The sequence below is a fragment of the Saccharopolyspora sp. NPDC045941 genome (genome assembly GCF_056431445.1).
Genome location: NZ_JBWKKU010000018.1, coordinates 55203 through 112614, shown reverse-complemented (window position 1 = coordinate 112614; position 57412 = coordinate 55203). Strand labels below are relative to the sequence as shown.

The 57412-nt window shown below is 72.2% G+C and carries 53 protein-coding genes (2 of these 53 only partly in view); 24 read left to right on the top strand and 29 right to left on the bottom strand.

The window, feature by feature from the left end; translation table 11 throughout:
• Positions 1-1167 carry the 3' portion of an amidase gene (locus AC07FN_RS17145; protein ID WP_478396481.1) on the top strand. Its footprint begins 252 nt before the window's first position, so only the last 1167 of its 1419 coding nucleotides appear in the window; its start codon lies off the left edge, out of view; it ends in the stop codon at positions 1165-1167.
• Positions 1168-1175: 8 nt separating this feature from the next.
• On the opposite strand, the gene AC07FN_RS17140 is transcribed toward AC07FN_RS17145, so the two are convergent.
• A complete protein-coding gene (locus tag AC07FN_RS17140; RefSeq protein ID WP_478396480.1) occupies positions 1176-2180 on the bottom strand; it encodes a YeiH family protein in 1005 nt (334 codons plus the stop codon).
• Between the two features lie 136 nt (positions 2181-2316).
• Between AC07FN_RS17140 and AC07FN_RS17135 the strand changes: the two genes are divergently transcribed.
• Entirely contained in the window at positions 2317-3231 is a 915-nt protein-coding gene (locus AC07FN_RS17135) for a LysR family transcriptional regulator (RefSeq protein ID WP_478396479.1), read from the top strand.
• A gap of 86 nt (positions 3232-3317) precedes the next feature.
• On the opposite strand, the gene AC07FN_RS17130 is transcribed toward AC07FN_RS17135, so the two are convergent.
• Entirely contained in the window at positions 3318-4757 is a 1440-nt protein-coding gene (locus AC07FN_RS17130; RefSeq protein WP_478396478.1) for an aldehyde dehydrogenase family protein, read from the bottom strand.
• A gap of 103 nt (positions 4758-4860) precedes the next feature.
• Positions 4861-6138 carry an MFS transporter gene (locus AC07FN_RS17125; RefSeq protein WP_478396477.1) on the bottom strand — a complete coding sequence of 426 codons (1278 nt, stop codon included), beginning with the start codon at positions 6136-6138 and terminating at the stop codon, positions 4861-4863.
• A gap of 69 nt (positions 6139-6207) precedes the next feature.
• On the opposite strand from AC07FN_RS17125, the gene AC07FN_RS17120 reads away from it, so the two are divergent.
• A complete protein-coding gene (locus tag AC07FN_RS17120) occupies positions 6208-6918 on the top strand; it encodes a GntR family transcriptional regulator (protein ID WP_478396476.1) in 711 nt (236 codons plus the stop codon).
• Between the two features lie 128 nt (positions 6919-7046).
• On the opposite strand, the gene AC07FN_RS17115 is transcribed toward AC07FN_RS17120, so the two are convergent.
• Together AC07FN_RS17115 and AC07FN_RS17110 are read right to left on the bottom strand one after the other, a co-directional pair.
• On the bottom strand, positions 7047-7499 hold the full coding sequence (locus AC07FN_RS17115; RefSeq protein ID WP_478396475.1) for a VOC family protein: 453 nt from the start codon (positions 7497-7499) through the stop codon (positions 7047-7049).
• Positions 7500-7554: 55 nt separating this feature from the next.
• A complete protein-coding gene (locus AC07FN_RS17110) occupies positions 7555-8544 on the bottom strand; it encodes a helix-turn-helix transcriptional regulator (protein ID WP_478396474.1) in 990 nt (329 codons plus the stop codon).
• A 61-nt stretch (positions 8545-8605) separates the two neighbouring features.
• Here AC07FN_RS17110 and AC07FN_RS17105 point away from each other — a divergent pair, with 61 nt between their 5' ends.
• Together AC07FN_RS17105 and AC07FN_RS17100 are read left to right on the top strand one after the other, a co-directional pair.
• The gene (locus tag AC07FN_RS17105) at positions 8606-9196 is read left to right on the top strand and encodes a DinB family protein (RefSeq protein WP_478396473.1); all 591 of its coding nucleotides are present in this window, start codon (positions 8606-8608) and stop codon (positions 9194-9196) included.
• A gap of 146 nt (positions 9197-9342) precedes the next feature.
• Positions 9343-10440 carry a winged helix DNA-binding domain-containing protein gene (locus tag AC07FN_RS17100; protein WP_478396472.1) on the top strand — a complete coding sequence of 366 codons (1098 nt, stop codon included), beginning with the start codon at positions 9343-9345 and terminating at the stop codon, positions 10438-10440.
• Positions 10441-10446: 6 nt separating this feature from the next.
• Here AC07FN_RS17100 and AC07FN_RS17095 read toward each other — a convergent pair whose 3' ends face one another.
• A complete protein-coding gene (locus tag AC07FN_RS17095; protein ID WP_478396471.1) occupies positions 10447-11043 on the bottom strand; it encodes a TetR/AcrR family transcriptional regulator in 597 nt (198 codons plus the stop codon).
• Positions 11044-11173: 130 nt separating this feature from the next.
• Between AC07FN_RS17095 and AC07FN_RS17090 the strand changes: the two genes are divergently transcribed.
• The 3 genes from AC07FN_RS17090 to AC07FN_RS17080 are packed head-to-tail and all read left to right on the top strand — an operon-like array spanning position 11174 to position 13209.
• Positions 11174-11971, top strand: a complete 798-nt coding sequence (locus AC07FN_RS17090; RefSeq protein ID WP_478396512.1) for a class I SAM-dependent methyltransferase — start codon at positions 11174-11176, stop codon at positions 11969-11971.
• Between the two features lie 10 nt (positions 11972-11981).
• Entirely contained in the window at positions 11982-12809 is an 828-nt protein-coding gene (locus AC07FN_RS17085) for a helix-turn-helix domain-containing protein (protein WP_478396470.1), read from the top strand.
• Positions 12810-12813: 4 nt separating this feature from the next.
• Positions 12814-13209 (top strand): VOC family protein, encoded by a 396-nt coding sequence (locus AC07FN_RS17080; protein WP_132486113.1) that lies wholly within the window; start codon positions 12814-12816, stop codon positions 13207-13209.
• A 55-nt stretch (positions 13210-13264) separates the two neighbouring features.
• Here the strand turns inward: AC07FN_RS17080 and AC07FN_RS17075 are convergent, their stop codons facing one another.
• From AC07FN_RS17075 to AC07FN_RS17065, 3 genes are all read right to left on the bottom strand, one after another.
• Positions 13265-14416: an SPFH domain-containing protein gene (locus AC07FN_RS17075; RefSeq protein WP_452612569.1), complete on the bottom strand. Its 1152-nt coding sequence runs from the start codon at positions 14414-14416 to the stop codon at positions 13265-13267.
• Between the two features lie 16 nt (positions 14417-14432).
• On the bottom strand, positions 14433-14864 hold the full coding sequence (locus AC07FN_RS17070) for an NfeD family protein (RefSeq protein ID WP_452612570.1): 432 nt from the start codon (positions 14862-14864) through the stop codon (positions 14433-14435).
• Between the two features lie 87 nt (positions 14865-14951).
• Positions 14952-15758 (bottom strand): DUF3097 domain-containing protein, encoded by an 807-nt coding sequence (locus AC07FN_RS17065; protein WP_478396469.1) that lies wholly within the window; start codon positions 15756-15758, stop codon positions 14952-14954.
• Positions 15759-15898: 140 nt separating this feature from the next.
• Here AC07FN_RS17065 and AC07FN_RS17060 point away from each other — a divergent pair, with 140 nt between their 5' ends.
• Positions 15899-16672: a hypothetical protein gene (locus AC07FN_RS17060; RefSeq protein ID WP_478396468.1), complete on the top strand. Its 774-nt coding sequence runs from the start codon at positions 15899-15901 to the stop codon at positions 16670-16672.
• A 62-nt stretch (positions 16673-16734) separates the two neighbouring features.
• On the opposite strand, the gene AC07FN_RS17055 is transcribed toward AC07FN_RS17060, so the two are convergent.
• The 3 genes from AC07FN_RS17055 to fabG all read right to left on the bottom strand — a co-directional run bounded on the left by AC07FN_RS17055 (position 16735) and on the right by fabG (position 19424).
• Positions 16735-17754 carry a ferrochelatase gene (locus tag AC07FN_RS17055; protein WP_478396467.1) on the bottom strand — a complete coding sequence of 340 codons (1020 nt, stop codon included), beginning with the start codon at positions 17752-17754 and terminating at the stop codon, positions 16735-16737.
• A gap of 67 nt (positions 17755-17821) precedes the next feature.
• The gene (fabI, locus tag AC07FN_RS17050) at positions 17822-18589 is read right to left on the bottom strand and encodes an enoyl-ACP reductase FabI (RefSeq protein WP_358575866.1); all 768 of its coding nucleotides are present in this window, start codon (positions 18587-18589) and stop codon (positions 17822-17824) included.
• Between the two features lie 130 nt (positions 18590-18719).
• Positions 18720-19424, bottom strand: coding sequence for a 3-oxoacyl-ACP reductase FabG (gene fabG, locus AC07FN_RS17045; RefSeq protein WP_478396466.1), 705 nt, complete (start codon positions 19422-19424; stop codon positions 18720-18722).
• A gap of 276 nt (positions 19425-19700) precedes the next feature.
• Here fabG and AC07FN_RS17040 point away from each other — a divergent pair, with 276 nt between their 5' ends.
• The gene (locus AC07FN_RS17040; RefSeq protein WP_478396465.1) at positions 19701-22553 is read left to right on the top strand and encodes an FAD-binding and (Fe-S)-binding domain-containing protein; all 2853 of its coding nucleotides are present in this window, start codon (positions 19701-19703) and stop codon (positions 22551-22553) included.
• Between the two features lie 96 nt (positions 22554-22649).
• Positions 22650-23003 carry a thioredoxin gene (trxA, locus tag AC07FN_RS17035; protein ID WP_132486129.1) on the top strand — a complete coding sequence of 118 codons (354 nt, stop codon included), beginning with the start codon at positions 22650-22652 and terminating at the stop codon, positions 23001-23003.
• 85 nt (positions 23004-23088) lie between these two features.
• On the opposite strand, the gene AC07FN_RS17030 is transcribed toward trxA, so the two are convergent.
• From AC07FN_RS17030 to AC07FN_RS16990, 9 genes are all read right to left on the bottom strand, one after another.
• Positions 23089-23811, bottom strand: a complete 723-nt coding sequence (locus AC07FN_RS17030; protein ID WP_478396464.1) for an MgtC/SapB family protein — start codon at positions 23809-23811, stop codon at positions 23089-23091.
• Between the two features lie 37 nt (positions 23812-23848).
• Positions 23849-24085 (bottom strand): hypothetical protein, encoded by a 237-nt coding sequence (locus AC07FN_RS17025; protein ID WP_478396463.1) that lies wholly within the window; start codon positions 24083-24085, stop codon positions 23849-23851.
• The gene (locus AC07FN_RS17020; RefSeq protein ID WP_478396462.1) at positions 24086-24439 is read right to left on the bottom strand and encodes a class I SAM-dependent methyltransferase; all 354 of its coding nucleotides are present in this window, start codon (positions 24437-24439) and stop codon (positions 24086-24088) included.
• 225 nt (positions 24440-24664) lie between these two features.
• On the bottom strand, positions 24665-25645 hold the full coding sequence (locus tag AC07FN_RS17015) for a VWA domain-containing protein (RefSeq protein WP_478396511.1): 981 nt from the start codon (positions 25643-25645) through the stop codon (positions 24665-24667).
• 2 nt (positions 25646-25647) lie between these two features.
• Positions 25648-26601 (bottom strand): DUF58 domain-containing protein, encoded by a 954-nt coding sequence (locus AC07FN_RS17010; protein WP_478396461.1) that lies wholly within the window; start codon positions 26599-26601, stop codon positions 25648-25650.
• Positions 26602-26615: 14 nt separating this feature from the next.
• A complete protein-coding gene (locus tag AC07FN_RS17005) occupies positions 26616-27749 on the bottom strand; it encodes an AAA family ATPase (RefSeq protein WP_478396460.1) in 1134 nt (377 codons plus the stop codon).
• Between the two features lie 207 nt (positions 27750-27956).
• The gene (mobA, locus tag AC07FN_RS17000) at positions 27957-28538 is read right to left on the bottom strand and encodes a molybdenum cofactor guanylyltransferase (protein WP_478396459.1); all 582 of its coding nucleotides are present in this window, start codon (positions 28536-28538) and stop codon (positions 27957-27959) included.
• 152 nt (positions 28539-28690) lie between these two features.
• Entirely contained in the window at positions 28691-30013 is a 1323-nt protein-coding gene (locus tag AC07FN_RS16995; protein WP_478396458.1) for an NlpC/P60 family protein, read from the bottom strand.
• Positions 30014-30176: 163 nt separating this feature from the next.
• Positions 30177-31016: an SIR2 family NAD-dependent protein deacylase gene (locus tag AC07FN_RS16990; RefSeq protein WP_478396457.1), complete on the bottom strand. Its 840-nt coding sequence runs from the start codon at positions 31014-31016 to the stop codon at positions 30177-30179.
• A 175-nt stretch (positions 31017-31191) separates the two neighbouring features.
• Here AC07FN_RS16990 and AC07FN_RS16985 point away from each other — a divergent pair, with 175 nt between their 5' ends.
• The 9 genes from AC07FN_RS16985 to AC07FN_RS16945 all read left to right on the top strand — a co-directional run bounded on the left by AC07FN_RS16985 (position 31192) and on the right by AC07FN_RS16945 (position 45419).
• Positions 31192-32583 (top strand): nitrate/nitrite transporter, encoded by a 1392-nt coding sequence (locus AC07FN_RS16985; RefSeq protein WP_478396456.1) that lies wholly within the window; start codon positions 31192-31194, stop codon positions 32581-32583.
• Positions 32576-34651, top strand: coding sequence for a molybdopterin oxidoreductase family protein (locus tag AC07FN_RS16980; protein ID WP_478396455.1), 2076 nt, complete (start codon positions 32576-32578; stop codon positions 34649-34651). Before AC07FN_RS16985 ends, AC07FN_RS16980 begins: the two co-directional genes overlap by 8 nt.
• On the top strand, positions 34648-36033 hold the full coding sequence (locus AC07FN_RS16975) for an FAD-dependent oxidoreductase (protein WP_478396454.1): 1386 nt from the start codon (positions 34648-34650) through the stop codon (positions 36031-36033). The genes AC07FN_RS16980 and AC07FN_RS16975 overlap by 4 nt, the downstream gene beginning before the upstream one ends.
• Entirely contained in the window at positions 36030-38543 is a 2514-nt protein-coding gene (gene nirB, locus AC07FN_RS16970; RefSeq protein WP_478396453.1) for a nitrite reductase large subunit NirB, read from the top strand. The genes AC07FN_RS16975 and nirB overlap by 4 nt, the downstream gene beginning before the upstream one ends.
• Positions 38540-38863, top strand: coding sequence for a nitrite reductase small subunit NirD (gene nirD, locus AC07FN_RS16965; RefSeq protein ID WP_452612588.1), 324 nt, complete (start codon positions 38540-38542; stop codon positions 38861-38863). Before nirB ends, nirD begins: the two co-directional genes overlap by 4 nt.
• Positions 38860-40002: a uroporphyrinogen-III synthase gene (locus tag AC07FN_RS16960; RefSeq protein WP_478396452.1), complete on the top strand. Its 1143-nt coding sequence runs from the start codon at positions 38860-38862 to the stop codon at positions 40000-40002. Before nirD ends, AC07FN_RS16960 begins: the two co-directional genes overlap by 4 nt.
• Complete coding sequence (locus AC07FN_RS16955; RefSeq protein WP_478396451.1) at positions 39981-40673, top strand: sirohydrochlorin chelatase; 693 nt, start codon at positions 39981-39983, stop codon at positions 40671-40673. The genes AC07FN_RS16960 and AC07FN_RS16955 overlap by 22 nt, the downstream gene beginning before the upstream one ends.
• A 74-nt stretch (positions 40674-40747) precedes the next feature.
• The gene (locus AC07FN_RS16950; protein ID WP_478396450.1) at positions 40748-41107 is read left to right on the top strand and encodes a hypothetical protein; all 360 of its coding nucleotides are present in this window, start codon (positions 40748-40750) and stop codon (positions 41105-41107) included.
• 1 nt (position 41108) lies between these two features.
• The gene (locus tag AC07FN_RS16945) at positions 41109-45419 is read left to right on the top strand and encodes a cation-translocating P-type ATPase (protein ID WP_478396449.1); all 4311 of its coding nucleotides are present in this window, start codon (positions 41109-41111) and stop codon (positions 45417-45419) included.
• 155 nt (positions 45420-45574) lie between these two features.
• On the opposite strand, the gene AC07FN_RS16940 is transcribed toward AC07FN_RS16945, so the two are convergent.
• Positions 45575-46507, bottom strand: a complete 933-nt coding sequence (locus AC07FN_RS16940) for an EamA family transporter (RefSeq protein ID WP_478396448.1) — start codon at positions 46505-46507, stop codon at positions 45575-45577.
• Positions 46508-46769: 262 nt separating this feature from the next.
• On the opposite strand from AC07FN_RS16940, the gene acnA reads away from it, so the two are divergent.
• Positions 46770-49574 (top strand): aconitate hydratase AcnA, encoded by a 2805-nt coding sequence (gene acnA / locus AC07FN_RS16935; protein WP_478396447.1) that lies wholly within the window; start codon positions 46770-46772, stop codon positions 49572-49574.
• A gap of 120 nt (positions 49575-49694) precedes the next feature.
• Entirely contained in the window at positions 49695-50150 is a 456-nt protein-coding gene (locus tag AC07FN_RS16930; RefSeq protein WP_478396446.1) for a MarR family winged helix-turn-helix transcriptional regulator, read from the top strand.
• Here AC07FN_RS16930 and AC07FN_RS16925 read toward each other — a convergent pair.
• The 3 genes from AC07FN_RS16925 to AC07FN_RS16915 all read right to left on the bottom strand — a co-directional run bounded on the left by AC07FN_RS16925 (position 50134) and on the right by AC07FN_RS16915 (position 52325).
• Positions 50134-50823: a cysteine hydrolase family protein gene (locus AC07FN_RS16925; protein ID WP_478396445.1), complete on the bottom strand. Its 690-nt coding sequence runs from the start codon at positions 50821-50823 to the stop codon at positions 50134-50136. The two genes, AC07FN_RS16930 and AC07FN_RS16925, sit on opposite strands and share 17 nt — an antisense overlap.
• 380 nt (positions 50824-51203) lie before the next feature.
• A complete protein-coding gene (locus AC07FN_RS16920) occupies positions 51204-51869 on the bottom strand; it encodes a class I SAM-dependent methyltransferase (RefSeq protein WP_478396444.1) in 666 nt (221 codons plus the stop codon).
• Positions 51870-52175: 306 nt separating this feature from the next.
• Positions 52176-52325: a hypothetical protein gene (locus tag AC07FN_RS16915; protein WP_478396443.1), complete on the bottom strand. Its 150-nt coding sequence runs from the start codon at positions 52323-52325 to the stop codon at positions 52176-52178.
• Positions 52326-52585: 260 nt separating this feature from the next.
• On the opposite strand from AC07FN_RS16915, the gene AC07FN_RS16910 reads away from it, so the two are divergent.
• Positions 52586-53635, top strand: a complete 1050-nt coding sequence (locus AC07FN_RS16910) for an NAD(P)-binding domain-containing protein (RefSeq protein WP_478396510.1) — start codon at positions 52586-52588, stop codon at positions 53633-53635.
• A gap of 130 nt (positions 53636-53765) precedes the next feature.
• Here AC07FN_RS16910 and AC07FN_RS16905 read toward each other — a convergent pair whose 3' ends face one another.
• Both AC07FN_RS16905 and AC07FN_RS16900 read right to left on the bottom strand, forming a co-directional pair.
• On the bottom strand, positions 53766-53975 hold the full coding sequence (locus AC07FN_RS16905) for a ferredoxin (RefSeq protein WP_358379066.1): 210 nt from the start codon (positions 53973-53975) through the stop codon (positions 53766-53768).
• 11 nt (positions 53976-53986) lie between these two features.
• Positions 53987-55195 (bottom strand): cytochrome P450, encoded by a 1209-nt coding sequence (locus AC07FN_RS16900; protein ID WP_478396442.1) that lies wholly within the window; start codon positions 55193-55195, stop codon positions 53987-53989.
• Positions 55196-55334: 139 nt separating this feature from the next.
• Here AC07FN_RS16900 and AC07FN_RS16895 point away from each other — a divergent pair, with 139 nt between their 5' ends.
• Positions 55335-56012, top strand: coding sequence for a TetR/AcrR family transcriptional regulator (locus AC07FN_RS16895; protein ID WP_478396441.1), 678 nt, complete (start codon positions 55335-55337; stop codon positions 56010-56012).
• Between the two features lie 21 nt (positions 56013-56033).
• Here AC07FN_RS16895 and AC07FN_RS16890 read toward each other — a convergent pair whose 3' ends face one another.
• Together AC07FN_RS16890 and AC07FN_RS16885 are read right to left on the bottom strand one after the other, a co-directional pair.
• The gene (locus tag AC07FN_RS16890; protein ID WP_358575898.1) at positions 56034-56414 is read right to left on the bottom strand and encodes a VOC family protein; all 381 of its coding nucleotides are present in this window, start codon (positions 56412-56414) and stop codon (positions 56034-56036) included.
• A 76-nt stretch (positions 56415-56490) separates the two neighbouring features.
• Positions 56491-57412, bottom strand: the 3' portion of a protein-coding gene (locus AC07FN_RS16885; protein WP_478396440.1) for a uracil-xanthine permease family protein. It continues 419 nt past the right edge of the window; the window shows 922 of its 1341 coding nt (coding positions 420-1341); its start codon lies beyond the right edge, outside the window; the stop codon is at positions 56491-56493.

The window sequence follows — 57412 nt, the reverse complement described above, 5'->3', positions numbered from 1 at the left end:
TCGATCAAGGACATCTTCCTCACCGAGCACTGGCCGACGCTGCGCGGCTCCCGAACTATCGACCCGCACCAGCAGTGGACCGCCGACGCACCCTCCGTCGCCCGCCTCCGCGAGCACAACGCCGTGTTCGTCGGCAAGACCACCACCCCGGAACTGGCGTGGAAGGGCGTCACCGACAGCCCGCTGCAAGGCATCACCCGCAACCCGTGGGACCCCACCCGCACCGCCGGCGGCTCCAGCGGCGGCGCCGCCGCGGCCGTCGCGCTGGGCATGGCGCCCCTGGCCATCGGCACCGACGGCGGCGGATCCGTGCGCATCCCCGCCGCGTTCTGCGGCATCGTCGCCCTCAAAGCCACCTACGGCCGGATCCCGCACTACCCCGCCAGCCCCTACGGCACCCTCGCCCACGCCGGACCGATGACCGGCACGGTCACCGAGACCGCGCTGATGCTCGACGTGCTGTCCGAACCGGACATCCGCGACTGGTCCGCGCTGGAACCACCGAGCACGTCCTTCCTGGACGGACTCGACTCCGGAGTGCGCGGCCTGCGCATCGCGATCAGCCTCGACCTCGGCTTCGACACCCCCGTCGACCCCGAGGTGGCCCGCGCGATCACCGCCGCCGCCCGCACCTTCGAAGAACTCGGCGCCGTCGTCGAGCAGGTCGACCCCGGCATCACCGACCCGGTCGAGGACTTCCACGTGCTGTGGTTCGCCGGTGCCGCCAAGTCCGTCGAACACCTCACCCCCGAACAACGCGAACTGCTCGACCCCGGGCTGCACGAGATCTGCCGGCAGGGCCTCACCTACTCCGCGCAGGACTACCTCGAAGCCACCAACACCCGGATGCTGCTGGGCCAGCGCATGGGCGCCTTCCACCAGACCTACGACCTGCTGCTGACCCCGACCGTGCCGATCCCGGCGTTCGAAGCGGGCCTGGAAGTCCCGCCCGGCTCCCCCCACCCGCGCTGGACCAGCTGGACCCCGTTCACCTACCCGTTCAACATGACCCAGCAGCCGGCCATCAGCGTCCCCTGCGGGAACACCACCGACGGGCTGCCGATCGGCCTGCAGATCATCGGCCCCCGCCACGCCGACGCCAAGGTCCTCCGCGCCGCCCGCGCCTACGAGCAGACCCAGCCCCGGCTCCGCCCGCACACCCCCTGAACCCGCGATCACGCCAACGACAGCATGGTGGCGAAGCCCAGCGCCGTCACCAGCAGAGTGGAGCAAGCCGCCAGCGCGAAGGCCTTCGGCCCGTTGCGCAGCAACGCCTTGACCCGCACCCCGAAACCCAGCGCGAACAACGCACCCGCCAGCAGCAGCGTGGTCAGCTCCTTCGCCCCGTCCAGCACCACGACCGGCAGCACATCCACGCTGCGCACCGCCACCGCGACCAGGAAACCGAACACGAACAACGGCATCACCGGCGGACGCTCACCGCCGGCCGCACCACGACGCCGGCGCTCCACCAGGCTCACCGCGGTCACCATCGGGGCCAGCAACACGACCCTGCTCAGCTTGACGACCACCGCGACCGCCACCGCCGCACCGCCCGCCGGCGACGCGGCCGCCACCACCTGCGCCACCTCGTGCACGCTCCCGCCGGCGATCCGGCCGATCTCATCAGCCGACAGCCCCATCCCGGCGGCCATCGCGGGCAGCGCCAGCATCGTGATCGTCCCGAACACCGTCACCATCGCCACGCTCGTGGCCACGTCCTCGTCCTCGCGTTCGACGACGCTCTCCATCGCCGCCACCGCTGACGCACCGCAGATCGAGAACCCCGTCGCCACCAGCACCGACAAACCGCGCGGCACCCGCATCAGCCGGCCGATCAGCAACGTCCCCAGAAACGTCAGCCCCACGATCAGCAACACCGCCACCACGGTGCCCGCCCCCAGCCCCAGCACCTGCGAAACCGACAGCTGCAAACCCAGCAGCACCACCCCGACGCGCAACAGCCTCTTCGTCGCCCACGCGATGCCCGGCCGGGTCGCCTCCGGAAAGCCCGGCAGGTTCCCGGCCACGATGCCCAGCACCACCGCAGCGGTCAACGCACTCACCGCCGGGACCAGCCCGGACACCACCAAGGACACCGCGACCGCCGCGCCAGTCACCACCAGCCCCGGCCACAACGCACCGATACCCGACTGCTGCGAGCTGAAAGTCTTCGTCACCCTTACAGGCTCGCCACCAGGCCACCCGGCCAGTAGCCGTGATCTGCACAGGACGTCATAGCCAAAGTGCATGCCCCACCAGCACGGCAACCGGTGGCCCACCGACACCGCCCGGCCACCGACCTATCCTTGTGGCATGGCCCCGCCCGACCCCGAATCGCTCCGGCTGCTGGTCCTCGTCGGTGAACTCGGCAGCATCGGAGCCGCCGCGGCCGAACTGCGCATCAGCCAGCCCTCCGCCAGCAAGCGGCTCAGCAGGCTGGAACGCCAGCTCGCCCTCCCGCTGGTGGAACGCACCCGCCAGGGCTGCACGCTCACCCCCGCCGGAACCATGGTCTGCGACTGGGCCAGGCAAGTCCTCGCCCACGTCGACGGCCTGATGAACGGCGTGCGCGCCCTGCGCGCCCAGCACGAAGCCAAGCTCCGCGTCGCCGCCAGCATGACCATCGCCGAATACCTCGCGCCCCGGTGGATCAGCCGGCTCCGCGCCACCCTCCCCGACGTGCCCCTCGAACTCGACGTCGCCAACTCCCTGGCCGTCGCCGAAGCCGTCCGCCACGGCCACGCCGACCTCGGCTTCATCGAAACCCCGGTGCCCCCCGAAGGCGTCTCGGTCCGGTTCGTCACCCGCGACCGCATGGTCGTCGTCGCCCCGCCCGAACACCCCTGGGCCAGGCTGCGCCGCCCCCTGACCGCCACCGAGCTCGCAGCCACCCCGCTGATCGTGCGCGAACACGGCTCCGGAACCCGCGAAACCCTCCACCGCGCACTCGTCGGAGTCGGCGCCGAGCCCGTCACGCCGCTGCTCGAACTCCGCTCCACCACCGCCGTGCGCAACTCCGTCGTCGCCGGCGCCGGCCCCGCGGTCCTCAGCGTCCTCGCCGTAGCCACCGACCTAGCCGAACAACGCATCGTCGACGTGCCCGCCACGGGCCTCGACCTGCACCGACCGCTGCACGCGGTCTGGCGCGCCGGACTCCAGCTCACCGGCCCGGCCGCCGCCCTGCTGGCCATCGCCATGCGCACCCCGGAAACCGGCTCCGCCGGCTGACAGCCCGCCACAGCGCCCGTCTTGGCTGTGATGGCCTGGAATGTGTTGCAGGTCAGACCCTAAACGAGTCCTCCGCAGGCTCTGCTCTACTCCTCGTCCCAGGCCGACATCACGTGCTTGATCCGGCTGTACTCCTCCAGCCCGTAGCGGCCGAAGTCCCGCGCCGACGCCGAATGCTTGAACCCGCTGTGCGGCATCTCCGCCACGAACGGGTAGTGCGTGTTGATCCACACCGTCCCGGCCTGCATCCGCCGCGACACCCGCATCGCCCGCGCGTGATCGCGCGTCCAGATGCTCGACACCAACCCGTAGCGCACCCCGTTGGCCAGCTCCACGGCCTCCTGTTCGCTGTCGAAGCGCTGCACCGTCAGCACTGGCCCCAGCACCTCGTTCTGCACCAGCTCGTCGTCCTGCTCCACCCCGGCGACCACTGTCGCCTCGTGGAAGAACCCCCGCTCCCCCTTGCGCCGCCCACCCGCGACGATCCGCGCGTGCTCCGGCAGCCGCTCCAGATGCGCCTGCACCAACTCCAACTGCCCCAGGCTGTTCAACGGCCCGAACGCCGCATCCGGATCCTGCGGCGGCCCCGGCCGCATCGCCTCTGCCCACTCCGCCAACGCCGCCACCAGCTCGTCGAACGCCTCCGGTCCCGCCAGCACACGGCTCGCCGCCGTGCAGCTCTGCCCCGCGTTCCCGAAGGCCGCCGCGGCGATCCGCCGCGCCGCCCGCGGCACGTCCGCATCGTCGAACACCACCGCCGGCGCCTTCCCGCCCAGCTGCAGGTGCGCCCGCTTGAGATCGGCCGCCACCGAACCCGCGACCTCCATCCCGGACCGCACCGTGCCGGTGATCGAGAACATCCCGGGCACCTCGTGCGCCACCATCGCCCGGCCGCTGTCGCGATCCCCGCAGATCAGGTTCAACGCCCCGGCCGGCAGGAAACCGCCCGCGATCTCCACCATCAACGCCGTGCTCACCGGCGTCGTCTCGGCCGGCTTGAGCACCACGGTGTTCCCCGCCGCCAACGCCGGCGCGAACTTCGCCGCCGCCAGCAACAACGGATGCGTCCACGACGTGACCTGCGCGCACACGCCGATCGGCTCCCGCCGCGAGAACGACGTGTGCCCCGGCACGTACTCACCGCCCGCGCTGTCGTCCTGCATCCGCGCGGCCCCCGCGTAGAAGCGGATCAGGTCCACCGCCAACGGCAGCTCGTCATCGCGCACCACCGACCAGGGCTTGCCGGTGTTGCGGCACTCCGCGACCACCAGCTCGTCGGCCCGATCCTCGATCGCGTCGGCGACGTCCAGCAACACCTGCTGCCGCTGCCGAGGCGTCGCTTGCGACCAGGACTCGAACGCCGACGCGGCGACCGCCATCACCGCGTCCACATCCATCCACCTCGTCAGCGGAGCGGTGCCGTACTCCTCGCCGGTGCTCGGATCCACCAGCGGCAACGTCTCTCCGGCCAGGGTGCCGGCGGGCTCGCCGCCGACGAAGTTGTGCAGTTCCAGCGCCGCGGTCAAAAAGGGCCTCCATCGCTGAGCCCGACCGTCGGTGGCCGGTCGGTGCCACGTCCGCCCACCGACCCTAGCTCCCCCGCCGGGCGCGTGTAGGCGGCGCGCCGAGTCAGCCCGCCTTCACCGGACGCCGCAACCACTGCGCCAGGGTGCCGACCGCCATCAGCACCAGCACCGGGGCGAACGCCCAGCGGTACGCCTGCGCCGCGGGCAGCTGCGACACCGCCTGCAGCACCGCGCCCACCAGCAGCTGGACCAGCACGGCCGCGGAGAACCCGCCCATGTTGACCACGCCCGACGCGGTCCCGGAACGGTGCGCCGCGTTGGCCATCCGCGCCCCGTCGAAGGCCAGCATGGCCCCGCCGCCGCCGACACCGACGAGCACCAGCGCCACCACCAGCACCGGCATCGGCAACATCCCCGGCCAGCCGACCAGCACCGCCCACACCAGCACCACGACGGAGGACAGGCCCAGGGTGAACCGATCGCGCCGCTGCGGGCTGCCGGAGATGTACTGGCCCGCGAACCACGAGCCCGCGATGAACCCCACCACGCTGAGCATCAGCAGCGAACCGACCTCGGCCTGGCCGTGCCCCTGCGACTTCGTCAGCCACGGCCCGCCCCACAGCGTCGTCACAGCCAGGAACTGCGACATCAGCACGAAGTGCACCCAGAAGGAGTGCTTGGTGCCGCGCTGCGCGACCACGTGGCGCAACGTGTGCCAGACCCGCTCCGGCGACTCGGGCGCTTCGTACTCCGGCCGGGCGTTCGCGGGTTGGTCCCGGATCGCCAGCCCCGCGACCACCGCGAGCACGACCGTCAGCCCGGCCGCGCCGAGAAACGTCGGCACCCAGCCCACGCTGTGCAGCGCGAGGCCCAGCGGCAGCGTCGAGACGACCTGGCCCAGGCCACCCGCGAGCCCGGTCAGGGCCGCGACCTTGCCGAACCGGTGCGGCGGGAACCAGTGCGCCGCCAGCCGCAGCACGTTGGTGAACATGAACGCGTCGCCGAAGCCGATGAGCATCCGGCCGGCGATCCCGCCGATGATCGACCCGGTGAGCGCGAACACCGCCGACCCGACGGCCATCGCGACCATGCCGCCGGTGATCACCTTCTGCGGCCCGAGCCGGTCGGCCAGCAGCCCGGACGGCACCTGCAGGACCAGGTAGACACCGAGCTGCAGCGCGGAGAACAGCGCCAGGACCGCGGGTCCGGTTTCGAAGCGCTGCAGCGCTTCCGGCGCCGCCACGCCGAGGCTGGCGCGGTGGAAAAGCGCCGCGCAGTAGCAGAGCGCGCCGACTCCCCACACCAGCCACGCCACCCTCGACGAGCTGGGGCGATCACCCTGCTCCCTGGTGGGTGGCGCGGTCATGACGGTCTCGGACACCGGAAACTCCTCCCCTGGAAAATCTTGTATTCACCATAGATACAAGTTGGGTGGAAGTACGATGACCTCGTGTCGAGCGCAACACCACGCGAAGCCGTGTCCTCCGCCACTCCCGCCGCAGCCGAGCTCCCCGCCGCGGACCGCGCCTACCAGCACGTCAAGGCCGGCCTGCTGGACGGCAGCTACCCCGACGGCGAGCTGCTGTCCGAGGGCGAAGTCGCGAACGCGCTGCAGATGTCGCGCACCCCGGTGCGCGAGGCGTTCCTGCGGCTGCAGACCGAAGGATTCCTGCGGCTGTACCCGAAGCGCGGCGCGCTGGTCGTGCCGGTGACCCCCACCGAGGCACGAGCCGTCGTCGAGGCCCGGCTGGCGCTGGAGAGCTTCGCCATCGACAAGCTCGCCATGCAGGGCCGCGAGGCGATGACCGCCGTCGGTGAGCAACTGGCCGCGCACCCGGCCTGCGACGCCGCCGACCTCAGCGACGCCGAGATGCACGAGACCGACCGCGCGTTCCACGCGGCGCTGGTGGCCTCGGCGGGCAACCCCGTGGTCGCCAACCTCTACAACGCCCTGCGCGACAAGCAGATGCGGATCACTGCCATGGCCCGCACCCACGCCGTGCGCCCTCGCATCACCCAGCAGCACGCGCACCTCGCGGGCGCGCTCCGCGACGGCGACCCCGAGCTGGCCAAGTCCCGGCTGCGCGAGCACCTAGCGGGCACGGTCCGCGCGTTCGGCGTGGCAGGCGGCCCCTACCTCGATCCGGATTCGGACGTCTGACGCCGCTTTTGAACGATGGACCTGTGTGGGTAGCGGCCCATCGGAGGATTAATTTCGATCAACACTGAAATGATTGTGGTTATAAAATTTCTGCGTCGGGCCGGGTCGAGGCCCGGCCCGACGCAGGTCTACGCCACGCAGAACTCGTTGCCTTCGGGGTCCTGCATGATCCACCAGTGCCCGGCGGGCCCCTGATCGAACTCGCGGACGCGGGTCGCCCCCAGTCCTTCCAGCCGGGCCACCAGCTCCTCGCGTCCACCGCGCTCGCTGTGGACGTCGACGTGCAGGCGGTTCTTGCCGGTTTTGCCCTCGGGCACGTCCTGGAAGAGCAGTCGTCGGCCGCGGCCGACGCCGCTGGTCTCGTCGAACGGGTCCTCGGGGTGGCGGACTGCGGCGTAGCCGCGGAAGTTCTTGCGGCCGCGATGCTCGACGACCGCCTCCTCGCCGAGTTGGCCGGCGGCCAGCAGCTGCTCGATGAGCGCGCTGGGGTCTTCCACCTCGTAACCCAGGGCCTCAGCCCAGAAGTCCGCGAGGACGGGTGCGTTCGTGCTGTCGATGACCAGCTTCCAGCTCAATGCCATGTAACCAGTTATATCGGTTACCTGGATTCCACGGCAACTGGCGGGCCGCGCTCCCCTAGCGGTTCCGGCCGCTCGCCGCGGCGTCGAAGCGGCGGGCGAGGTGCGCGAAGGCGTCCTTGAGCTCGGTCGGCCCGACGACCTCGATGTCCGCGTCGAACCTGCCGATGGTGGCGGCCAGGCCTGGCCACGACCAGGAGCCGAGGACGAGCCGGCAGCGGTTCGGGCCGAGCTCCTCGACCACGCCGTCCCGGACGTAAGGGGACACCGCGCCGGCGGGCACGTCGAGGATCACCTCCCCGCGGCAGGGCCAGTCGCCGGAGCCGTCGAAGCCCCGGAACCTGCCGGAGACGAAGGCGGCCACGTCACCTCCCGGCAGCTCGCGCGGGACGAAGCGGGGTCCCGTGGGGATGCGCGGGGTGATCCGGTCCGCGCGGAAGGTGCGCCAGTCCTCGCGGTCGAGATCCCAGGCGACGAGGTACCAGCGCCCGCCCCAGGTGACGAGGTGGTGCGGCTGCACCCGGCGCGGCGCACCACCGTTGTCCATCCGCGACGGGGACACGGGCGCGTAGTCGAAGCGCAGCACCTCGCGGGCGTGGACGGCGGCGCTGAGCGCCAAGAGCACGCCGCTATCGACCCGCGGGGGCAGTGCGGTCGCGGGCCGCTCGACGGCGGTGATCTGGAAGGTGTCGATCCGGCGGCGCAGCCGTGCGGGCATGACCTGCCGGACGGTGTTCAGCGCTCGCGACGCGGCTTCCTCGATGCCCGCACCGGCGGTGGCGGCGATCTGGAGCGCGACGGCGAGGGCGATGGCCTGCTCGTCGTCGAACCGCAGCGGCGGGAGTTCCGCGCCCGCGTCCAGCCGGTACCCGCCGTCCGGGCCTTTGGTCGCCACCACGGGATAGCCGAGCTCGCGCAAGCGGTCGACATCGCGGCGCACGGTCCGCTCGCTGACCTCCAGCCGCTCGGCCAGCAGCGCCCCCGGCCAGTCGCGGCGCGCCTGGAGCAGGGAGAGCAGCGACAGCAGTCGCGCGGATGTCTTCGGCATGAATCAATACTGCCCCGAGAAGAGGCCACAACCTGACCGCTTCTCCTGCGACCGTGGTCTCATGCCGAACGACGAGAACGACCGCACGGGCGTGACCGCCACCCTCGACGGCGAGCGGGCCGACCTGCTCACCGCGCTCGCGACCGCGCGATCCGCCCTGATCAACACGACGCGCGGGCTCAGCGACAAGCAGGCCGGCGAGCGCCCGACGGCCAGCGCGCTGTGCCTGGGCGGGCTGATCAAGCACGTGGCGTCCATGGAGGAACAGTGGATGCGCTTCGTGCTCGACGGGCCGTCGGCGATGCGCTTCGACCTGCCCGACGGTGTCACCTGGGCGGACATGGCGGCCGGTACCGCACGCGAGATCCCGCAGTGGGCGATCGACCACCAGAACGACTTCCAGATGCTGCCCGGCGAAACGCTGGCCGGGGTCATCGAGCGCTACGAGCAGGTCGCCGCCCGCAGCACGGAGATCATCGCCGCCGTTCCCGACCTGTCTGCGACGCACCCGCTGCCGGAAGCGCCCTGGAACGAGCCGGAAGCTGTGCGCAGCGTCCGCCGGGTGCTGGTGCACGTCATCGCCGAGACCACCCAGCACGCTGGGCACGCGGACATCCTGCGCGAGACGCTCGACGGCCAGACGGCGAGCTGACCCGGCGCCGTCTCGACCAGATCGGGTTTGCACGGAATCGAAAGGAACTGCGTCGCTGTGAAGATGCGCGAGCGTGGGCGGGTCCTCCGCCACCGCCCAGGAACCATGATCGACCGAGTCCGGATCATCGGCGAGGTGCCGGCCCGATGACCGTTCTCGACGCCCGGGCGCTCAACCGCGCGACGCTGGCCCGGCAGCTGCTGCTCGATCGCGCCGACATGCCTGCTCTCGACGCCGTCGCCCACCTCGGCGGCTTGCAAGCGCAAGAACCGCAAGAGCCGTTCGTCGGACTCTGGTCCCGGCTGCGCGCGTTTACCCCGACGGCGCTCTCGGACCTGCTGACGGAGCGGGGCGTGGTGCGGATCCACCTCATGCGCCGCACCGTCCACCTCGTCACCGCCGACGACGCGCTGTCCTGGCGGGCCCGCTACGACGCCATGCTGCGCCAGCGGGTGCTCGGGACCTACCGCCGCGAGCTCGACGGAGTCGATCTCGACGAGCTCGCGGCGGCGGGCCGGGCGGTGATGGCCGACGGCGAGCCGCGCTCGATGCCCGAACTCGCGCGGGCTCTCACCGAGCGCTGGCCGACGGCAGGGGTGCGGGCGCTCGGCGAAATGCTGCTCGCCGCCCTCATCCCGGTGGTGCAGCTACCGCCGCGCGGGCTCTGGCGGGCGAAGGCAGGCGTGCGCAACGCACTGTTCTCCCACTGGCTGGGGCGCGAGATCGACCCGCTGCCCCCGGACGGCTCCGACCCGGTGGGACAGGCGCTGGTGCGGCGTTACCTGGCCGCGTTCGGCCCGGCCTCGTCGGCCGACCTGCGCGCCTGGTGCGGCCTCGCCGGACTGCCCGCAGCGGTGGCCGCGATGCGCGATGAGCTGGTGGTCCTCCGCGACGAGCGAGGCCGGAAATTGCTGGATCTGCCCGACGCGCCGCGCCCCGACCCCGGCACACCCGCCCCGGTACGGTTCCTCCCGGCGTTCGACAACGCGGTCCTCGGCTACGACGACCGCAGCCGGATCATCGACGACGCCCATCGCGGCCTGTCGGTCACCGGCGCTCGCTTCGTCCTGGTCGACGGCCGGGTCGCCGCGACCTGGACCGTCGAGGCCGACACCGTGATCGTCACCCCACTGCGCCGCTTCTCCCAGGCCGACCGCACCGCCGTCGCCGAGCATGGCCAGGAGCTCGCGTCGTTCCTCTCCGACGACGACAGCGACCGCGTGCGGATCACCTCTCCCCGGTGAACCGGTTCACAGCAGGCGCCGCTGCACGACATCGGCGATCACCGCGGTGACGACCTTGTCGACGGCTCCGGCATCCGGCGATGCCCCACCAGCGAACAGCAGGTGCCCGGCCCCGATCAGCGAGAGCGCGAGCGAGTCGACGTCCGCGTCGGCGGCGATGCGGCCCAGCTCGCGCTCGTCGGCGAGGTAGGAGGCGATCATGGCGCCGGCTTCCGCCAGGAGCGGGAGGCCGTGGGCGAGCCCGCTCCGGCGCAGCCGGGCGCGGAGCTCGTCCCGGAAGACGACGAGGCCGACGATCGCCGACGCGACCGAGTCGAACAGGGCCGTCAGCGCACCGGTGAGGTTGCCCGCGACGGTGCCGGTCCCGGCTGCTGCGCGGAGGCTAGTGGTCTGGGATTCGATCCGGGCGATGCGATCCCGCACCAGCTCGGCGAGGAAGGCGTCGAAGTCGGCGAAGTGCCGGTGCAGGACGCCCTTGGCGCATCCCGCCTCGTCGGTGACCGCCCTGCTGGTCAGCGCGCTCGGCCCGTCCCGCAGCAAGACGCGCTCGGCGGCGTCGAACAACTGCTGTCGCGCGTCACGAATGTGCACCCCGGTCGGCACCGCGCAATCCCTCCGCACCTCGATGGCCCCGTTGCCCTAGTGGGCATGTGCCCACTAGGGTGGGCACATGCCCACTATATCGCCCGGGGAGTCGTCCCCGGCCCGTCCCGAGCCGCATCGAGCCCGGAAGATGGCGGAGTCGTTCGGCGTGGACCCCGAGCGCTACGACGAGGCCCGGCCCCACTACCCCGACGCCCTGGTCGAGCGGATCGTCGCCGCCAGCCCCGGCCGCGACGTCCTCGACGTCGGCTGCGGCACGGGCATCGAGGCCCGCCAGTTCCAGGCGGCCGGCTGCGCCGTGCTCGGCGTCGACCCCGACGCGCGGATGGCCGAGTTCGCCCGGCGAACCGGTGTCGAGGTCGAGGTGGCGACGTTCGAGGCGTGGGACCCCGCCGACCGGACCTTCGACGCGGTCGTCGCCGGTCAGGCCTGGCACTGGGTGGACCCGGTCGCGGGCGCGACCAAGGCCGCGCGAGTGCTTCGGCCCGGCGGCCGGCTGGCGGTGTTCTCGCATGTCTTCGAGCCCCCTGCCCCGGTGGCGGAGGCCTTCGCCGCGGCCTACCGGCGGGTGGCGCCGGACTCGCCCTTGGACGTCCGCGCCCGACCCGCTCTGGACGTCCACCAGGCGATGTTCGCCCGGGCCGCCGACGGGATCCGGCAGGCGGGCGCGTTCGGCGAGCCGGAGCAGTGGCGATTCGACTGGGAGCAGCGCTACACCCGCGAGGAATGGCTGAACCTGCTGCGCACCACCGGCGGCCTCACCGGGCTCCCGCCGGACGAGCTGGCGGAGGTGCTGGACGCCGTCGGGACCGCCATCGACGAGATCGGGGGCGGCTTCACGCTCTTCTACACGACGTTGGCGGCCACCGCGGCGCGATCCGGTGCAGCCGTCGAGTCGGGCAACGTGGGCGTCAGTCCCGGCGTCTAGTCTGCGGGGCGTGGCTGAGACGCAGTACGTCAAGGCGACGCCGCCGCCCCACCTGCGACCGCTGATCGCCGACATGGCGGGATACCGCATCCGCTCGGCGCCCGGCGTGCACCGCGGCCTGCCGTCGCGGAGCCTGACCGTGATCCTCACCCTGGACGAAACGGTCGACATCACCCCCGATTCGGGACCAGCGCAGTCCTACACCGCCCTCGTCGGCGGGCTGCACCGCAAACCGACCCGGATCACGCACGGCGAGCTGCAGCACGGCATCCAGCTGGGCCTGACGCCGCTGGGCGCCCGCGCGCTGCTGGGCATGCCCGCCGGGGAACTCGTCGACACCGGCATCGACCTCGCCGCCCTGCTGGGCGCGGCCGCCACCGAGGGACTCGTCGAACGGCTGCGCGACGCGACCACCTGGAGCGATCGCTTCGCCCTCCTCAACGACGCGCTCGCCCGGCTCGCCGCCCCGGCCACCCTCCCCTCCCCCGAGCTCGGCTGGATCTGGCGGCGGATGACCGAGACGCACGGGCACGCTCCCGTCGCGTCCCTGGCCGCCGACGTCGGCTGGAGCCGCCAGCACCTCGGCTCGCGGTTCCGCCGCGAGTTCGGCCTGCCGCCCAAGCTGATCAGCCGGGTGATGCGGCTCGAACAGGCGCGCGGCCGGTTGATCAGCGGCGCCCGCGGCAGCCTCGCCGACGTCGCCGCCGACTGCGGCTACTCCGACCAGGCCCACTTCAACCGCGACTGGCTGGAGTTCACCGGCGTGCCGCCGTCGCGGTGGATGGCCGAGGAGCTTCCATTCGTCCAAGGCGCGACGCACCTCGCCGACGCATCCTGAGGCCATGACGACGAACGCGACGCGAACCGGCATCTGGCCGCTGATCCCCTACACCGACAAGAAGGCCGCCATCCGCTTCCTGGTCGAGGCCTTCGGCTTCGAGGAAACCCTGATCGTGCCCGGCGACGACGGCGAGATCGTGCACGTGGAACTCGGCTGGCCGCACGGCGGCGGCATCATGTTCGGCACCTGCGACCAGGCGAGCCCGTTCGCCAAACCGCGGGGCTCGGGCACCGCCTACGTGGTCACCGACGATCCCGACGCGCTGTTCGAACGCGCCGTCGCGGCCGGGGCGGAAGTCGTCCTCGAACCGTCCGATCAGGACTACGGCTCGCGGGACTTCGTCGTCCGCGACCCGGAAGGCAACACCTGGAGCTTCGGGACCTACGCGGGCAGTTGAACGAGAAGGGCCCGGCGGAAACCACGTTCCGCCGGGCCCTTCTCCTGACTTCAGCTCAGCCCTGCTGCTCCGGCTGCTCCGGCAGCGCACGGGTGCCCAGGTCCGTCGCGCTGGGCACCTCCTTGCGGGCCACCGCCTCGGCCGCCCGGACGGCCTCCGCGACCTCCGGCGTGGTCGAGGTGTCGAACCAGGACTTGACCGAGTCCTCCTCCTCTTCCGGCGCGCCGGTCGGCGGCTCCTCCTTCGGCGGCTCGTAGCGGAACACGCCGTCCTCGCCGGGCGCGCCGAGCATCCGCGCGAAGCCCTCCAGGGACTTGCCGAACTCGCTGGGCACCAGCCACACCTTGTTCGCGTCGCCCTGCGCCATCTGCGGCAGCGTCTGCAGGTACTGGTAGGCCAGCAGCTCCGGCGTCGGCTTGCCGCGCTTGACGGCCGCGAAGACCTTCTCGATCGCCTTCGCCTGGCCCTGCGCCTGCAGGTACCGGCTGGCCCGCTCGCCCTGCGCCCGCAGGATGCTGGACTGGCGGTCGGCCTCGGCGGCCAGGATCGCCGCCTGCTTCTGCCCCTCGGCCGCGAGGATCGAGGCCTGCTTCTGGCCCTCGGCGGTCTTGATCGCCGACTCCCGCGCGCCTTCGGCGTTGAGGATCATCGCGCGCTTCTCCCGGTCGGCGCGCATCTGCTTCTCCATCGAGTCCTGGATGGACGGCGGCGGGTCGATCGCCTTGAGCTCGACCCGCGCGACCCGGATGCCCCAGCGCCCGGTCTCCTGGTCCAGCACCCCGCGCAGCTGCGTGTTGATCGCGTCCCGCGAGGTCAGCGTCTCCTCCAGGCTCATCGCGCCGACCACGTTGCGCAGCGTCGTGGTCGTCAGCTGCTCCACCGCGATGATGTAGTTGGAGATCTCGTACACCGCGGAGCGCGAGTCGGTGACCTGGAAGTACACCACGGTGTCGATGGACACCGTCAGGTTGTCCTGGGTGATCACCGGCTGCGGCGGGAACGAGACGACCTGCTCGCGCAGGTCGATCCGGGCGCGCACCCGGTCGAAGAACGGCACCAGGAAGTTCAGCCCCGGCTCGGCCACCGACCGGAACTTCCCGAGCCGTTCGATCACCGCCGACTGGGCCTGCGGCACGACCATCACCGACTTGACGGCGATGATCAGCACCAGCAGCACCACGACCACTAGCACGATCAGTCCGGTCATGCGTACATCAATCTCCTCACGGCTCGGCCCACACGACGGCGGTCGCGCCCGCGATCTCCATCACGGTGACCGTCTGGCCCGCCTCGATAACCTGGGTTTCGTCGAACGCCCGCGCCGACCACAGCGCCCCCTCGATGCGCACCTGACCACCATGCGCGTCCACAGTGGATTCCACCAGTGCGTGCTTGCCGACCAAGGCGTCCACATTGGTCTTGAGCTCGTGCGGCAGTCGCAGCCGGCGCTTCAACGCGGGCCGCGCCAGGAAGACCAACCCCAGTCCCAGCACCGCGAACACCACCGCGTCCACCGGCAGCGGCGCACCCAGCGCCGAAGCGCCGGCGGCACCCAGCGCCGCGGCGCCGAGCATCACCAGGACGAATTCCCCGGAAAGCACCTCGGCACCGATCAGCAGTACCCCGGCGATGAGCCAAAGCAGCGCAGGCGTCATATCACCCATGGTGACAGACGCCGCGAGAGCGGGAATGGACGAATCTCGCGACGTGATCAACGCGTGATGTCGCCGGCCGCGCTCGGCTCAGCTCGGCTCGGTGACGAAGTCGATGAGCCGCTCGACCGCGCCGAGCAGCGGCGTCTCGACGTCCCGGAAGCCCGACGCCGACGACAGGACCCGCCGCCACCCGTCGGCCGGTTCGCCCCAGCCCAGCTCGGCGCAGACGCCCTGCTTCCAGTCCGTCCCGCGCGGCACCCGCGGCCAGCCGGGGATGCCCAGCACCTGGGGCTTGACCGCCTCCCAGATGTCGACGAACGGGTGGCCGGTGATCAGCACGTCCGGGTCGTCGATGCCCTCGACGAGGCGGGACTCCTTGCTGCCGGGCACCAGGTGGTCCACCAGCACGCCGACCCGCCGCCCCGGCTCGGGCGCGAACTCCGCCAGCAGCCCGGGCAGGTCGTCGACGCCGTGCAGCGGCTCCACGACCACGCCCTCCACCCGCAGGTCGTGCCCCCAGATCCGCTCGACGAGCTCGGCGTCGTGCTGCCCCTCCACCCAGATCCGGCTGCCGCGCGCGGTGCGCGCCCGCAGTCCTTCGACGCGCACCGACCCGGATGCCGACCGCTTCGGCTTCGCGGGCGCGCCGCCGCGCACCGGCACCAGCGTCGCGGGCTTCCCCTCGAACAGGAACGCGGCCGGCCGCATCGGGAACAACCGCTGCTTGCCGTGCCGGTCCTCCAGCACGACGGTGTCCTTCTCCACCCGCAGCACCGCGCCGCAGAACCCGCTGGCCGGGTCCTCGACGACCAGGCCGGGTTCGGCGGGGATCTCGGGCACCTTCCGCCGCCGCGGGCCCGTGAGGATGTCCTTGCCGTAGTTGACCGAACGCACGGGACGTCACGTTAATCCGATCGGGGACAACGTGGTCGGCGGCGCGCCGCCGAAGCGCAGATCACAGTCGCAGCCCCCGGGACGACACGACCCGGATCCGGTCCGTACCCTCTCTCGACGTGCCTTGCCCAAGCGCCACGATGGTTGTCTGGACGTCCGCCTGGCTGCACGGTGCAGCCGCCTCGGACGACGTGCTCGATGCCCTGCAGACCTGGGCCGAGTCGCAGGAAGTGCTCGCCGCCGACGAGGAACTGGCCGCGCGGCTGGACCTCCCCGGCCCGCAGGAGACCCCGGCCGGTCCAGCGCTGCTGCTGGCCGCGCTGCGCAAAGCCGGCGCCGGCGACGGCCAGCTGGTGCTGCCGGTGCCCGGTGATGTCCGCGGTCTCGGTGGTGCGAGCCCGTTCGCGAAGCTGGCCATGCGCGGCGGCGAGGCCGTCGTGCTGCCGCAGGCCGGGATAGGCCTGGTCCCCCAGCGCATCGCCGAAGGAATCCTGCGCTGGACGGCGTTCGGCATCGGGGACCTGCCGCCGGCCGAACACCTGCCGATCGGCGAGGCCGAGCACGGCATGGCCTCGGCGATGCGGGAAGCGGCCACCGCGCTGATCGACCTCGGCGTCGCCAAGCACCGGCCCGGGGTCCGCGAGGAGATCGCCCAGACCATCTCGGCCCGCCCGGTGCCGCCGTGGCCCGAGGGCGTGCCGCAGCGCACCCTGCGCATCCTGCAGCGAGCCACCGAGGTGGAGGCGATCCTGTGGGTCGCCACCGACGACGCTCCCGGCGGCGCCCTGTCGGCTTCGGCGATCCGCGGCCGCACGGAGGCCCTGCGCCCGCTGTTCGACGCGGTCCGGGCGGCCCGCCGCGCGTCGGTCGCCGAAATGGTCCGCGTCCTCGGCGACCACGCGGAAAAGCCCTGAACAAGACGATGGGGGTCACCTTCGCCTGAAGGTGACCCCCATCGTTTCGCCAGGTCCGGGCGTCAGCAGCCCGGGGCGCAGGGTTCTCCGTTGGTGCTGGAGCCCGCCGCCGGCAGCTCGGAGAGCTTGCGGGGCTCGGCTCCGTCGGTGTGCTCCGCGATCAGCTCGACGATCAGCTTCGCGAAGCGCGGGTCCGGGCCCGCCGTCGCCGCGCGGGCGAAGCCCATGCCCAGCTCGGCGGCCTTCTCCGCGGCCTCGTTGTCCAGGTCCCAGATCACCTCGAGGTGGTCGGAGACGAAGCCGATCGGGCTGACCACCACCGCCTGGACGCCCTTGGCGTGCAGGTCGTCGAGGTGGTCGCAGATGTCCGGCTCCAGCCAGGGCACCTGCGGCGGGCCCGACCGCGACTGCCACACCAGGTCGTAGGCGTCCACCCCGGCCGCCTCGGCGACCAGCCGCGACGCCTCCGCGACCTGGCGGGAATACCATTGCGGGCGGCCGTCCGGCCCGTCCTGCGCGTCGGCCTTCAGCGGGATCGAGTGCGCGGTGAACACCAGCCGCGCCTGCTCGCGCTGCGCCGGGTCCAGCTCGGCGAACGCGCGGCGGACCGCGTCGGCGTTGGCCTCGATGAACAGCGGGTGGTCGAAGAACTGCCGGATCTTCACCAGTTCCGGCGCCCAGTCGCCGACCGCGGCGCGGGCCCGCGCGATGTCCTCGTGGTACTGCTTGCAGCCCGAGTAACCGCCCCACGCGGACGTGGCGAACACCAGCGCGCGGCGCACCCCGTCGTCGGCCATCTTCGCGACGGTGTCCTCGACCATCGGGTGCCAGTTGCGGTTCCCGAAGTACACCGGCAGCCGGCGGCCCTGCTCGGCGAGCTCGGCCTCCAGCGCGGACATGATGTCCTTGTTGAGCCGGTTGATCGGCGACACCCCGCCGAAGTGGTGGTAGTGCTCGGCGACCTCGTCGAGGCGTTCCGGCGGCACTCCCCTGCCTCTGGTCACGTTCTCCAGGAACGGCCGGACCTCATCCGGACCTTCGGGCCCACCGAATGACAGGAACAGCAACGCATCAAAGCTCACCCGACCATGATGCCGCCGAGCGGTGAGTGCCCGCAGCCGGGGGCACCGGCTGCGGGCCGCGACAGCCTCAGATGCCGAGGGCGTGCACGCCGCCGTCGACCATGATCATCGAGCCGGTGGTCGCGGGCAGCCAGTCCGACAGCACCGCGCAGACCGACTTGGCCACCGGCGTCGGGTCATTGACGTCCCAGCCCAGCGGCGCGCGGTCGCCCCAGCCGGCCTCCAGGTCGGCGAAGCCCGGGATCGACTTGGCCGCCATCGTCCGCACCGGACCGGCCGACACCAGGTTGACCCGGACGCCCTTCGGCCCCAGCTCGCGCGCCAGGTAGCGGGAGGTCGACTCCAGCGCGGCCTTGGCCACGCCCATCCAGTCGTAAGCGGGCCAGGCGACGCGGGCGTCGAAGTCCATGCCGACGATCGAGGCGCCCTCGGACAGCAGCGGCAGCGTCGCGGTGCTCAGCGACTTGAACGAGTACGCCGAGACCTCCAGCGCCGTCGAGACGTCCGACCACGGCGCGGCCAGGAAGTCCCCGCCCAGGCAGGACGCCGGGGCGAAGCCGATGGAGTGCAGCACGCCGTCGAGCCCGTCGACGTGCTCGCGCACCCGGTCGGCGAGGCTGTCGAGGTGCTCGGCGTTGGTCACGTCCAGCTCCAGCACCGGCGCGGGCTTGGGCAGCCGTCCCGCGATGCGCTGCACCAGGCTCATCCGGCCGAATCCGGTGAGCACCACCTCGGCGCCCTGCTCCTGCGCGACCTTGGCCGCGTGGAACGCGATCGACGCGTCGGTGATCACACCGGTGACCAGAATCCGCTTGCCTTCGAGCAATCCGCTCACGTATTTCCTCCGCAATGCTTTCGTGAGGCGCCTGGGCACCTGCGACTACCGCCGGGCGCCGCCGCCGGGCGCGAGAAGACCGGATCGTCCACTGCGTCCGTCCACAGTGTTCGTCCGCAGGGGGCCGGGCTCAGTGGCCCATCCCGAGGCCGCCATCGACCGGGATCACCGCGCCGGTGATGTAGGCCGCGGCGTCGGAGGCCAGCCACTCCACGGTGCCCGCGACCTCCTCGGCGGCGGCGAACCGGGCCAGCGGGATCTGGCCGAAGATCTCCTTCTTCCGCTCCTCGGACAGCGCGTCGGTCATGTCCGTGGTGACGAAGCCGGGCGCCACCACGTTCGCCGTGATGCTGCGCGAACCGAGCTCGCGGGCGATCGAGCGGGCCAGGCCCACCAGGCCCGCCTTGCTCGCCGCGTAGTTGGCCTGCCCGGCCCCGCCGGAGAGCCCGACCACCGACGAGATGAAGATCATCCGGCCCCGGCGGAGGCGCAGCATGCTGCTCGCCGCCCGCTTGGCCACCCGGAAGGAACCGGCCAGGTTGGCGTCGATGACCCGGCCGAACTGGTCCTCGCTCATCCGCAGCAGCAGCGTGTCGTCGGTGATGCCCGCGTTGGCCACCAGCACCTCGACCCGGCCGTGCGCGGCCTCGACCTCGTCGAAGGCCGCAGCCACCTGATCCGGGTCGGTGACGTCGCACTGGACGCCGAACAGCCCTTCCGGGGCACTCGATCCGCGGTGCGTGACCGCGACCTTGTCCCCGGCGGCCTGGAAGGCCTTCGCGATGGCCAACCCGATGCCGCGGTTGCCGCCGGTCACCAGAACGGACCGTGCCACTGTGGATCTCCCCTCGAACAATGCCGCAAGATTCGTTTCAGCCGCGACATTATCCGCTCGTCACCCACGGCCGCTCATCGCCTCCATACAGAAAAAACTGCGCCATGTCGTGGTCCCCCTACAGCGACGAGAGCAGGCACACTGCGCTAGGGAAACGTCGGGGCCTCGGTGCGGGCGGCGGAACCTCGCGGGATTCGCCACCCGGACTCCGGGATCTCCGACTTGCGCACGACCGAACGAGGACCGGCCCGATCAGCAAACCCGGGAGGCGCTTGCATGGCAACCTCAGCCGACGTCCTGGCCGCCGAACTGCGCGGCGAGCTCTCCGGCCCGGCCCGCTTCGACCCCGGCACCCGCGCGATGTACTCCACCGACGCCTCCAACTACCGCCAGGTGCCGGTCGGCGTCGTGTTCCCTCGCAACGAGGACGACGTGGCCGCGGCGGTCGCCGTCGCGCGGCGCCACGGCGTGCCGGTCACCGGACGCGGCGCGGGCACCAGCATCGCTGGGAACGCCGTGGGGCCCGGCCTGGTGCTCGATTTCTCCCGGCACCTCAACCGGATCCTGGACGTCGACCCCGAGCGCCGGCTGGCCCGCGTGCAGCCGGGCGTCGTGCTGGACTCGCTGCGCGCGGCCGTCGCCGGCCACGGCCTCACCTTCGGGCCGGACCCATCCACTCACAGCCGCTGCACGCTCGGCGGCATGATCGGCAACAACGCCTGCGGCACGCACTCGGTGGCCTGGGGGAAGACCGTCGACAACGTGCATTCGCTGGACGTGCTGCTCGCAGACGGCACCCGCCTGCAGGTCGGCGAGACCACGCCGGCCGAGCTAGACCGGTTGTGCTCGCGCGGCGACCGGACCGGGCGGCTCTACCAGGAGCTCCGGGCGCTGCGCGACGACGCCGGCGACCTGGTCCGGCGCTCGTTCCCGGACCTCACCCGGCGGGTGTCCGGCTACAACCTGGACCAGCTGCTGCCGGAGAACGGCTTCCACCTGGCCAGGGCGCTGGTCGGCACCGAGGGCAGTTGCGCCGTGGTGCTGGGCGCGACGGTCCAGCTGGTGCCCTCGCCGCCGGCCCGGGCGATGACGGTGCTCGGCTTCCCCGACACCTACGCCGCCGCCGACGAAGTGCCCCGGCTGCGCGGGCTGGACGCCCTGGCCATCGAGGGGCTCAGCGCGGAACTCGTCGACGTCGTGCGGCGGCGCAACCCGGCCTCCCCCGCGCTGCCGCTGCTGCCCGGCGGGCGGAGCTGGCTGCTCGTCGAATCCGGTGGCGCCGATCAGGGCGAAGCCGAGGCGGCGGCGCGACGCATCGCGGCGGCGATGGGCGAGCGCGCGGAGAGCGTGATCCACACCGCTCCGGCGCGGATGGCGGCGCTGTGGAAGATCCGCGAGGAGGGCTCCGGGTACTCGACGCGGATGGCCGGCTCCGAGCGGTGGTCCGGCTGGGAGGACGCCGCGGTGCCGCCCGAGCGGCTGGGCTCCTACCTGCGGGAGTTCGACGCGCTGCTGGCCTCCTACGGCCGCCGCGGGGTGACCTACGGCCACTACGGCGACGGCTGCATCCACGTCCGCATCGACTTCGACCTGCTGTCCTCGCCCGGCGCGGCCGAGTACCGGGACTTCCTGGAGGCGGCCGCGGACCTGGTCGTCGCCCACGGCGGCTCGGTCTCCGGGGAGCACGGCGACGGCCGGGCCCGGTCGGCGCTGCTGGCCCGGATGTACCCGCCCGAGGTGATCAAGGCGTTCGAGCGGTTCAAGGCCGCCTTCGACCCGGACGACCTGCTCAACCCGGGCCAGATCGTGCGCCCGCGCCCGGCCGACGCCGACCTGCGGCTGCTGGTGGCCCCGGCCCGGCTGCCCGGCCGGACCGAGCTGGCGCTGCACGCCGACTCCGGCGACCTCGCCGCCGCGGCGCGCCGCTGCGTCGGGATGGGCAAGTGCCTGAACACCACAGGTGGGGTGATGTGCCCGAGCTACCGCGTGACGAAGGAGGAGAAGCACTCCACCCGGGGTAGGGCGCACCTGCTGTTCGAGATGCTGGCCGGTCGCGTCGTCCGCCGCGGCTGGCGCTCGCCGGAGGTCCGGGACGCGCTGGACCTGTGCCTATCGTGCAAGGGCTGCAAGTCGGACTGCCCGGTCGACGTCGACATGGCGACCTACAAGGCCGAGTTCTTGCACCACCACTACCGGCGCCGCATCCGCCCGGCCGCGCACTACTCGATGGGTTTCCTGCCGTTGTGGCTGGCCGCCGGACACCGCGCGCCCCGGCTGGCCAACCGGGTCCTGGCCGGCCCGCTGGCGCCCGCGATCAAGCGGCTCGGCGGGATCGACGCGCGCCGCGAGGTGCCGCAGCTGGCCGCGCGGACACTACAGGCGTGGTGGTCTGGTCGGCGCACGATCTCCGATCCCACCACTCGCGTAGTGCTGTTCCCGGACACCTTCACCAACCACTTCGACCCGCGCATCGGCCGCGACGCCGTCGCGGCGCTCGAAACGCTCGGCCACGCCGTGGAAATGCCGCGCGCACCGGTCTGCTGTGGGCTCACCTGGCATTCGACCGGGCAGCTGCGCATCGCCCGCGCCGTGACCCGCCGCACCGCACGCCTGCTGCGCCCGCAGCTGGACCGCGGCCTGCCGGTGGTCGGCCTCGAACCCAGCTGCACCGCGTTCCTGCGCAACGATGCGCTCGAACTCGCACCGCACGACCCGGACGTCGCCGCGCTGGCCGCCGCGACCAAGACCTTCGCCGAGCAGGTCGAGCCGACCCGCGCGCGGTGGCAGCGGGAGACCGGGCCGGAGGCGCTGGTGCAGGTCCACTGCCACCAGCACGCCGAACTCGGCTTCGCCGCCGATCAGGCCACATTGGACGCAACGGGAACCCGCGCGCGGGTGCTGGACTCCGGCTGCTGCGGCCTGGCGGGCAACTTCGGCTTCGAACGCGGCCACTACGACGTGTCGATCGCCTGCGCCGAACAGGTCCTGCTCCCGGCCGTGCGAGCGGCCGACTCCGGCACCGAGATCGTGGCCGACGGCTTCAGCTGCCGGACCCAGCTCCGCCAGACCACCGACGCCGAACCGGTCCACCTCGCCAGCCTCGTCGCCCGCGCCCTCGGCGTTCCGTGACCGGGGGTGGCGGATGCGACACACTCTCCCGGGAATGCGCGGACGGCCACGCCGCGTTGCCCCGGTACGCCCGCAACCGCCCAGGAGGGAAAGCACATGGCAACGGTCGAGCTGACCACCGAGAACTTCGATGAGGTCGTCTCCGGCAACGAGTTCGTGATCATCGACTTCTGGGCCGACTGGTGCGGCCCGTGCAAGATGTTCGCGCCGGTCTTCGAGCGCAGCGCGGAGAAGCACGACGACATCGTCTTCGCCAAGGTGGACACCGAAGCCCAGCCGCAACTCGCCGGGGCCTTCGAAGTCCGCTCCATCCCGACGCTGGCGATCGTCCGCGACAACGTCCTGGTCTTCCAGCAGCCCGGCGCCCTGCCGGAGAACGTCTTCGAAGACCTCATCCGCCAGGCCCGCGAACTCGACATGGAAGAAGTCCGCAACAGCGCGAAGGAATGACCAGCATTCGTTGGGCTCGTCTTGCGCAGCGGTGCGGGATGCGCAGATGGGCTGAGCGTCTTCGCCGCTTCGAAGACGCAAGTCGCTAGAAGCCTGGTTCGAACGACTCCCCGACCGCGGTGTGCAGCACGCCCGGCATCGCGCTGATCTCCTCGACCAGCGCGGCTGCCGGTACCTTCCCGCGCAGCCGCAGCGCGACCATCACCGTCCGCTGCCGCTCGTCGTCGGTGTCCTCGCGCTCGACCTCCAGGTCCATCACCGTCCACCCGCGGCTGGTGCACAGCGTCAACACGCTCCGCAGCACGCCGTACCCGTCGAGGTAGCCGACGCGCAGCACCTGCGGCTCCCTCAGCGACTTGCGCATCAACCGCAACAACCGCGGATAGCCCATCGCCACGAGGAAGTGCACCGCCGTCGCCACCGCGGCCAGCAGCACCAGTCCGCTGCCGCAGGCCATGCCGATCGCGGCGACCAGCCACACCGTGGCCGCGGTCGTGAGACCGCGCACCGCGTCCCGGCGCACGAAGATCAACCCGCCGCCGATGAACCCGATGCCCGAGACCACCTGCGCCGCCACCCGCGACGGGTCGAACGAGACCCTGTCGAACGCCAGCAGGTCACCGAAGCCGTACTTGGACACCAGCACGAACAGCGCCGCTCCGACGCCGACCAGGGCGTGCGTGCGCAGCCCGGCACTCTTGGCCCGGACCTCCCGCTCCAGCCCGACCAGGCTGGACAGCAGCAGCGCAGTGCCCAGCTCGATGAGCAGCGGAACCTCGCCGAACCCGGCTACTACCGCATCAGACACCCCTGGAACGTAACGCACCGCCGCCGCGCGGTCACGATCAGCTCGCCCGCCGCGGCCGCCGGGCCAGGTAGGCCACCGCCGGCGGGAGGTTGCGCCAGACCGTCCGGCTGATCACCGTCTCCTCGAACTCGGCCCGCAGGTCCGCGAGCTGCCGGCGAGCCGGCGGGGCCCACCGCGTCCAGGTGTAGGCGAACTGCGTGTACGCGCCGCCGGGCGCGAGCGACTCGGCGACCAGCCGGATCAGCGGCACCCCGGCCACCGGCGCGTGCGCCACCTACGGCAGTCCGCTGACCACGACGTCGGCCCGCAAACCCCGCTCCCGCAGCAACTCCGGCAGCTCCCGGGCGTTCGCGCACACCGACTCCACCGCCGGGAACCGCTCCCCCAGCTCTGCCGCCCACCTCGCGTTGAGCTCCAGCGCCAAGTGACGCCCCCTGCCGCCCAGGCGGCGCTGGATCAGCTCGGTGAACGCGCCGGTTCCCGGCCCCAGCTCGACGACCACCGGGTCGCCCGAGTGCGGGACCGGCGCGACCATCTGCTCGGCCAACGACCGGGAGCTGGGACCGACCGCAGCGGTCGTGGTCGGCGATTTGACGAACTCCCACAGAAAACCCGCTGCCTGGCCCACCGGCGCTCCCGTCGCTAAGAGGTTTTCAGAATGCGGCGTCAGCCGCATGCGGTGAGGGACTCAGCTCGCACCGCCGCGGGTTCTCAGACGTCGCCTGGCGAGGACAGCCTCGCCGCCGCGTATTGGACATACATAAGTCGGGGCTCCCCACAGTCCAGGCGGCGTCTGTAACTCCCGCAGGGGGGCCGCCACCTGCACCGCCACGCAAACCCATTCTGAAACCCCTTAAGGCAACCTCCGGCCGGCGAACATCGACACCCCGGCCGCGATGATCGCGGCGAGCGTACCCAGCACCAACCACGGCTTGCTGGCATCTGTGTGCTTGGTCTCGTAGCCGATCTGCTCACCGAGCGTCGCGTACACCTCGCGCAGCTGCTCCGCGCTGGCCGCCTTGTGGAACTCGCCGCCGGAGAGCCGGGCGATCTCCTGCATCGCGTCGTCGTCGACCTCGACCCACTCCTGCTCGCCCTGGATCTCGATGCTGCCGTGCTTGGTGCCGAACGAGATCGTGGAGATCGGGATGCCGGCCTGCTTGGCCTCCTTGGCCTTCGTGTAGGCGCCGCGTGGTGCGTCCATGTCGCGCGGGATCGTCTGCCCGCCGTCGGCCATCAGCACGATCCGCGCCGGCGGTGCCCCGGCCGGGCCACCGACCATCTTGCCGAACGAGTCGATCGCCTGCATCGAGGCGTTGATCCCGTCGCCGGTGGCCGTCGCCTCCGCCAGCTTCAGGCTGTCGATGGCCTGCTTGACACCGGCCCGGTCGGTCGTCGGCATCACCAGCACCGTCGCGGTGCCCGCGAAGGACACCAGCCCGAGGTTGATGCCCGGCGTCAGCTTGTCGGCGAACTCCTTCGCGGCGACCTTCGCGGCCTCCAGCCTGCTGGGCTCGACGTCGGTGGCCTTCATCGACAGGGACACGTCGATGGTGAGCATCACTGTGGCCCGGTTGCGCGGGATCCGCTGCTCGGCGGTCGGGCCGGTCAGCGCCACCGTCAGCATGATCAGCGCCACTCCCAGCAGCGCCGGCGGCACGTGCTTCCACCAGCCCTGCCGCTTCGAGGCGACCTGGTCGAGCACCTCCAGGTTGCTGAACCGCAGCGTGTCCCGGCGGCGGCGCCGCAGCGCCCACACGTAGCCGACGACCAGTGCCGCGACCACCAACAACAGCAGGAACCACCACGGCGTGGCGAATCCCGACAAACTCAACATCAAGCAGCTCCTCCGGACCAACCCCGCTTGCGCGCAACGACGAACCGCACCACGTCGGCGATCCAGTCCGAATCCGTGCGCAGCGCCAGGTGTGCGCACCCGGCGCGCCGCAGCACGGCGGCGACCTCATCGCGGTGCGCCGCCGCCGCGGCGGCGAATTCCTTGCGCAGCACCGGGGTGGTGTGCACTTCCCGCCGCTTCCCCGTTTCCGGGTCCGACAGCAGCACGGTTCCCACATCGGGCAGTTCCAGATCGCGCGGGTCCAGCACCTCGATCGCCAGCAGCGAATGGCGGGCCCCCAGGCCGCGCAGCGCGCGCTGCCAATCCGTCGGGCCCAGGAAGTCCGAGATCACCACCGCGAGGCCGCGCCGCCGAGGCGGCCGGCGCAACGACTCCAGCAGCTTCGCGAGATCACCGCGGGTGCCTTCCGCCGCGCGCGGCGTCTCGGCCACCTTCTTCAGCAGCGCCCTCGCGTACGCCGCGCCACCGCGCGCCGGCAACCGGACCTGCCCGGTGCCGTTGTCCACCACCGCACCGATCCGGTTGCCGCCGCCGCTGGTCAGGAACATGACCGCGGCCAGCGCCGCGACGGCAAGCTCCCGCTTGTCGCTGGCCGCCGAGCCGAAGTCCAGGCTCGGCGAGAGGTCCATCGCCACCCAGGTCTCCAGCTCGCGGTCGGCCACCGTCTGCCGGATGTGCGGTTCGGCGGTGCGGGCGGTGACCGCCCAGTCCATCCGCCGCACGTCGTCGCCGGGCTGGTAGACCCGGGCCTCGCCGGGCTCGGACCCCGGGCCCGGCACCAGGCCCAGGTGGTTGCCCTGCAACAGGCCGTCGAGGCGGCCGCGCACGCTCAGCTCCAGCGTCCGCAACGCGACCTCCAGCTGGCCCGTGTCCAGGGTGGGCGGCGCCCAGGGCGGGCGGCCGTCGCGTCCGGAATGGGATGTCGCCGACACCGCTGCGTCGCTCCTCACTGGTGCGGGTTCGGCCCGAGGTGCGGCTGCTGCTGCGCGTAGCCGACCGGGCCGGCCGGGCCCACCGGGGCGGGCGGGCCTGCCTGCGGCCGTGCCGACACCTGCGGCAGCGGCACGGTCTGCAGGACCCGGCTGACGATGTGCTCGACCGGGATCCCGTCGGCCAGCGCGTCGTAGGACAGCACCAGGCGGTGCCGCAGCACGTCCGGCACCACGTCCACCACGTCCTGCGGCAGCACGTAGTCCCGGCCGCGGACCAGGGCCAGCGCCCGCGAGGCGGCGATGATGCCGAGGCTGGCGCGCGGCGAGGCGCCGTAGGACACCCAGCCGGCGATGTCGGAGAGACCGTGCTCGTTGGGCAACCGGGTGGTCACGACCAGTCGCACGACGTAGTCGACCAGCGCGTGGTGCACGAACACGCCGGCGGCCACGTTCTGCAGGCGGATCAGCTCGTCGGGGTTGAGCACCGGGTTGGGTTCCGGCGCCGCCACACCCATCCGGTAGATGATCTCCCGCTCCTCCTCCGCCGAGGGGTACTCGACGGGCAGCTTGAACAGGAAGCGGTCCCGCTGCGCCTCCGGCAGCGGGTAGACGCCCTCGTTCTCGATCGGGTTCTGGGTGGCCAGCACGAGGAACGGAGCGGGCATCGGGAAGCTCTGGCCGCCGATGGAGACGTGCCGCTCGGCCATGACCTCCAGCAGCGCCGACTGGACCTTCGCCGGCGCGCGGTTGATCTCGTCGGCGAGCACGAAGTTTGCCAGCACCGGGCCGAGCTCGACGTCGAAGCGCTCGCTGCCCTGCCGGTAGATCCGGGTGCCGAGGATGTCGGCGGGCACCAGGTCCGGGGTGAACTGCAGGCGGGAGAACGAGCCGCCCACGACCCGCGCGAAGGTCTCCACGGCGAGCGTCTTCGCGACGCCGGGCACGCCTTCGAGCAGGATGTGGCCCTTGGCCAGCAGCCCGGTCAGCACCCGCTCCACGAGCCGGTCCTGGCCGACGATCACCCGCTTGACCTCGAAGACGGTGCGCTCCAGCAGCTGCGCGTCCCGCGCCGGGGTGCTCACCTGGTCCGCCGGGCGCGCCGCCGCGGCTCCGGCGCCCCCGCTCTCACCGTTGCCGGCCTCGGTCACTTCTCCCAGCCTCCTGTCGTCGATGCGGCCGTTCGTGGCCGATCAAGATCCTGACACGCGCCGATCGCAGGCTCGCGCGGGGGCAATTGCCCCATGCACACCCAACCGCACGCGCGGTGTGACCGCTGTTAAGCGGTTAATTTCACTCTTCACTGAAGTTATAGATACTACAAGCATGCGAGCGGCGGCCCTCCCCTGACGAGCCGCTCACTCGGTACTTCGGGTTTCGCGGGCCCGGCGGAGGTCCTCGGGGGTGTCCACATCGGATGCTTCCGCCCCGGATGCGGGAATCAGCAGCGGCGCCAACGGCGCGAAGGCGGAGCGGATCGAGCCGTTGCGCGCCTCCCCCGGCATCGCCTCCCGGAGCGCGGCGGTCCGCCACACCCCCACCAGCCACTGCGGTTCGCCCGCGTCGTCGGCCAGCACCGCGCCGGGAGCTCCGGGATCGGCGAGCAGCGCCTCCAACAGGCGCGAGATCGTCGCCGGCTCCAGGTGCGGATGATCTCCGGCGAGCACCGCGACCAGCCGCGCCGACGGCGGCAACCTCCGCAACCCGGCGTGCACGCCGGCCAGCGGGCCGCCGCCCGGCGGCTCCTCCAGGGTCCACTCGACCGCCCTGGCCGTCTCCCGCTTCGGCCCGACCACGATGACCGGATCCGCCGACGCCACGGCGTCGAGGGTGCGGTCCAGCAACGACCGGCCGCCGACCGGCAGCAAGACCTTGTCCACGCCGCCGAGCCGACGCGCCCGACCGCCCGCCAGCACGAGTGCCGCGAATTCCACTGCCACGCCGCGCAATGCTCCCAGCCGCCCGGAACCCGCAGCCAACCGGACCGCGGGCCGGCCTTCACGAGCAGCCGGTCGCAGGCCGCAGGACCAGCACTTGGTCTTGCTGTGCACGACCTTCCGAAGACCGGTAGGCCGAGCTGGGACTCCGGGCCTCAGAGCATGCGGACGGCGTACGGGGCGATGCCGCCGTAGCGGACGGCGGTGACCCGGACCCGCGAGCCCGAGTACGGCGCCTCCACCATCCTTCCGCCGCCGAGGTAGAGCGCCACGTGGTGGATCCGGCCGCCGTCCTGCCAGAACAGCATGTCGCCGCGCCGCATCTGCGACACCGGCACCCGGCGGCCGGACTGGTACTGGTAGCCGCTGTAGTGATCGAGGCTGACGCCGGCCCCGGCGAAGGCGTAGATCATCAGGCCCGAGCAGTCGAACCCGACCTTGGAGTAGTCGCCGTAGGAGTCCGCGACTCCGCCGTCCCGGATGCCCCGCGACGGGCCGCGCGAAGTCCCGCCACCCCACGCGTACTGCACGCCCAGCTGGGACAGCGCCCGCCCGACGATCACCTCGACGGACCGACCGCTGGGCCGCGGCCCGGCACCCGCCGATGGAGCGGTGACCGCGCCGTTCGACGTGGCCTGCGCGGCCGCGGCGGCCTCCTCCTCGCGCTGCTTCGCAGCTTGCCAGCTCCCGTACCGGCCGCGCTGCGCTTCCAGGCCCGCCACGTGGGAGCGCGCCTCGGCGAGCTGCGCTTCCACGCCTGCCTTGTCGGCCTCCAGCCGGCGTGCTTGCTCCGCCTGCGTCTCCTGCGCCGTGATGGCCGCCTGCTCCGCGGCCTCCGCGGCGCTGCGCGCCTGATCGGCGGCGAGGCGCTTCGCCTCCGCGTCCTGCAGCGCCGCCCGGGTCAGCGAGTCCTTGTTGACCTTCTCGATCCGCGCCCGCTCCAGGTCGTCCATGACGTCGAGCTGGGATTCGCTGATCGCGTCCAGGAAGACCGCCCGGTCGAGCACGTCCTGCGGGGTCTTCGAGCCGATGAAGGCCGTGGCCGAGCCGATCGTGCTGCCCTGCCGGTAGCTGCTGGCCGCGAACTGGTCGAGCCGCTTGCGCTGCTCCTCGATCTGCCTGGCCGCGGAGTCGGCCTCGGCTCCGGCCGCCTCGGCGGCGCGGCGGGCGTCGTCGTAGGCGCGTTCGGCGCGGCCGAGGTCGACCCGCGCCTTGTTCGCGTCCTCCATCTTGAGCTCGACCTGGGACTGCAGGCCGATCAGCTGCGACTCCGCGTCGGCGAGCCGGTTCGCCAGCTCCCCCACCTGGCTCGCCGTGCTCTGCGCCGTCTCGCGGCCCGCGCTCATCTCGGCGTCGCTGGGGTTGGGCGGCGGGGGTGGCACCGCGAGGGCACTGCCGGACGCCGCCAGGCCGACTGCCGTCAGCAGCGTGATCGTGGCAATGCTCCGTGCGCGGAGCACTCCTCGGGTTCGCGACACGACCGTCACCTCCAGCTGATGCGCCCGATCGGCGGTCGATCAATGGGCCGAATGGAGTCACACGACAGCCAGGAACTTTGCCACTCGTGTCCCGATTGCACCACTCGACACGATCACGACATGTGCAACATCAGCCACACGTGTCACATCGATGGAGGGACGTTCACCCCCAGGTGCTGGGATCGCCCCAGGTGCGCAGCGGGTCCGGCGAGTCGATCAGCGGCGCCGCGACCAGCTCCGGCAGCACCTCGACCAGCGGCTCGCGCAGCACCGCCGACGCCACGTCGTCGTACGGGGTCGGCTCGGCGTTGCAGATGATCAGCGCCGCGCCCGCCTTCACGGCCAGCTCCACGAAGCCCGCCGCCGGGTACACCGTCAGCGAGGTGCCGGCCGCGACGAACAGGTCGCAGTTCAGCGTCGCGCGCTGGGCGTCGCGCAGGACGTCGGGGTCCAGGGACTGTCCGAAGGAGACGGTCGCCGACTTGAGGATGCCACCGCAGGAACGGCAGGGCGGGTCCGGCTCGCCGGCCGCCACCCGTTCCAGCGCGGCGCTCATCGGGCCCGTCGCCCCGCAGTCCAGGCACACCGTCCGGTAGATCGTGCCGTGCAGCTCCAGGACCCGGTCGCGGTCGAGGCCGGCGCGCTGGTGCAGCTCGTCGATGTTCTGCGTCAGCAGCGCGCCCAGCCGCCCGGAGCGGTCGAGGTCGACGAACGCGCGGTGGGCGGCGTTGGGCTCGGCGCGCCAGGCCGAGTGCTCGGCGCGATTGCGCCACGCCTCCTCGCGGACCTGCGGATCGGCGATGTAGCTGTCGATGTCGGTGAGCCGCTGGGCTGCCGGGTTCTTGGTCCACACGCCGTTGGGGCCGCGGAAGTCCGGGATCCCGGAGGCCGTCGACACCCCGGCGCCGGTGAGGGCGGTGATCCGGCGCGCGCGGCCGAACAGTTCGCGGGCGCGCTGCCAGTCCGCGCCGTCACCCGTGCCGTCCGCCGTGCCTCGCTGCATCACGGCTCCACGGTGCCATGGACCGGCAGGCCGAGGCGTGCTCGGGGGCCGTTCCGCTGCTCACATCGCCCGGACCTGCGCTTGTGAAGGCCGGTTTGCACCGTGGTAACGATCGGAGCGCCCGCGCGAAACACCCGGTTCCTACCTTCGGAGCAATCCGACGAGAGGAGCCGAGTTGACCGCGAGAGCCAAGGCCAGCGGCCGCTGGATCGAGGGCTGGGATCCCGAGGACGAGCGGTTCTGGGAATCCACCGGCAAGCGCGTGGCGCGGCGGAACCTGATCTTCTCGATCCTCTCGGAGCACATCGGCTTCTCCGTCTGGAGCATCTGGTCGGTGCTGGTGCTGTTCATGTCGCCGGACATCGGCCTGCCGTTCACCGCGGCCGAGAAGTTCCTGCTGGTGATCACCCCGAACCTGGTGGGCGCCGTGCTGCGGCTGCCCTACGCCGCCGCGGTCACCCGCTTCGGCGGCCGCAACTGGACGGTCTTCAGCTCCGCCGTGCTGCTGGCGCCGACCGCGCTCACGTTCCACTTCGTGCAGCAGCCGGGCACGCCGCTGTGGGTGTTCATGCTGATCGGCGCCGCGGCCGGGGTCGGCGGCGGCAACTTCGCGTCGTCGATGACGAACATCACGACCTTCTACCCGCAGCGCCACCAGGGCTGGGCACTGGGGCTCAACGCGGGCGGCGGGAACCTCGGCGTGGCAGCGATCCAGGTCGTCGGCCTGCTGGTGATCGCCACCGCCGGCAACGCCCACCCGTCCTACGTCGCGGCGATCTACCTGCCGCTGATCGTGGTGGCCGCCCTGTGCGCGGCGCTGTTCATGGACAACGTGGACGCGGTGCGGGCCCGCCCCGGCGCGTTGCGGGAGGCCGCCGCGAACAAGCACACGTGGTGGGTCTCGTTCCTCTACATCGGAACGTTCGGCTCGTTCATCGGTTACAGCTTCGCCTTCGGCCTGGTGCTGCAGACCGAGTTCGGCTTCACCCCGCTGCAGGCCGCGAGCTGGACCTTCCTCGGCCCGCTGATGGGCTCGGTGTCCCGGCCGTTCGGCGGCTGGCTGTCCGACCGGCTGGGCGGCGCCCGGGTCACCCTCGGGGCCTTCGCCGGCATGACGGCGGGCACCGGGGCGCTGCTGTTCGCATCGTCGCAGGGCTCCTTCGCGCTCTACCTCGCGGCGTTCATCGCGCTGTTCGTGCTGACCGGCATCGGCAATGGCTCGACCTACAAGATGATCCCCGCGATCTTCGCCAAGGAGGCCGAGGACGACGTGACCGACGGCGGCGAGGCCATCGCGGCTTTCGCCCGGGCCCGGCGGATGTCCGGCGCGGTGATCGGCATCGCCGGCGCGATCGGTGCGCTCGGCGGCGTGGGCATCAACCTCGCCTTCCGGGCCTCCTACGGCGGCGCGGCCGCCAACGGCGATGCCGCCCTGACGACGTTCCTCGGCTACTACGTGGTGTGCGGGCTCGTCACCTGGGTGGTGTACCTGCGCGGGTCTCTCAAGAGCGCGCCCGCGCCGCGGCCGGCTCAGGAGCCGTCGAAAGCCGAGGTCGGTCGTGCCTGACATCCGGACCGTTGCCACCCACTGCCCCTACTGCGCCCTGCAGTGCGGCACCCGGCTGACGCGCGAGCGGCGCGGAGTGTCGGTGCGGCCGACGGACTTCCCGGTGAACCGGGGCGGGCTGTGCCAGAAGGGCTGGACCGCGCCTGCCCTGCTGGACGTCCCGGACCGGCTGCGGAACCCGCTGGTGCGCCGCGGAGGCGAGCTCGTGCCGGTCGACTGGGACACCGCTCTGGGCACCGTCGCCGCCGGCATCGACCGGGTGCGGCGCGAGCACGGGCCGGACGCGGTCGGGGTGTTCGGCGGCGGCGGGCTGACCAACGAGAAGGCCTACCTGCTCGGCAAGTTCGCCCGGCTGGCGCTGGGCACCAGCCAGATCGACTACAACGGCCGGTTCTGCATGTCCTCGGCCGCGGCCGCCGGCAACGCCGCCTTCGGCGTGGACCGGGGACTGCCGTTCCCCGTCACCGATCTCGGCGGCGCGGACGTGGTGCTGCTGGCCGGGGCGAACCCGGCCGAGACCATGCCGCCGCTGATGCAGCACCTGAACGCCGCGCAGCTCGTGGTCATCGATCCCCGGCGCACGGCGACCGCCGAGCGCGCCGCACTGCACCTGCGGCCCGCCCCGGGCACCGACCTGGCGCTGGTGCTCGGGCTGCTGCACATCGCCGTGGTCGATGGATGGGCCGACACCGCCTACATCCGGTCTCGGACCACGGGTTTCGACGCGGCGTGGCAGCGGGCGACGACCTGGTGGCCGGAGCGCGTCGAGCGGGTCACCGGGGTTCCGGTGACGGCGCAGCGGCAGGCGGTGCGGATGCTCGCCGAGGCCGAGAGCGCTTACGTGCTCACCGGTCGCGGGGCCGAGCAGCACAGCAAGGGCGTGGACACCGTGTCCGGGTTCATCAACCTCGCCCTCGCGCTCGGCCTGCCGGGCCGGGCCGGTCGCGGCTACGGCTGCCTCACCGGTCAGGGCAACGGTCAGGGCGGGCGCGAGCACGGCCAGAAGGCCGACCAGCTGCCCGGGTACCGGATGATCACCGACCCCGCCGCGCGGGCGCACGTGGCCGGGGTCTGGGGCGTGCCACCCGAGTCGCTGCCCGGTCCGGGCCGCAGCGCCTACGAGCTGCTCGACGCCGCGGGCCGCGCCGACGGCCCCCGGGCGCTGCTGGTCTTCGGCTCCAATCCGGCGGTTTCGGCGCCCAACGCCGGTCACGTCGTCGATCGGCTGTCCGCTTTGGACCTGCTGGTGGTGGCCGACTTCGTGCCATCGGAGACCGCGGAGCTGGCCGACGTGGTGCTGCCGGTGACGCAGTGGGCCGAGGAGGAGGGCACCATGACCAACCTCGAAGGCCGCGTGCTGCGGCGCCGCCGGTTGCAGGTGCCGCCCGGCCACGCCCGCAGCGATCTCGAAGTGCTGCACGGCCTGGCGGTTCGGTTCGGCGAGCCCGGCCACCGCTATCCCACGTCGCCCCGGGAGGTCTTCGACGAGCTGCGCCGCGCGTCGGCCGGCGGCAAGGCCGATTACAGCGGCATCACCTACGACCGCCTCGATTCCGGCGAGGCCCTGCACTGGCCCTGCCCCGACCCGGCACATCCCGGCACGCCGCGCCTCTTCCTCGACGGCTTCGCGCATCCGGACGGGCTGGCCCGGTTCGCTGCCGTGGAGCACCGCGATCCGGCCGAGACGCCGCAGGAGGGGTTCCCGCTGACCGCGACCACCGGCCGGGTGCTGGCGCAGTACCAGTCCGGGGCGCAGACGCGGAGGGTGGCCGAGCTCAACGAGGCGTCCGCCGAGGCGTTCGTGGAGATCCACCCGGACACCGCCGACCGCGCCGGCCTCACCGAAGGTGCCCTCGCCCGGGTCACGTCGCCGCGCGGCAGCACGCTAGCGCGCGTGCGGATCGTCGCCACGATGCGCACCGACACCGTGTTCCTGCCGTTCCACTTCCCCGGCCCGGGGCGGGCGAACCTGCTCACCAGCGACGCGCTGGACCCGCGCAGCCGGATGCCGGAGTTCAAGGTCAGCGCCGTGCGGATCGAGCCCGCTGGGGAGGTGGCCGCCCGATGAACCGCATCGTCATCGTCGGAAACGGGCCCGCCGCGCACCGGCTGGTCGAGCGGCTGCGCGCGCACGGCCACGCGGACCCGATCACGGTGCTGGGCCGCGAGGAACACCCCGCCTACAACAGGGTCCTGCTCGGCGCGGTCCTGGACCGGACGCTGACCCCCGCCACCCTGGCACTGCCCATCGTGGACGCCGAGGTGCACCTGCGGGTCACCGCCACCGAGATCGACCGCGCCCGGCGCGTGGTGCGCACCGACACCGGCGACGAGCACCCGTACGACGTGCTCGTGCTGGCCACCGGCTCCCGGGCCCGGCTGCCCGAGATCCCCGGGCTGGGCGGCGAACGCCTGCAGGCGCTGCGCACGCTCGCCGACTGCGCGCGGATCGGCTCCGCCGCAGGTCCGGTCGCGGTGCTCGGCGGCGGGATCCTCGGCGTCGAGGCGGCGCGGGCGCTGCTGGCTCGCGGGCACGAGGTGACGCTGGTGCACCCGAATCCGCACCTGATGGACCGGCAGCTCGACGACGTCGGCGGGCGCCTGCTCGCCGAGCGGCTGGGCAAGCTCGGCGTCGAGCTCCGGCTCGGCCGCCGGGCGGTCGCCTACCGGCGCGGGCGGCTCGTCCTGGACAGCAGCGATGTGGTGCCGGCCGGCCTCGTCGTGGCGTGCACCGGAGTCGCTGCGGAGACCGGGCTGGCGGTTCGGGCGGGATTGCCGGTGCGGCGCGGGATCGTCGTCGACGACCGGCTGCGCACCAGCGATGCGCGCATCCACGCCATCGGCGACTGCGCCGAGCACGACGGCGAGGCGTCCGGCCTGATCGCCTCGGCCTGGGAGCAGGCCGACGCGCTGGCGGAACTGCTCGCCGGCGGCGACGCGCGCTACCGCGGGACGCGCACCGTCACCCGGCTCAAGGCCCGCGGCATCGACCTCGCCTCGATCGGCTCGGTCGACTGCCTCCAGAGCACGGACGCCGAGGTGGTGACGCTGTCGGACCCGGCCCGCGGCCGCTACGCGAAGCTCGCGCTGCGCGAGGAGCGGATCGCCGGCGCGGTGCTGTTCGGCTTCCCGGAGGCGATCGCGGCGGTCAGCCAGCTGCACGACCGCGACCTGCCGGTGCCCACCGACCGCCTCGCGCTGCTGCTGGGCACGCCGGCCGCCGTGCCGGGCGCGCCCGCCGAGCTGCCCGACGACGCGGTGATCTGCCGCTGCAACAACGTGACCAAGAAGGCCCTGACCGGCGCCTGGCAGGGCGGCGCCCGCTCGGTCCCCGAGCTGGCCAGGGCGACGCGGGCGACCACCGGCTGCGGAGGCTGCGTCGACGACGTGGGCCGCCTCTGCGGCGCGCTGGCCGACCGCACCGAACACCAGAAGGAGGGCGCGGCATGACCCGCACGCTCGTCGTCGTCGGCCACGGGATGGTCGGCCACCGGCTCGTCGAAGCGCTCCGGGAGCGCGACGCGGACGGCACCTGGCGGATCGTCGTCCTCGGCGAGGAATCCCGGCCCGCCTACGACCGGGTGGCGCTGTCGTCCTACTTGGACGGCAAGAGCGCCGAGGACTTGAGCCTGGTCGACCACGAGCTGCTGGACGACCCGCTGGTCGACCTGCGGCTGGGCATCGGCGCCACCGGCATCGACCGGACGGCCCGCACGGTGTCCACATCGGATGGTGCGGAACTGCGCTACGACGCGCTGGTGCTGGCCACCGGCTCGCGGCCGTTCGTGCCGCCGGTGCCCGGCCACGACCTCGACGGCTGCTTCGTCTACCGCACCATCGAGGACCTCGACGCGATCCGCGCCGCAGCGACCGAAGGCGAGCCGGGCGTAGTCATCGGCGGCGGTCTGCTCGGGCTGGAGGCCGCGAACGCGCTGCGCCTGCTGGGCATGCGCGCGCACATCGTGGAAATGGCGCCGCGGCTGATGCCGCTGCAGGTGGACGAGGGCGGCGGCCAGGTGCTCGGCCGGCTGGTCGGCGATCTCGGCCTGACCGTGCACTGCGGCGCCGCGACGAAGTCCATCGACGGCGACGGGCGCGTCCGCGGGGTCGCGCTGGCCGACGGCACCGTGATCGACACCGAGGTCGTGGTGTTCTCCGCCGGCGTCCGGCCACGCGACGAGCTCGCCGAGCTCGCCGGGCTGGCGCGCGCGGAACGCGGCGGGTTCCTGGTCGACGCGAGCTGCCGCACCAGCGACGAGAACATCTGGGCCATCGGCGAATGCGCCGCGGTGGAAGGCCGCTGTTACGGCCTGGTGGCGCCCGGCTACAGCATGGCCGAGGGCGTCGCGGAGCAACTCCTCGCCGTCGGCGAGGGGACCTTCCCCGGCGCGGACCTGTCCACGAAGCTCAAGCTGCTCGGCGTCGACGTCGCCAGCTTCGGCGACGCCCACGCCCAGACCGACGGAGCTCTGGAGGTCGTCTACGCCAACAACGCCGCGGGCACCTACGCCAAGCTCGTGCTCAGCGACGATGCGCGGATCCTGCTCGGCGGCGTTCTCGTCGGCGACGCGACCGCCTACGCGGTGCTGCGGCCGCTGATCGACCGCGAACTGCCCGCCCCGCCGGAACAACTGCTGCTGCCTGCGGGCTCCGGCGTCGACGCGGGCGCGCTGCCCGCCGACGCGACGGTCTGCTCCTGCAACAACGTATCCAAAGAGGACATCACGTCGGCGATCGCCGGGCAGGGGCTCACCGACGTGCCCGGGATCAAGGCCTGCACGAAGGCCGGCACCAGCTGCGGCTCGTGCGTGCCGATGCTGAAGAACCTGCTCGCCGAATGCGGCGTGACCGCCTCCAAGGCGCTGTGCGAGCACTTCCCGCAGTCCCGCGCGGAACTGTTCGAGATCGTCCGGGCCACCGGGATCGGCTCGTTCTCCGAGCTGATCGGCAGGCACGGCAGCGGTCACGGCTGCGACATCTGCAAGCCCGCCGTCGCCTCCATCCTGGCCAGCCTCGGGCACGGCCACATCCTCGACGGCGAGCAGGCCGGGCTGCAGGACACCAACGACCGGTTCCTGGCCAACATGCAGCGCAACGGCACCTACTCGGTGGTGCCCCGGGTGCCCGGCGGCGAGATCACGCCGGAGAAGCTGATCGTGCTCGGCGAGGTCGCCAAGGACTTCGGCCTCTACACCAAGATCACCGGCGGGCAGCGCATCGATCTGTTCGGCGCCCGGGTGGAGCAGCTGCCGCTGATCTGGCGGCGGCTGGTGGACGCCGGATTCGAATCCGGCCACGCCTACGGCAAGGCGCTGCGCACCGTGAAGTCCTGCGTCGGCAACGACTGGTGCCGCTACGGCGTGCAGGACTCGGTGAGCATGGCCATCCGGCTGGAACTGCGGTACCGGGGCCTGCGGGCGCCGCACAAGATCAAGGCAGGCGTGTCCGGCTGCGCCCGCGAGTGCGCCGAGGCCCGCGGCAAGGACTTCGGCGTGATCGCCACCGACAAGGGCTGGAACCTCTACGTCGGCGGCAACGGCGGTTTCACCCCGCGGCACGCCGACCTGCTGGCCGCCGACCTCGACGACGAGCGGCTGATCAGGATCATCGACCGGTTCCTGATGTTCTACGTGCGCACCGCCGACCGGCTGCAGCGCACCTCGGCGTGGCTGGAGGCGCTCGACGGCGGCCTCGACCACCTGCGGGAGGTGGTGGTCGAGGACTCCCTGGGCATCGCCGGGGAGCTGGAGGCCGCGATGCACCGCCACGTCGAGAACTACGCCGACGAGTGGGCCGGGGTGCTGGCCGATCCCGGCAAGCTCGCCCGCTTCGTGTCCTTCGTCAACGCCCCCGACGCGCCGGATCCGACGATCCGCTTCGTCCAGGAGCGCGGCCAGATCCGGCCCGGCCCGGTCGCGCTCCCGATGCCCGCCATCCCGAACCAGGAGGTGCTCACGTGAACTGGCAACAGATCTGCGAACTCGACCTGCTGCGGCCCGAGTTCGGGCTGCCCGCACTGATCAGCGACCACGCGGTAGCGCTGTTCCGCACCCGCGACGACGAGCTGTTCGCCGTCGGCAACGTGGACCCGTTCTGCGGGGCCGGCGTGATGAGCCGCGGCATCGTCGGCGACCGCGACGGCGAACCCACGGTCGCCTCGCCGATGCTCAAGCAGGTCTTCTCGTTGCGGACCGGGCTGTGCCTGGACGACCCGGGCGCGCGGCTGCCGGTCTACCCGGTGCGGCGCCGGGCCGACGTGGTGGAGGTCGCCGTCCCTTGATCGACGAACTCGCTGGTTACACCGTCGCGGTGACGGCGGCGCGACGGGCCGACGAGCTCGGTTCCCTGCTGGAGCGCCGCGGCGCGCGGGTCGTGCACGGCCCCGCGCTGCGGATCCTGCCGCTGGCCGACGACGCGGAGCTGCGCCGCGCGAGCCGGGACTGCATCGCCGTCCCGCCGGACGTGGTCGTGGCGACCACCGGCATCGGGTTCCGCGGCTGGATCGAGGCGGCCGAGGGCTGGGGCATCGGCACCGAGCTGCTCGACGCGCTGCGCCCGGCGCAGCTGCTGGCCCGCGGGCCGAAGGCGCGCGGGGCGGTCCGCGCCGCCGGGCTGCCGGACCCGTGGTCGCCCGCCTCGGAATCGTCGGCGGAACTGCTGGAACACCTGCTCGCCCAGCCGCTGGACGGGGTCCGGGTGGCGGTGCAGCTGCACGGCCAGCCGCTGCCCGACTTCGTCGAGGCGCTGAGCTGCGCGGGCGCGGAGGTCATCGAGGTCCCGGTGTACCGCTGGACCGCGCCCGCCGACATCACCGCGCTGGACAACCTGCTGACCTCGGTGTGCGCGCGGGAGGTCGACGCGGTGACGTTCACCAGCGCGCCGGCGGCGGCAAGCCTGCTGTCGCTGGCCGCCGAGCGGCGCTGCCAGGAGGAACTGCTCGACGCCCTGCGCGGGCCGGTGCTGGTCGCCTGCGTCGGGCCGGTGACGCACGCCCCGCTGGCCGATCACGGCGTTCCCGCTGTGATCCCGCAGCGGTTCCGCATCGGCGCGCTGGTGCGCTCGCTGTGCGTCGCGCTGCCGGGCCGGGCGCCGACGCTGCCGGTCGGCGGCAGGCAACTGCAGGTGCGCGGGCACGCCGCCGTCGTCGACGGCGTGGTGAAACCCCTTTCACCGCAAGGGAAGACGCTGCTGCTCGCCCTCGCCGAACGGCCCGGCCGGGTCGTGTCGCGGCGCGGCCTGGCCGAGGCGCTCAACGGCGCCGGGAACCCGGCGGACGAGCACGCCGTGGAGCAGGCCGTCGCACGGCTGCGGGCCGCGCTGGGCGCGCCGGAGCTCGTGCAGACCGTGATCAAGCGCGGATACCGACTTCCGCTGGAACCGATGGGGAACGCACCGCGATGCGCCGATCCGCAACCCTGACTCCCCCGCTGCTGCTGGTCGCCCACGGCACCCGCGATCCCGCCGGGCCGCGGGTGGTCGAACGCCTCGCCGAAGCCGCGGCCGCCCGCCTGCGGGTGCCGGTCCACGTCGCGTACGTGGACGTCATCGGCCCGACCGTCGCGGAAGCCCTGCGGGCGGCCGGTGACGGACCGGTTGTCGCGCTGCCCGCGTTCCTCGCGGCCGGTTACCACGTGCGCACCGACCTGCCGGCGCAGATCGCCGCGACCGGGCACGAGGACGTGGCGGTCTGCGCTCCCCTCGGACCAGCGCCGGAGATCGTCGAGGCGATGCTGCGGCGGTTGATCGCCGCCGGGTGGCGGCCCGGCGAACGGGTCGCGTTCGCCGCGGCCGGTTCGTCGGACGAGCGGGCGCTGGCCGACGTGCGGACCGCGGCGCGGCTGCTCGGCCGCCGCGTCGGCCGGTGGCTGACGCCGAGCTACGTCGCCACCGCCGCGCCGGCGACCGCCGACGTCTGCGGCCCGGCCGACTTCGTCGCGCCGTACCTGCTGGCCCCGGGGTTGTTCCACCGGCGGCTCGCGGAGCTGCCGGTGGCCGGCGTCGCCGAGCCGATCGGCGCGCACCCGGGCGTGATCGACCTGATCGCCCGCCGCTACCGGTCGGCGGTGCGCGATCGCGTTTCCGCAGCCTGAGAGCGGGTATTCCCATTGGATCACCGGGAGGCGGTCGCCGGGTGCGGCCGGGGGACGGGAAGGAAGCGGTCTAGATGGCTACCGCGACGAACGCAGAACACCAGACCTCGCACCGGACGCACCACGCCCGGTCGACGAGCACGGCCAACCCGACCCGGGCCAGGAAGCCCAGCGCCAGCATGACGATCCCGCTGCCGCGGCTCAGTGCGGAGATGCACGACTACCAGGTGCCGCTGCCCAACCGCGAGAACATTACCTCCGCGGCCGAGGCGGTGCGCGGCCAGCTCCCATCCGCTGACCAGGCGCTGTTCTACGGCGGGCTCGCCGCTTGCGCCGCCCTCAGCGTGATCGAGTGGCCGGTCGCGCTCGCCATCGGCGTCGGCAACGCCATGATGCAGCGCACGATCCACCAGCAGGGGACCAAGAAGCGCTGACATGCCACTGGGCTGGTTGCTGGCGAAGGTCGCCGAGGTCGCGTCCCCGATCCGGCACGCGGTGCGCACGGCCGCCTCGGCCCCGGCCGATCGGCGGGTGTGGACGGGGCGCCGGCGAAGCCACCTGGAAGTCCGGGGCATGCACCGTCCCGGCACCGAGGACGCGGCCCGCGATCTCGAACAGCGGCTGCTGGCGGTCGACGGGGTCCGCAGCGCCGAGGTCAACGCGGTGCTGGGGCGGGTCGTGATCGGCCACGATCCGGCCGAGCTCGGGGTTGCGGTGCTGTCACGCGTGATCGCCGAGGTGGAGGCCGAGCACGGTCTCACCGACGCCGGAACGGCGCCGTCGAGCTCGGCGCATCCTGGCAACGCGGATGCGTTGCTGCGCGATGTGGGCGCGCTGACGGTGAGCTTGTTCGGGCTGGGCTACGCGACGGTCGGCGCCCTGCTGCCGGTGCGCGCGGTGTCGCCGCTGGTGCCCGCCGTGGTCTCCCTCGTGGATTCCGTGCCGTGGCTGCGGTCCGGGCTGGAGGACAAGCTCGGGCGCGCGACCGCCGACACGGCGCTGGCCCTGGGCGGGGCGGTCTCGCAAGGGCTGGCCGGGCATCCGGTGGCTGTGCTGGCCGATCTCGGCAACCGGTTCCTCGCCTCCCGCGAGGCGATCGCGCGCCACCAGGCCTGGTTGCGGTGGGAGGAGACCGCCACGCACCGTTGCGATCCGGTGCATGCGGAGGCGCGTCCGCGTGCGCTGCCGGACGGCCCGGTCGAGCGGGTCGCGAGCACCTCCGGTGGGCTCGCCCTCGCCGGGTACGGTGCCGTGCTCGCCGCTACCCGGAGTCCGCAGCGCGCGCTCGCGACGTTGGTGGCCGGGGTGCCGCGCGCGTCCAAGGCGGGCCGGGAGGCCTTCGCCGCGCAGCTGACCACCATGATCTCCGGGCGGGGCGGGCTCGTGCTGCGGCCGGATGCGATGCGGCGGCTGGACCGCGCCGACACTGTCGTGTTCGACGCGTCCGTGCTGCTCACCGGGCGCCGTGCCGTGGATTCGGTAGCGCCGCTCGGCGAAGTCGACAACTCCGAAGCCGCACAGCTGTTCACCCGCGCTTGCGAGCTCGTCGACCTCGACGCCCCTGCCACGCCACAGACCCGCGGCGACTGGTCGATCGCGCAGCCCGGCGAAGACACCCGCGAGTTGGCGAGCGCAACGGCCGGGCAGACCGTGCTCGTGCTCAGCCACCGGTCGAGCCCGGTGGCGGTGGTGACCGTCGTCGACGAACTCGATCCGTTGGCGGACGCGCTGGTCGCGGCGGCCCGCACGACGGGGACGATCGTGGTCGCGGGCGCCGGAACGCACCTCGACGAGCGACTTCCGGTGGACCGGATCGTCCCCGGCGGGAACCGCCTGCCGCAGGCGGTCCGCGAACTGCAGGACGACGGCGCGGTGGTGGTCGTGGTGTCCAGGCACGCCCACGCCGCGCTGGCCGCCGCGGACGTCGGCATCGGACTGTCCGAACAGGACACCGATCCGTGGGGCGCGGATCTGCTGTGCCCCAACGCTGATCTGGTCCACCTGCTCCTGCAGTCGGCCGGGAACGCGCGCACCGCCAGCCGCCACGCCGCGCTGCTGTCGGTCGCCGGAGCGTGCCTGGGCGCGGTTTTCGCGGCTTTGGGGCCCGCCGGCGGCGCACCGCTGCGCGCGGCGCTGCCGGTGCACGCCGCCACGGTGTCGGCACTGATCACCGGCGTGTGGGCGGGTATGCGGGCGGGGAACCGCGCTCCCCCGGTGCCCGAGGAACGCACGCCGTGGCACGCCATGTCGCCATCGGCCGTCCTCGCCGCGTTCGGCAGCACCGAACGCGGCCGGACCGCGCCCGTGGCCAGGCCTCGCCCGCGAGACGCCGGTCGAGCGCGGCTGAGCGTGGCCGGGGCGACGCTGGAAGGCCTGGTCAATCCGATCACGCCCGTGCTCGGGGTCGGGGCGCTGATCTCCGCGGGCCTGGGTTCGGTGCTCGACTCGGTGCTGATCGCCGGTGTGCTGGTGGCCAGCGCGCTCGTCGACGGCGTGCAGCGGGTGGCCACCGATCGCGAGCTGACCAGGCTGCTCGACGAGGGGCAGCTGCCCGCCCGGCGGCGCCGCGACGGCGGCACCGAGGTCGTGCCCGCGGACCGGCTGGTGCCCGGCGATGTCGTCGAGGTCCGCGCCGGTGACGGGGTGCCGGCCGACTGCCGGCTCCTGCGGGTGGACGGCCTGGAGGTCGACGAGTCCAGCCTGACCGGCGAATCCCAGTTGACACCGAAGGAAATCGCCGCCACGACCGCGCCGGTGGTCGCGGACCGCACCTGCATGCTGTACCGGGGCACCTACGTGGCGAGCGGTTCCGGCACGGCCATCGTGGTGGCCACCGGTGCGCGCACCGAACTCGGGCGAACCACGCAGGGCATCACCGCGCCGAGCGCGACCGGCGGTGTGGAGGCGCGGTTGAGCCGGCTGACGAAGCAGGTGCTGCCGCTTTCCGTGGGCGCCGGGGCGGTGCTGATGGTGGTCGACCTGGTGCGGCGCGTCCCGTTCGGACAGACCGTGGCCCGCTCGGTCGGCCTGGCCGTCGCCGCCGTCCCGGAAGGACTGCCGTTCGTGGCCACGCTCGCCGAACTCGCCGCCGCGCGACGGCTTTCCCGGCGCGGCGTGCTGGTCCGGGCCCCGGCGACCATCGAGGCGCTGGGCCGGGTGGACGCGCTGTGCTTCGACAAGACCGGCACCCTCACCCAGGGCCGGATCACGCTCCGCCAGGTCTCCGACGGCACCACCGGCCAGTCCACTTCGGACCTGGACGCCGCCCACCTGGAGATCGTGGCGGCCGCCGTGCGGGCCAGCCCGCGACCGGACGGCCGGCCGCTGCCGCACCTCACCGATCAGGCCGTGCTCGACGGCGCCGCCGCGCTGGGTCTCGAACCGGCGCCGGACCCGGTGGCCGAGCTGCCCTTCGAGCCCTCCCGGGGGTTCCACGCCGTACTCACCTTCGGAGTGCTCTCAGTCAAGGGCGCACCCGAGGTCGTCCTCGACCGCTGCACGTTCCCGCGCCCGGAGACCCGCGCCGAACTGGACGCCGAGATCGAGCGGCTGGCGCTGCGCGGTTTCCGGCTGCTCGCGGTCGCCGAACGCCCGGCACCGGCGGGCACCGAACTCACCGAGTCCGATGTGGACGGTTTGGAGTTCGTCGGGCTGCTCGGCCTCGCCGACCCGGTGCACCCCACCGCCGCCGACGCGGTCGCCCGGCTGCGCCGCTCCGGCGTCAACGCCATCATGATCACCGGCGACCACCCCAGCACCGCCGAGGCCATCGCCGCCGAACTGGACATGCTCGACGACAAGCGGGTGCTCACCGGCGCCGAGCTCGACTCGCTCGACGACGAACAGCTGGCCGGCGAACTGCCGAAGGTCTCGGTGTTCGCGCGGGTGAGCCCGGCGCAGAAGGCGCGGATCGTGCAGCGGCTGCAGGCCGGTGGCCGGGTGGTGGCCATGACTGGGGACGGGGCCAACGACGCGCCCGCGATCGGGCTTGCGCACGTCGGCATCGCCTTCGGCTCGCGCGCCACCCCCGCCGCGCGGGAGGCGGCCGACCTGGTCGTCGCCGACGACCGGATCGAGACCCTCACCGACGGCATCGTCGAGGGTCGCGGCATGTGGATGTCGGTGCGCGACGCGCTGTCGATCATGCTCGGCGGGAACCTGGGCGAGATCGGCTACGCGCTGGGGACCGGCCTGCTCGGCCGCGGCGCCGGCCTCAACGCGCGGCAGCTGCTGATGGTCAACCTCCTCACCGACATCCTCCCGGCCATCGCGATCGCGGTGCGCCCGCCGCCGCATGCGACCCCGGAGAAGCTGCTGGCCGAAGGCCCGGAGGCGTCGCTGGGCGCGGCGCTGGCGCGCGACGTCTACGTTCGCGCCACGGCCACCGCCGGCGCCGCCGGGCTCGCCTGGCTGCTGGCCCGGCCGCTGTCCACCGTCGCCCAAGCCCGCACCACCGGCCTGGTGGCGCTGGTGTCCGCGCAGATGGCGCAGACCCTGGCGGTTCGCGGCCGGACGCCGCTGGTGCTCGCCGCCGGAGCCGGTTCGATGCTGATCCTGGCCGTGCTGGTGCAGACCCCGGGCATCAGCCAGTTCTTCGGCAGCAGCCCGCTGCTGCCGCACCAGTGGGGCATCGCGCTGGGCACCTCCGTCGCCGCGGCGCTCGCGGTCTCGCTGCTGCCCAACCGGCGGCCTGCAGTCTTCCGGTCCGGTTCACCCGCCGGTCACCTGGCGCCCACCGAGCCCTAACCGGATCAGCGCACCGTCGGGGCGTACCCGGCAAGCCAGCCCGCAGAAAGCAGCCGTGATGCAGCTCCTCACCACCGTCCTGACCGCCGTCGCCGTCGCCCTGGTCGAGGCCCTCGTGGTCCACTTGGTGAAGACCACCCTCCGCACCGCCTGACCTACACCCCGGCCAGCTCGGCGGACTGGGTCTTCGCCGGTGCCGCGCGCTGCGCGACGAAGGCGCCGACGAGGATCAGCCCCCCGCCGACCAGCTGGATCGGGCCCAGCGCCTCGGCCAGCAGTGCCCACGCCAGCACCGTGGCGACCACCGGTTCCAGGAACGCGACCGCCCCGGCCACCTGCGGCGAGAGGCGGCGCACCGCGACGATCCCGGTCAGGTACGCCAGGACCGTGCTCAGCACGACAATCCAGCCGACCGCGAACAGCGCCGGGAACTGGTATCCGGCCAGCTCGACCTGCCCGAGCAGCAGCGCCCAGTCCAGCTCCCACGGCTGCGCGAGCAGCGTGACGACCGCGGCGCCGAGCAGCAGCCCGAAGCCGGCGAGGGCGAACGGGTTGACCTCCGGCCCGCTGTCGGACAGCAGGAAGTAGGTGGCCTGGCAGCCCGCCGCGCCCAGCGCCAGCAGCAGGCCGACCGGGTCGAAGCTCAGCCCGGACCACAGCTCCACCACGCAGGCCAGGCCGACCATCGCGATCGCCACGCCGATGGCCGCCGAGCGGGTCACCGGCTTCCGGCGGACGAACCGGATCCAGCCCAGCACCATCACCGGGCCGAGGAACTCGATCAGCAGCGCGACCCCGACCGGCACCCGGGCGATCGAGGCGAAGTAGAAGACCTGCACCCCGGCGATGGCGAACAACCCGTACCCGGCCAGCAGCTTCGGCGCCCGGCGCACCGCGGGCGCGTAGCGGATCACGAACGGCAGCATCAGCAGCGCGCCGCCGGCCAACCGCAGCCAAGCCACCTGCAGCGGGGTGAACCCCGCGGTGATCAGCGGCTTGGCGAACGGCCCGGAACCGCCGAAGCAGAACGCGGAGACGATCGCGACCGCCACACCGGCGGACTTCGCGTTGTCGGTCAGATTGCGCATGCGCCAATCGAAGCACGCCCCTCCGACGCCCCCGCAACGGCTTTCGGTACCTCCGTCCCAATCTCTGGGAAGTCCGGAAAAACGGCGGTTTTGCACGCCGCGGTACATGTGATCGAGAGTTTGCCGACCCTTAGTTGAGGCCGAATACAGGACAAGCGTACTGTTAGCAGCGAAGAGAGCGGGTCCCCGCGCATGCTCGCTCGACGTGCGCGAGACTCGCAATCGTTCCCGAACTTGCGCCCGTCGCGAGATGGAGTTGAACGTGACTGCACCTGCGAGCAAGGACAGCTTCGGCGCCCGCGGCACGCTGAACGTCGGTGACGCCTCTTACGAGGTGTTCCGGCTCAGCGCGGTCGACGGCGCGCAGCGGCTGCCCTACAGCCTCAAGATCCTCCTGGAAAACCTGCTTCGCACCGAGGACGGCGCGAACATCACCGCCGACCACGTGCGGGCCCTCGCCAACTGGGACGCCAAGGCCGAGCCGGCCACCGAGATCCAGTTCACGCCGGCCCGCGTGATCATGCAGGACTTCACCGGCGTGCCCTGCGTGGTCGACCTGGCCACCATGCGCGAGGCGGTGGCCGACCTCGGCGGCGACACCGCCAAGGTCAACCCGCTGGCCCCGGCCGAGCTGGTGATCGACCACTCCGTGATCATCGACGTGTTCGGCAAGCCGGACGCCTTCGAGCGCAACGTCGAGTTCGAGTACGGCCGCAACAAGGAGCGCTACCAGTTCCTGCGCTGGGGCCAGGGCGCCTTCGACGAGTTCAAGGTCGTCCCGCCGGGCACCGGCATCGTGCACCAGGTCAACATCGAGCACCTGGCCCGCACCGTGATGTCCCGCAACGGCCAGGCCTACCCGGACAGCTGCGTCGGCACCGACTCGCACACCACCATGGTCAACGGCCTGGGCGTGCTGGGCTGGGGCGTCGGCGGCATCGAGGCCGAGGCCGCGATGCTCGGCCAGCCGGTGTCGATGCTCATCCCGCGCGTGGTCGGCTTCAAGCTCACCGGCGAGATCCCGGCCGGCGCCACCGCCACCGACGTGGTGCTGACGATCACCGAGATGCTGCGCAAGCACGGCGTCGTCGGCAAGTTCGTCGAGTTCTACGGCTCCGGCGTGGCCTCGGTGCCGCTGGCCAACCGCGCCACCATCGGCAACATGAGCCCGGAGTTCGGCTCCACCGCGGCGATCTTCCCGATCGACGAGGAGACCGTCCGCTACCTCAAGCTCACCGGCCGCTCCGCCGAGCAGGTCGCCCTGGTCGAGGCCTACGCCAAGGAGCAGGGCCTCTGGCACGACCCGAGCCACGAGCCGGAGTTCTCCGAGTACCTGGAACTCGACCTGTCCACTGTGGTCCCGTCCATCGCCGGCCCGAAGCGCCCGCAGGACCGGATCGTGGTGTCCGAGGCCAAGCAGTCGTTCCGCACCGCGCTGACCGACTACGCCAAGGTCGAGACCGCCGACGACCGGGCCGTGGACGAGGCCGGCGAGGAGTCCTTCCCCGCCAGCGACGCCCCGGCGGTCACCCACCACGAGTCCGCGCCGGCCGCCGTCTCGGCCGCCAACGGCTCCCACGGCCGGATCTCCAAGCCGGTCACGGTGTCCTCCGACGAGCTCGGCGAGTTCGAGCTGGACCACGGCGCCGTGGTGATCGCCTCGATCACCTCGTGCACCAACACTTCCAACCCGTCGGTGATGCTGGGCGCGGCGCTGCTGGCCCGCAACGCCGTGGACAAGGGCCTGACCCGCAAGCCGTGGGTGAAGACCTCGATGGCCCCGGGTTCGCAGGTCGTCACCGACTACTACGAGAAGGCCGGGCTCTGGCCGTACCTGGAGAAGCTCGGCTTCCACCTGGTCGGCTACGGCTGCACCACCTGCATCGGCAACTCCGGCCCGCTGCCGGAGGAGATCTCCGCCGCCGTGCAGGACAACGACCTGTCGGTCGTCTCGGTCCTGTCGGGCAACCGGAACTTCGAGGGCCGGATCAACCCCGACGTCAAGATGAACTACCTGGCCTCGCCGCCGCTGGTCATCGCCTACGCGCTCGCGGGCTCGATGGACTTCGACTTCGAGAACGACCCGCTGGGCAACGACACCGAGGGCAAGCCGGTCTTCCTGCGCGACCTCTGGCCGTCGCCGCAGGAGGTCCAGGACACCATCGACTCGGCGATCACCAACGAGATGTTCACCAAGTCCTACGAGGACGTCTTCAAGGGTGACGAGCGCTGGCGGTCGCTGCCCACCCCGGAGGGTCAGACCTTCGAGTGGGCCGCGGACTCCACCTACGTGCGCAAGCCCCCGTACTTCGAGGGCATGGCGATGGAGCCGGCGCCGGTCACCGACGTCTCCGGTGCCCGCGTGCTCGCGCTGCTCGGCGACTCGGTCACCACCGACCACATCTCGCCGGCCGGTGCGATCAAGCCGGACTCGCCCGCGGGCAAGTACCTCACCGACCACGGCATCGACCGCAAGGACTTCAACTCCTACGGTTCCCGCCGCGGCAACCACGAGGTGATGATCCGGGGCACCTTCGCCAACATCCGGCTGCGCAACCTGCTCCTGGACGACGTGCAGGGCGGCTACACCCGGGACTTCACCCAGGACGGCGCCCCGCAGGCGTTCATCTACGACGCCGCGCAGAACTACGCCGCCCAGGACATCCCGCTGGTGGTGCTCGGCGGCAAGGAGTACGGCTCCGGTTCGTCGCGCGACTGGGCGGCCAAGGGCACCCGGCTGCTGGGCGTCCGCGCCGTCATCGCCGAGTCCTTCGAGCGCATCCACCGCTCGAACCTGATCGGCATGGGCGTCATCCCGCTGCAGTTCCCGGAGGGCCAGTCGGCCAAGTCGCTGGGCCTGGACGGCACGGAGACCTTCGACTTCGCGGGCATCACCAAGCTCAACGAGGGCGAGACGCCGCAGACGGTGAAGGTGACAGCGACCAAGACGGACGGCTCCACCGTGGAGTTCGACGCCAAGGTCCGCATCGACACCCCCGGTGAGGCGGACTACTACCGCAACGGCGGCATCCTGCAGTACGTGCTGCGCAAGATGATCCGCTCCTGATCCCCTGCCGATCCGGCGGGCACTACCGAACGGGCCCGGTGCGCCACAAGCGCACCGGGCCCGTTCCCGTTGGGGCGCCCCGTAAACTGGCGGGCGACCTGACAGACGACGGCTGGCGAGGTGGCAGTGCAGCGCAACCGGCGGGCCGAGCGGATGGCGTCGGATCCCGATCTGGCGGCCCTGAGCGCGAGGCTGCTGCTCGCCCTGCAACGGGAACTGTTCGACGCGCTGGCCGAGCGGGGATTCGCCGATCTCACCCCGCGCCACGGCGCCGTGCTGGCCTACCTCGACGCGGCCGGCGTTCGCGCGAGCGAGCTGGCGCAGCTCTCGGGGCAGCACAAGCAGGTGATCGGCACCATCGTCGACGAACTGGAAGCGCTCGGCTACGTCGAACGCAAGCCGGACCCCGACGACCGGCGGGCGAAGCTGGTGGTGCCGACCGAACGCGGGCTGGCCGAGCAGAGCGCCGCGGACCGGATCATCGCCGCGATCGAGCGGCGCCACGCCGAAGCGATCACCGAGCCCCGCTACCGCGAGTTCAAGGAGTCCCTGCGGGCCATCACGGAACGGGCGTGAGGGCGGCGAGCAAGGACTTCGAGTCCGACACCCAGCCCAGGTTGTGCTCGATGACCGCCAGCGACGCCTCGTGGTTGGCCCGGCCCAGCGGCTCGCTGGTGCAGTCCGCGAGCAGCACCGGCAGGTAGTCCCGGAAGAACGCGTCCCGGATCGTCGACTCCACGCAGACGCTGGTCGTGCAGCCGGTGACGATCAGCGACGTGGTTCCGAGCCGCCGCAGGGTCGCGTCCAGATCGGTGTCGTAGAAGCCGCTGTAGCGGTTCTTCGGCAGCACCAGGTCGTCCGGCCCGGGCGCGAGTTCCGGCAGGATCTCGGTGTTCCAGGTGCCCAGCACCAGCGCCCGCCCTTCCCCACCGGTCGGCGTCGCGATCCGATCGCCCACGCCGACCGCCTCGTGGATGAGCCGGTTCTTCGACCCCGGTGCCCCGAGGTCCGACAGGTCGGGCCGGTAGCCGTGCTGCAGGTAGACGACCGGCATCGAGGCGGCCTGCGCGGCGGCGGTGACCCGGGCAATCGGCTCGATGGTGTCCCGGACCGGACCGATGTCCAGCCCCGCCCGGTCGACCATGCCGCCGGGTGCCGCGAAGTCGTTCTGCATGTCGATCACCAGGACCGCACAACTACCGGTCTCCAGCTCAACCGACGCCGGACCGGCGCCCAGGGAAAACCACATCAAAACTCCGTCACCGAAATTGATAGTCAAGATCAGTGACTAAATATAGCCCAGCGATCGGCCCCGCGCCATCAGTCCGGCAGGCGATCACAGCGGGCACGAAGCGAACGGACCGTTCACCGCGCTACCCGCAGCACGGATCTCGGCGCCTCCAGCAGCCGGCGCGGGCTGGGTCGCCGAGTTCACCTCGCGCACGAGGATTCCGTTGCCATCATTAAGAATTCCGTCGCCAGACGGCCGCGACTCCACAGCAGGCCGGCGGGCAAGCGCAATCGAATCGCCGGTACCCGCCGCCGACGCGGCCAGCCTTCCGGTGCCACGTCGGCCGCGCCGTGCCGGACCACGCCCCTATCGGCGGCCGTCCGGCACGGCCTTGGTGCTCAGAGTTGGCGGGGGCGGCGGCAGACGTAGATGCGGGCCGGCGGGACGTTGCGCCACACCGTGCGCGAGGTCAGCACCTCGTCGAAGCTCAGGTCCAGGCGGCGGCGGAACTGCTGCGCACCGGCCATGCCCAGGGCGTGCACGTAGGCGAAAGTCGTGAAGGCGCCGCCGGGCGCGAGAACCGCGCCGACCTGGCCCAGGATTTCGTGCTGCAGCTTCGCCGGGAAGATCGACCACGGCAGGCCACTGACCACCGCGTCCACCTTGTCGATGCCCGCGTCGGCGAGCAGCTCGCCCAGCCGCGCCGCGTCGCCCTGGATGACCTCCAGCCACGGCAGTTCGGTGCCCAGGTACTCGACCATCCCGGCGTCCAGCTCGATCGCCACCTGCCGGCCGCCCGCGGGCAACCGCTCGGCGATCGCGCCGCTGAGCGCCCCGGTGCCGGGCCCGAGCTCCACGACCACCGGGCTGCCAGAAGTCGGCACCACGGCCGCCATCTCGCGGGCCAGGTTCGGCGAGCTGGGCGCGACCGCGCCGACCAGGTTCGGCTTGCGGACCGCGCGTTCGATGAACGTCCGGTAGTTGGCCAGCACCGATCCGGAGCCCGAACGGGGCAGCACCGGACCACCCGGCTGTGGACCGCTGGACTGTTCGACTGGACTCACGGATGCCCTTCCCGATCGGCGTGCTGACCTCGTTCGGCTCACCCTATCGGTCGCCGCACCCGCCGCGCCCCGCATGTGCGGCATCACATGCCGATCATCGCGCGCCGGTGCACCCGCGACGCTAGTTACCTTTGCAAACAACCGGTGCCGATTAAACGCGGAATGAACGTGATGCGGTCAATCCGAAAATGCACCCGGAATTGGGTAACGAAAACCGGCCGGGCGACGATTGGATTCGCCGCCGTGGCCGGTCCGAGGTATGCGGGCCCGTTCCCACCGAGGGGAGCGAACCCGCTGCGCGCTTGCTCAGGCGATGCGCTCGGCCACGGGGCCGACGGGCTCGATCGCCTGGTCCGGGGTGCCCGGCTGAAGCCGCCACGCCCACTTGGTCATCGCTCCCGCCACCGCCAGCAGCACAACCGACTCGGCCGCCAGGGCCACCCACACCGTTGTCACTTCTTGCCTCCCTTCTGCAAACCTCCCCGTCTTCCGCACGCGCGCGAGGCACCGCCCGGCAAAGGGCAGGACGAACGGAAGAAGGTTTGGGGAACCACCGCTTACGGAATCAATCGTAGGGCGTTGATTCGGTGGAATTAAAGCCACCCCACGGGTGTCTTGCGTCGCACTCTCTTGGCCTATCGGAACAACTCCGCAGGCAGTGGCACAGACCACCTCACGCACGGGAAGATTCCGCCGCGGCGGCTGTTCTGGTGGGTGTGGAGGACATCGACGTCGTGGTGATCGGGGCCGGCCAGGCGGGCCTGACCGGCTCGTACCACCTGCAGCGAGCCGGCATCGACCACGTGGTGCTCGACCACGGCGACGGACCCGGCGGCGCGTGGCGGCACCGCTGGCCGTCGCTGCGCCTAGGCGGCGTGCACGGCATCCACGACCTGCCGGGCAGCCCGCTGCGCGAAACCGATGGTGCCCGCCCCGCCGCCGAAGTCGTCCCGGAGTACTTCGGGACGTACGAGTACGAGCAGGAACTCCCGGTGCTGCGGCCGGTGAAGGTCGACGCGGTGCGCGACGGCGGCGAGCGGCTGCTGGTGGACAGCTCGGCGGGGACCTGGGCCGCCCGAGCGGTCCTCAACGCCACCGGAACCTGGGAGAACCCGTTCTGGCCGCACTACCCCGGGCAGAGCTCGTTCGGCGGCCGCCAGCTGCACACCGCCGACTACCGCGGCCCCGAGGAGTTCCGCGGCCGGCGCGTGATCGTGGTCGGCGGCGGGATCTCCGCGGTGGAACACCTGCTGGAGATCGCCGACGTCGCCGAGACGACCTGGGTGACCCGGCGGCCGCCGGAGTTCACCGACGCCGAGTTCACGCCGGTCGACGGGCGGGCCGCGGTCGCCGAGGTCGAGCGCCGCGTCCGGCTCGGCCTGCCGCCGGGCAGCGTCGTCAGCGCGACCGGGCTCCCGAACACCCCGGCCGTGCAGGCCGCGCGCGAGCGGGGCGTGCTGAACCCGCTGCCGATGTTCGAGCGGATCACCGCCGACGGTGTCGAATGGGCCGACGGGCGCTCACGGCGCGCGGACGTGATCCTCTGGGCCACCGGCTTCCGGCCGGTCATCGCCCACCTCGCGCCGCTGCACCTGCGCGAACCGGGCGGCGGCATCCGGATCGCCGGGACCCGCGCGGTCGCCGAGCCCCGGCTGCACCTCGTCGGTTACGGGCCGTCGGCCAGCACCATCGGGGCCAACCGCGCCGGCCGCGCGGCCGCCCGGGAAATCACCGAGTTCGTGCGGGAAAGATCAAGAAAACCTTAATCGGTCCTGTCCAGGGACCTAATGCCCTGTAACCGGAGCGCCACAGCCAGCAAGCTGCGCTGTGGCGGCTCAACCACGCCGGCGGCGCCATCTCCAGGAGAGGGGGAGGTGGCGCCGCTTCACGTCGCGACTACCGGTCGCCGGTCAGCGACAGCGCGCCCGACGGGCAGACGTGCACCGCCTCCCGGGCCGCCGCGACCAGGCCTGCGTCACCGTCGTCCACCTCGGCCGCCAGCAGCACCACCCGGCCGTCCTCGTCGTTCTGGTCGAACAGCGCCGGTTCGGTCAGCACGCACTGGCCCGCCCCGACGCAGCGGTCCAGGTCCGCCTCGATCCGCATGATCACTCCTCTCACCAGGTCACGGGCATCTCGTAGATCCCGTAGATGTTCGCGTCGGACTTGAACGGGAGGTCGTCCACGGCGACGGCCAGCCGCAGCCCGGGCAGCCGCCGGAACAGCGTGTCGAAGACGATCTGCAGCTCCAGCCGCGCCAGGTTCTGCCCCAGGCACTGGTGCGGGCCGAAGCCGAACGCGACGTGCCCGCGGGCGTTGCGGGCGAGGTCCAGCTCGTCGGGCCGGTCGAAGGCCTCGGGGTCGCGGTTGGCCGAGCTGCCCAGCGCGACGACGCCCTCCCCCTCCGGGATCAGCACGCCGCCGATCTCGACGTCCTCCATCACGGTGCGCGAGGTCGCCGCCTCGACGATGGTGAAGTAGCGCAGCAGCTCCTCGACGGCGGCCGGGGTCTTGGCCGGGTCGGCGACGATCTCCGCCAGCTGGTCGGGGTTCTCCAGCAGCGCCAGGGTGCCCAGCGAGATCATGTTCGCGGTCGTCTCGTGCCCGGCGATCAGGAGCAGGAGCGCCATCCGCACGAGCGCCTCGTGGTCGGCCTCGCCGGCTTCGCGCTGCTTGCGGATCTGCCTGCCGAGCAGGTCGTCGGTGACCTCCTGCTCCTTGGCCGTCACCAGCTCGTCCAGGTACGCCTGGATCTCCTCGACCGCGGCGATGCGCTGCTCGACGGGGGTGGTCTTGCGCAGGATCTTGCTGGTGCGCTCCTGGAAGAAGTCGTGGTCGGTGTAGGGCACGCCCAGCAGCTCGCAGATGACCAGCGACGGCACCGGCAGCGACAGCGCCCGCACCAGGTCGACCGGGCGGGGCGCGGCGAGCATCTCGTCGATGCAGTCGTCGACGATCTGCTGGATGCGCGGTCGCAGCGCCTCGATCCGCCGCACGGTGAACTCACCGAGCACCGAGCGGCGGGTGGCGGCGTGCTCTTCCCCGTCCATCCCGATCATCGACGGGGCCACCGTGCCGACGGTGGCCCGCTGGCCGACCGAGAGCTGCGGGAATCCGGGGCGGCGCCGGTCGGAGCTCATCCGCGGATCGCCGAGCACCTGGCGGACGTGTTCGTGCCGGGTCACCAGCCAGGCGGTGCCGCCGCCCGCCATCGGGACCTTGGCGATCGGTGCTTCGGCGCGCAGTTCGGCGTACTCGGGTGCGGACGCGAACGGGCAGGTGCGGGCTTTCGGGTAGGCCGCCGGGTCAACGGCATGTTCGGACATCGTGACTCCCTGATCACCGAGCGAACAAATGGATGACGCTCTTCCGGTTATAGCGAAACGGAAGAATTTCGTCCACCTACTTTCGGCCCGGAACATGCGACAATCCGCCCACCCGACGCACAGCACGTGAGTGAGGACCATGACGACCGACGCCACGCCACGGCTGCGGGCCGACGCCCGCCGCAACCGGGACCGGATCATCACTGCTGCGCGGGCCGTCTTCACCGAGCAGGGCACCGAGGTCCCGATGGAGGAGATCGCCCGCGCCGCCGGTGTCGGGATCGGCACCCTGTACCGCCGCTTCCCGGACCGCGAATCGCTGCTCGGCGCCATCGGCCGGGACGCGTTCCAGCAGGTCCTGGACGAGGCCCGGGCGATCGGCGACCACGAATCCGACCCGTGGCGCGCGCTCTGCTACTTCCTGCTGCGCGCCGCCAACCTGCGCACGGTCGTCCGGTTCTCGATGCTGTCCCAGCGGGCCAGGGCGATCCTGGCCGCCGATCCGGAGGTCGAGCAGGCGCGCGAAGAACTGCTGGAGATCCTCGACGGGATGGTGCGCGCCGCGCAGGCGAACGGTTCGATGCGGCGGGACGTCAGCGGCGGCGACCTCGGCATGATCCTTTCGATCGTGCTCCAGGGCGTGCACATCGCCCCGGACGACATCCGCCAGGACGCATCGGCCCGCTACCTGACGCTGATGCTCGACGGCTTGCAGGCCCGCCCCGGCACGCCGCTGCCCGGCAGGCCGGTGACCATCGCCGACATCGCCCTGGTTCGGCACAACGCGGCAGCAGCGGCCGACGAGCAGACCGTCTGACCGGCGCGGCTCGCCGCCCCGTCAGCTCGCCAGGTCGTCGGCCTGGAACATGCCGAAGATGTTGCCCTCGGTGTCCCGGCAGTACGCCACCCAGCCCATGCCGGTCAGCGCGGTCCGCGGCATCGCCACCCGGCCGCCCGCGGACTCCACGATCGACAGCATGGCGTCGACGTCCGCCACCTCCATGGTCGTCGCGAACGCCGCGATCGGCGTCTCGTCGGAGGGCTCGGAGCCCTTGCGGGGCAGCAGACCGCCGTCGATGCCCGGCCCCTCGCCCGTGAAGATCAGCCAGTACTGCTCGTCGCCCCACTGCTGGAACCGCCAGCCGAACACGGTCGAGTAGAACTCGCGGGCGCGATCCACGTCTCCCACGTGGATCTCGAAGTGCACGGGACGCAGCATGGCGGCCTCCTCGACGCCGGTCGTCGTCTGCGAACCTACGACCTGCCGGCTGCGGGCGCACTGACGATCAGACCGGTCATCCCCGGGCGGGCACCAGCCAGCGCAGCACGTGGTAGCCCAGCAGGGTCACGATGGTGCCCAGCGCGATGCCGCTGAGGCTGAACTGCGGCGTGATCTGCAGCGACACGCCGCCGATGCCGGCCACCAGCCCGGCTGCCAGCGGCATCAGGTTGACCGGGTCGCCGAAGTCGACGCGGTTCTCCGTCCAGATCTTCGCGCCCAGCAGGCCGATCATGCCGTAGAGCACGACGGTGATGCCGCCGAGCACGCCGCCGGGAGTCGCAGCGATCACCTCGCCGAACTTGGGGCACAACCCGAACAGGATCGCCACGATCGCGGCCACCCAGTAGGCCGCCGTGGAGTACACCCGGGTGGCGGCCATGACTCCGATGTTCTCGGCGTAGGTGGTCGTGGGCGGGCCGCCGACCGCACTGGAGAGGGTGCTGGCGAAGCCGTCGGCGAAGATGGCCCGCCCGAGGCTGCCGTCCAGCTTGGTGCCGGTCATCTCCTCGACGGCCTTGACGTGGCCGGTGTTCTCCGCGATCAGCGCGATCACCACGGGCAGCACCACGAGGATCGCCGCCGCGTCGAACGACGGCGCGTGCAGCGCCGGCAGGCCGAACCAGCTGGCGTCGGCGACGCCGCTGAGGTCGAGCCGGAGGTGCGTGCTGACCTCGCCGCTGGCGTTAGGCGCGGTGATCGGGCCGAAGCCCAGGTCGAACAGCCACGACAGGACGTAGCCGGCGACCAGCCCGATCAGCACCGCGATGCGGGACCAGAATCCGCGCAGCAGCACGCTGCAGCCGAGCACCACCATCATGGTGATCAGCGCGATCCACTGGTCCTGCGGCCAGTACGACTCGGCGACCACCGGGGCGAGATTGAAGCCGATCAGCATCACCACCGCGCCGGAGACCGCGGGCGGCAGCACCTTGTGC

Excerpts from the sequence above, each read along its gene's own strand:
- AC07FN_RS17075 (WP_452612569.1), bottom strand. The coding sequence starts at position 14,416 with ATGACCGGACTGATCGTGCTAGTGGTCGTGGTGCTGCTGGTGCTGATC.
- trxA (WP_132486129.1), top strand. The coding sequence starts at position 22,650 with ATGGCAACGGTCGAGCTGACCACCGAGAACTTCGATGAGGTCGTCTCC.
- AC07FN_RS16955 (WP_478396451.1), top strand. The coding sequence starts at position 39,981 with ATGCGCCGATCCGCAACCCTGACTCCCCCGCTGCTGCTGGTCGCCCAC.
- AC07FN_RS17105 (WP_478396473.1), top strand. The coding sequence starts at position 8,606 with ATGCCGAACGACGAGAACGACCGCACGGGCGTGACCGCCACCCTCGAC.
- AC07FN_RS16990 (WP_478396457.1), bottom strand. The coding sequence starts at position 31,016 with ATGCAGCGAGGCACGGCGGACGGCACGGGTGACGGCGCGGACTGGCAG.
- AC07FN_RS17100 (WP_478396472.1), top strand. The coding sequence starts at position 9,343 with ATGACCGTTCTCGACGCCCGGGCGCTCAACCGCGCGACGCTGGCCCGG.
- AC07FN_RS17135 (WP_478396479.1), top strand. The coding sequence starts at position 2,317 with ATGGCCCCGCCCGACCCCGAATCGCTCCGGCTGCTGGTCCTCGTCGGT.
- AC07FN_RS17070 (WP_452612570.1), bottom strand. The coding sequence starts at position 14,864 with ATGACGCCTGCGCTGCTTTGGCTCATCGCCGGGGTACTGCTGATCGGT.
- AC07FN_RS16950 (WP_478396450.1), top strand. The coding sequence starts at position 40,748 with ATGGCTACCGCGACGAACGCAGAACACCAGACCTCGCACCGGACGCAC.
- AC07FN_RS16945 (WP_478396449.1), top strand. The coding sequence starts at position 41,109 with ATGCCACTGGGCTGGTTGCTGGCGAAGGTCGCCGAGGTCGCGTCCCCG.
- AC07FN_RS17060 (WP_478396468.1), top strand. The coding sequence starts at position 15,899 with ATGGTTGTCTGGACGTCCGCCTGGCTGCACGGTGCAGCCGCCTCGGAC.
- AC07FN_RS17040 (WP_478396465.1), top strand. The coding sequence starts at position 19,701 with ATGGCAACCTCAGCCGACGTCCTGGCCGCCGAACTGCGCGGCGAGCTC.
- AC07FN_RS17115 (WP_478396475.1), bottom strand. The coding sequence starts at position 7,499 with ATGGCATTGAGCTGGAAGCTGGTCATCGACAGCACGAACGCACCCGTC.
- nirB (WP_478396453.1), top strand. The coding sequence starts at position 36,030 with ATGACCCGCACGCTCGTCGTCGTCGGCCACGGGATGGTCGGCCACCGG.
- AC07FN_RS17080 (WP_132486113.1), top strand. The coding sequence starts at position 12,814 with ATGACGACGAACGCGACGCGAACCGGCATCTGGCCGCTGATCCCCTAC.
- AC07FN_RS17090 (WP_478396512.1), top strand. The coding sequence starts at position 11,174 with ATGGCGGAGTCGTTCGGCGTGGACCCCGAGCGCTACGACGAGGCCCGG.
- AC07FN_RS16940 (WP_478396448.1), bottom strand. The coding sequence starts at position 46,507 with ATGCGCAATCTGACCGACAACGCGAAGTCCGCCGGTGTGGCGGTCGCG.
- AC07FN_RS17110 (WP_478396474.1), bottom strand. The coding sequence starts at position 8,544 with ATGCCGAAGACATCCGCGCGACTGCTGTCGCTGCTCTCCCTGCTCCAG.
- AC07FN_RS16895 (WP_478396441.1), top strand. The coding sequence starts at position 55,335 with ATGACGACCGACGCCACGCCACGGCTGCGGGCCGACGCCCGCCGCAAC.
- AC07FN_RS16890 (WP_358575898.1), bottom strand. The coding sequence starts at position 56,414 with ATGCTGCGTCCCGTGCACTTCGAGATCCACGTGGGAGACGTGGATCGC.
- AC07FN_RS16925 (WP_478396445.1), bottom strand. The coding sequence starts at position 50,823 with ATGTGGTTTTCCCTGGGCGCCGGTCCGGCGTCGGTTGAGCTGGAGACC.
- AC07FN_RS16900 (WP_478396442.1), bottom strand. The coding sequence starts at position 55,195 with ATGTCCGAACATGCCGTTGACCCGGCGGCCTACCCGAAAGCCCGCACC.
- AC07FN_RS16905 (WP_358379066.1), bottom strand. The coding sequence starts at position 53,975 with ATGCGGATCGAGGCGGACCTGGACCGCTGCGTCGGGGCGGGCCAGTGC.
- AC07FN_RS16975 (WP_478396454.1), top strand. The coding sequence starts at position 34,648 with ATGAACCGCATCGTCATCGTCGGAAACGGGCCCGCCGCGCACCGGCTG.